Source organism: Nocardioides scoriae, assembly GCF_900104965.1.
GTDB classification, from domain to species: domain Bacteria; phylum Actinomycetota; class Actinomycetes; order Propionibacteriales; family Nocardioidaceae; genus Marmoricola; species Marmoricola scoriae.
The window spans coordinates 1,702,536-1,760,206 of sequence record NZ_LT629757.1 but is presented as its reverse complement, the minus strand read 5'-3'; the positions used below and the strand labels follow the sequence as shown (position 1 = coordinate 1,760,206).

The following is a 57,671-nucleotide window of genomic DNA, read 5'->3' as shown; positions in this document are numbered from 1 at the left end:
GTCTCCCACTAGGCTCTCCGGGTCGTCGCCCGGCCGGTCGGCGACTGCTGCGCGCCGCACCGCCTGGGGGAGCCGATGACCGACCTCGCACCTGCCGTCGTCCCTCCGCTGGCCCGGCGACGGGCGGGGGTGCTGCTCCACGTCACCTCGCTGCCCGGTGGTGACCTGGGTCCCTCGGCGCACGCCTTCGTGGACTTCCTGGCCGCGGCGGGTGTCTCGGTCTGGCAGCTGCTGCCGCTGGTGCCGGTCCACGAGGACGAGGCGTCGCCGTACAACTCGCTCTCGGCCATGGCGGGCAACCCGCAGCTCATCGACGCCGAGCTGCGCGCCGAGCACGGCCTCCTCACGGTGGGCGGGCTCAGCCCCGAGCAGCGCGCCCAGCACGACGTGTGGTGCGAGCAGCAGGCGGTGTGGCTCGACCCGTACGCCGAGTTCACCGCCCTGCGCGAGCTCGCCGGCCTCGTCCCGTGGGTCGACTGGGAGCCGGGGCTGCGCGACCGCGACCCCGAGCGGGTGGCCGAGGCGCTGGCCCCGCTCGCCGACCGGCTCGAGGAGATCCGGCTCGAGCAGTGGGTCTTCGACGAGCAGTGGCGGGCACTGGCGAGCCACGCCCACGCCCAGGGCGTGCTGCTCTTCGGCGACCTGCCGATCTTCGTGGCCCCCGACAGCGCCGACGTGTGGGCCGCGCGCGAGATGTTCCAGCTCGACGCGACCGGACGACCGACGACGGTGACCGGCGTGCCGCCGGACTACTTCGCGGTCGACGGGCAGCGCTGGAACAACCCGCACTACGACTGGGACGCCATGGCGGCCGACGACTTCGGCTGGTGGCGCCGGCGCATCGCCCGGCAGCGCGAGCTGTTCGACCTGGTGCGCATCGACCACTTCCGCGGTTTCGAGGCGGCCTGGCACGTGCCCGTCGAGGCGCCGACCGCACGCGACGGTGCGTGGGTGCCCGGGCCCGGCCGCGAGGTGCTCGCCGCCCTCGTCGAGACCGCGGGCGAGGGCACGCTGGTCGCCGAGGACCTCGGCGTCATCACCCCCGAGGTGGACGCGCTGCGCCTGGGCTTCGACCTGCCCGGCATGAAGGTCCTGCAGTTCGCCTTCGACGGCAGCGAGGACAACCCCTACCTGCCCGCGCGCCACGGCGAGAACACGGTCGTCTACACCGGCACCCACGACAACGACACCACGCTGGGCTGGTGGCGGGGCTGCGACCGGGCGACCCGGCGGCGGGTCCGCCAGCACGTCGGGCTGCGCCGGATGCCCTGGGCGCTGGTGCGGCTCGCCCTCGACTCGACGGCCCGGCTGGCCGTCGTGCCCGCCCAGGACCTGCTGGCCCTGGGCTCCGAGGCCCGGATGAACACCCCGGGCACCCGCGACGGCAACTGGGGCTGGCAGGCACCCGAGGGAGCCTTCGACGGTGCCCTGGCCCGCCGGCTGCGCGGCCTGGTCGACGGGGCCGGCCGCGCCGTGGACGACGAGGTCTGACCCCACCTGTCCGAGATGACGGGTTGGCGCCAGTTGTCGCGTTTGGTGGGTGGCCGGGCCCGCGCACGGGTCCACTGTCCCCCGTGGACGCGGGGGAGTCGGCGCGCGAGGTGGCGCGCAGGAGCAGGGAGCGCCGGGGGGACACCGCCTGGTCGCGGCGGTGGGACCAGGGAGCCGACGGCGAGGTCGAGACCGGGGCCGCGCTGACCGAGCTCCCGGCGGCCGAGTGGACCGTGCTCCACGACGTGGTGTGGCCGGGACGTCGCCGCGCCAACCTCGACCACGTCGTCGTCGGGCCCGGCGGCGTCTTCGTCATCGACTCCAAGCTCTGGTCCGGCACGGTGACCTGCCGCGGCGGGATGCTGCGGCAGGGCAGCCGGCGTCGCGACCGGGCCGTGTCGGGCGCCGTGGCGCAGGCCGACAGCGTGCGCGGCCTGCTGCGCGACCTGGACCCCCGGGCCGTCGTCCCGGTGCTGTGCCTGGCCCGCCAGGGCGGCATCGAGGGGCGCGCCGGCGAGGTGCTGGTGACGGCGCCGGCGAACGTCGTCCGGGTGCTGCGCGGCCACCCGCCGCTGCTCTCCGACGGGGAGTCGCGACGCGTGGCCGGTCGGCTCGCCCTCTCCCTGCCCCGGGTGGTCGCCCCCAGCGGGGCGGCGCGGCTCCGGTCCCGCGTGCCTCGCCGGCCCGACCCGGGTCCCGGGACGCGTCCGCCGCGCCTGGCCGACGGAGGGCCACGACGGTGGTCCTGGCGGTGGTCGTGGCGCCCCTGGGTGGCCGCCCTCCTGCTGCTCCTGCTGCTCGCGGGCGGCGCGTTGCACCCCGCGCTCGCGGAGCTGGCCCGGGTCGCGGCCGACCGGGCCGCCGCCTGGGTGGTGGCGACCGCAGCGCCGCAGCGAGCCGCCGCGCCAGCGACGGCGTTCGGGGGGTCGCACCGGGTCGGCGCCTCGGCCTCGGCGCCCGCCCTGGAGATCACCGTCGGGCAGGTCAGCGCCGCGCGACCCCGGTCGGGCTCCGCCCCGCCCGGGAGCCGGTGGTGGGCGGCGTACGTCGTGGTCCGCAACGCCGGCGACCGCCCGCTCGACCGTCCGCGGGCGCTCGTCCCGCGCCTGGTCGGCAGCGACGGGACCGAGCGGCCCGCCCGCGCGGGCGACCGCGTGCGTCGCGGGGCGCCGCTGTCGCTGGGCCGGCCGCTGCGGCCCGGTGCCGTGCGGGAGGGGTACGCCGCGTGGCTGCTGCCGCGCGGCGTGCGTCCGGCCGAGGTGGTCCTGGGGGAGGGCGACGCGACGCGCACCTGGTCGCGTCCCGACCGTCCCTGACCGGCCCCGACCCTGACGCCGCCGCCCCCCGCCGCCCCGACCTGGCGCGCAGCCCTGCCTCAGCCGCAGGCCCGGTCCAGGAACGCCAGCAGCCGGTCCTGCTGCTCCTGGGTGGGGATGACGACCCGGGCGAGCGGCTCCGAGCCGCCGAGCCGCAGCCAGACCCGCCACACGAAGGTCTGGGTGCTCTGGCTGCGGCCGTGCTCGTCGCAGCGTCCGGGGTGCACCTCGAGGGGGACCCGTGCCCGGCGGGCGCCGGGGGCGAGCGTCCGCTCGTCGGCGCCGGTCGGCACGGCGAGCTCGAAGAGCACCGAGCCCTGGACCTGGTCGACCACGACGGGTGTGGTGCCCCGGCGGCGGTCGAGCAGCAGGCTGCCGCGCAGCGTGGCGCCGAGCCCGGTGGGCTCCGCCGCGTCGAGGCGCCACCGGTCGTCGAAGGACACCGTCGCGGCGGCGGCGATGCGGCGGGCGGCGCAGTCGGTGCGCCACAGCCGGGTGAGGAAGCGGGTGCCCTCCTCGTCCATCGGGCGCCGCACGGTCCGCACCCGCCCGTCCTGCCGCACCCGGGCCACCGCGCTGATCGGGGCCGCGCCGGCCGCGGACGTGCAGGTGGCCGCGGGCAGCAGGTAGCGCAGGTCGACCACCGAGCGCGCCCCCACGTCGTACGCCGTCCGGTGCAGGCGCAGCGGGTAGCCCGCCCACTCGACCCCCACCGCCACCACGTGCAGGTCGCGACCGGTGCCGTTGGAGACCCGCACGCCCGCCCGCCGGGTGCCCTCGTCGAAGCGCTGCTGCACGAACGACAGCCCGAGGCCGGGCGGGACCGGGGCAGCGTGCGCCGTGACGGTGCGGTGCGCCGAGGGCCGCGGTGAGGTCGCCCCGCTGCTGCCGTCGGCTGGCCCGTCGGCACACCCCGCGAGCAGCAGGAGCAGGGCGACGAGGAGGGGGCCCGCCCGACCGGACGTGCGTCCCGTGCCGGCCATCGTCACCCCCTGCGTCGGCGAGACCCCACTGTCCCACCCCGGGCCCCCACCCCGGGGTGGTGACAGACGTCATGGGCGGGACGTGCGGGACCGCACCGGACAGGTGACACCTCGCACTGGTCCCCGGGACCGTCGGGCGACCACGCTGGAGCCATGACCCAGCACCCCTCGAGCACCGCCCCCGTCGAGCGCGCCGCCCCGCCCGTCGCGCCACGGCGCGACCCGGGCCCCCGGTCCGACAGCGCGATCCGCGTCCGGGGGCTGCGGCGTCGCTACGGCTCGGGCGCCGACGCCTTCGAGGCGGTCCGCGGCGTGGACCTCGACGTCGCCGCGGGCTCGATCCACGCCCTGCTCGGCGTCAACGGCGCCGGCAAGACCTCCACCCTCGAGGTGGTCGAGGGCCTGGCCGCACCGTCCGGTGGCGAGGTGAGCGTGCTCGGGCTCGACCCGGTCCGCGACCGAGCCGCCGTACGCCGCCGCACCGGCGTGCTGCTCCAGCGCAGCGGCTTCGTCGGCGACCTGACCGTGCACGAGACCCTGCAGATGTGGGCGGCCACGGTGACCGACCCGCGCCCGGTCGAGGAGTCGCTGGAGCTGCTCGACCTGGTCGACCGCGCCCAGGTCCGGATGCGGGCGCTGTCGGGAGGCGAGCAGCGGCGGGTCGACCTGGCGTGCACGCTCACCGGTCGGCCCGAGGTGGTGATGCTCGACGAGCCCACCACCGGCCTGGACCCCGAGAGCCGGCGACAGGTCTGGCGGCTGGTCCGCGAGCTCAGGGAGCAGGGGTCCACGGTGCTGCTGACGACCCACTACCTCGACGAGGCGGAGGCGCTGGCCGACCAGGTCTCGATCATGCGGGCCGGCGAGGTGGTGCGCGAGGGGACCGTCGCCGAGATCGTGGCGGCCCACCCCTCCCAGATCAGCTTCCGCACGCCGTCGGACCCGCTGCCGCTGCCCGCCGGCGAGGTGGACCACGACGGCGAGCTGACCGTGCTGCGGGTCGAGGACCTGCAGCCCGCCCTGACCGAGCTGCTGCTCACCGCCCGCGACGCCGGCGTCGTCCTCGACCGGCTCGCGGCCCGCACCGCCAGCCTGGAGTCGGTCTTCCTCGACCTCGCCGCCGCCACCGACGCCGCCACCCCCGAAGGAGCCACCCGATGACCGCCTCGACGTCCCCCGCCCCGAGCACCGCCCCCGGCGCGACCACGGGACGGCGCTGGCGCGGCCTGCGCCGCACGCTGCTGCTGGGCCGGGCCAACTGGACCCTCATGGTGCGCAACCGCACCACCATGCTCTACGCCTTCGCGCTCCCGCTCTTCCCGCTGGTGCTGCTGTTCACCGCCGAGCGCACCGGGGGCGACACCAACGCCGGCGTGGCCAGCATCGGCACGGCGCTGGTGATGGCGCTGGTCTTCCCGGGCTACTACAACCTGCTCTCGATGTTCGTCACCCGGCGCGACGAGCTGGTGCTCAAGCGGCTGCGCACCGGTGAGGTGCGCGACGTCGAGCTCGTGGTCTCGATGGCGCTGCCCGGCGCGCTGGTGACCGCGGCCGTGTTCGTGCTGACCGTGCCGGTCGCGGCGGCCGCCGGGCTCGACCTCCCGCTCAACCCGCTGCTGCTCCTGGTGGGCCTGCTCCTGTCGATCGTCACCTTCGCGGCGTTCGCGGTCTGGACGGCCGCGTGGACGAGGACGGCCGAGTCGGCGCAGCTGACCAGCGGCCCGGTCATCCTCCTGGCGCTCGCGGGCTTCGCCGCCCCGGCACTGCCGCAGGCCGCGCAGCGCTGGGCCGAGCTGCTGCCGGGCGCGGCGGTCAACGAGCTGGTGCGGGTCGGCTGGTTCGCCCAGGACGACTCCGGCGCGCTGTCCTTCCTCGGGACCTGGGCGGCCTCGCTGCAGCCCCTCGCGGTGCTGCTGGCGTGGACCGCGCTGGCGCTCGTCCTGGCCCGCCGTTCGCTGCGCTGGGAGCCCCGGGCGTGAGGACTCGGGGGAGCGGGGCCCGGACCGGCTCCGGTGGGAGGATCGGCCCATGAGCGGCGCCCTGTCCCACGTGCCCGGCTGGGCCCGGCGCTCCGACGTGGAGCGCGTGGACGTCTACACCCGCGGCTCGCTCTACGTCGTCTACTGGTTCCTGCTGGCCAGCGGCCTGCTCGGGGCCGCCGCGCGGCTCGGCGACACCCCGCGGGCCGCCGTGGTGTCGCTCGGGGTGCTGGCGCTCGGGGTCGCGGGCACGCTGGTGATGCGGCACGGGCTGGACCGGGGGGCGGCGCTGCCCGGCACCTCGCCGGTGGAGGGGGCGCCGACCCCCGTGGCGCCGCTGCTGGCGGTCGCCGTGGTGGCGGCCGCCCTCGCGGCGTGGGCGGTGAGCCTGCCGCGCCAGCCCGGGACGGCCGTCGCGGTGATCGCGGTCGGGGCGCTCGGCTGGAGCTGCGGCGCCGTCGCCGACCGCCGGCTGCACTGGCTGGCCCTGGTGGCCTCCGCCGTCACCCTGGCCGTGGTCGCCGGCACGCCCTTCATGGCGCTCTACGGCCTCGGGCTGGCCGGCTTCTTCCTGTTCACCGTGCAGAGCTCGATCTGGCTGCTCGGGGTCGTCACCGAGCTCGACCGGGGCCGGCGCACGACGGCGGCGCTCGCGGTGGCCGAGGAGCGGCTGCGCTTCTCGCGCGACGTCCACGACGTCCTGGGACGGCGGCTGTCGACGATCGCGGTGCAGGCCGAGCTGGCCGCGACCCTGGCCGAGCGCGGCGACCCGCGCTCGGCCGAGCGGATCCTGGAGGTCCGGGGCACCGCCCACGACGCGCTGCGCGAGGCGCGCGAGCTCGCCCGCGGCTACCGGCCGCTCGACCTGTCCCACGAGCTGGAGGGGGCGGTCTCCCTGCTCCGCTCCGCCGGCATCGCGGCCGAGGCCGACCTGGCCGGGCTGCCCGAGGCCTGGCACGAGCCGGTCGCCCGGGTGGTGCGCGAGGCCGTCACCAACGTGCTGCGCCACTCCTCGGCGACGCGGGTCCGGATCGCGTACGCCGGCGGCGAGGTCGTCGTGGAGGACGACGGACGCGCCGGCACGACGGTCCCGGGGGACGGGACGGGGCTGACCACGCTGCGGGACGACCTGGCCCCGATGGGCGCCGTTGTGTCCGCGTCTGGTGGCGATGTCGGGTTCGTCGTGCGCGTCCGTCTGGACGCGACCACCCCCGCTGAGGTCAGATGAAGGTCGGCCCTGGGGAGGTCCGATGACGAACCACCAGCACGTCCAGCCCGCACCCGGCCCGGGGAGCGGACCTGGCACCGCGGCAGGGACGAGCGCGCCCGCGATCCGGGTGCTGCTCGCCGACGACGAGCACCTCATCCGCGTCGCGCTCGCCCAGATGCTCTCGCTCGAGGACGACCTCGAGGTCGTCGCCGAGGCCGGCACCGGCGCCCAGGCGCTCGCCGCCGCTCGCCAGCACCGCCCCGACGTGGCGGTGCTCGACCTGCAGATGCCCGACCGCGACGGCCTGGAGGTGGCCGAGCTGCTCCACCGCGAGCTGCCCGGATGCGCCTGCATGATCGTCACCAGCCACGGCCGGCCCGGCCACCTCAAGCGGGCGCTGGCGGTCGGGGTGCGGGGCTTCCTGCCCAAGACCACGTCGGCGGCGACCCTGGCCGAGGTGGTCCGCACGGTGCACCGCGGCGGACGCCACGTCGACCCCGAGCTGGCGGCCGAGGCCATCGCCGCGGGCGACTCCCCGCTGACGCCGCGCGAGGCCGACGTCCTCGAGGCGGCGGGCGACGGCTCGCCCGTCGACGAGGTCGCCCGGAGGGTCCACCTCTCGCCCGGGACGGTGCGCAACTACCTGTCCAGCGCGGCCTCCAAGCTGGGCTCGACCAACCGCCACGAGGCCGTCGTGGTGGCACGCCGGATGGGCTGGATCTAGCCCGCCCAGCGCCCCCGGCCACCGCCTCCCCGGGCGCGTGTGAGACCCCTCACCAGCCGCGCCGGAGGGCCTCGGCAGGGGCGTCCCGGAGACCGCACAATGGCACCCGTGAGTGATGCCCGCGAGACCTACAGGGTCCTCGACCTAGCCCTGCGGATCGGGGAGATCCTGCTGTCCTCCGGCGCCGGCGCGGCCGACGTGACCGCGACGATGCTGGGCATCACCGAGCACTGCGGGCTGCGCAACGCCGACGTCGACGTGACCTTCACGCTGCTGCGGATGAGCTACCAGTCCGACCCCGAAGAGCCGCCCGTGCTCCTCACCCGCAACGTCGCCCAGCGCGACATCGACTACGACGACCTGACCCGCGTGCAGGGCCTGGTCAACGACGTCATGCGCGACCGCGTCGACGTCGCCGAGGCCCGTCGGCGGGTGGCGTGGATCAACTCCACCGACCACTACCTGCCGCCCTCGGCCGCGGTCGTCGGGTCGGGCGTCGTCGGCGGCGGCATCGCGCTGATCCTGGGCGGCGGCGCGCTCGTCACCGCGACGGCGTTCCTGGCCGGGGTGGTCATCACGGTGCTGATGCGGCGGCTCAACCGCGAGCAGTGGCCGATGTTCTACCAGCAGATCGCCGGCGGCCTCGTGGCGACGCTGCTCGCCCTCGCCACCACCGCGGTCGCGGACCGGCTGGGCTTCCAGGTCAGCACCTCGCTGGTGATCACGGCCAACATCGTGATGCTGCTGTCCGGCATCGGGTTCATGGGCGCCATCCAGGACGCCCTGAGCGGCTTCTACCTCACCTCCGGCGCCCGCATCATCGAGGCGCTGCTCGCCACCGCGGGCCTGATCGCCGGCGTCTCGGCCGGCCTCGCCATCGCCCCCGCCCTCGGGGTCAGCCTGGTGGGGGTGCGACCCGGCCTGATGGAGCTCGCCCCGCCGCCGCTCGTGCTGCTCGGCGCGGCCATCTCGGCCTGCGCCTTCGCCTTCACCTGCTACGCCCCGCTGCGGGCGCTGCCGGCCATCGCGGTCAGCACCCTGGCCGGCCACCTCGGCTACCTCTCGGTGCTCCAGCCCAGCGCCGCGATGCCCTGGGCCGCGGCCGTCGCGGCGGTCATCATCGGGATGCTCAGCTACTCCGTCGCCGGTCGGGTGCGGGTGCCCCCGCTGGTGGTCGTGGTCCCCGCCCTGGTGCCGATGCTCCCGGGCCTGACGATCTTCCGCGGCCTGAGCTACATGTCCGAGGGCGACACCCTCGGGGTGCTGCAGCTGTCGGCCGCCGCAGCCACCACGATCGCCCTCGCCGCCGGCGTCATCCTCGGCGAGTACGTCGCCCAGCCCCTCAAGCGCAACGCCCGCCGCCTCGAGCACGGCCTCGCCGGCCCCCGGCTCGTCGGCGTCATGCACGGTCGCCACCTGACCCGGCGTACGCGAGGGACGAGCGCGGGGGCGTAGGGGGGCGTCGCCGGGAGGGCAGTTTCCCCGGTCGACCGGGGAAACTGCCCTCGGAGACGGGCATACCGGACCCTGACGGGCAGTTTTGCCCGTCGAGCACGCCCGGTTCGTCCCTTCAGGCGTACGGCGGGCCGCCGGCCCCAGCCAGCCATCCACCCGGGCCGCCGCCCGGCCGACCTCCCCGCCGGACCCCTACCCGCACCGTCCCCGGCCGAGCGCGGCGAGCCCGCGCCGGTCGCCGGGGCCGAGGTCGCGCTGGTCGGTGGTGGTGGCGTACATCAGCTCGCGGGGGTCGTCGACGTGGTCGAGGCCGACGAGGTGGCCGAGCTCGTGCAGCGCGATGGCGTCCGCGATCTCGTCGCCGCCCGGCTGGTCGCGCAGCTCGGCGAAGCTGTCGCGGTCGAGGGTGACCTGGCCGGTGACGTAGCGGCGGAAGCCGTCCTGCTCGACCAGGACGCTGCCCGCGAGGCCGGCGACGCGGCCCTGCAGCTGCGGCACCTCGTCGGAGTCGGCGAAGCTGACCAGGACGGGGTCGGGGTCGCGCAGCACGCCGGGGTCCAGGCGCACCCGGCCCTCGGTCCAGCGGGGCCGGTCGGTGCTCTCGCCGACGACCTCCAGCCGCAGGCCGGTGGCCCCGGCGATCCGCGCCACCGCCCGCTCGACGCTGGCCCGGTCGGCGACGGGGTCGGGGGCGCCGTCGAGGTTGAGCTCGATGCGCACCGGGTCGCACGGGCTGTAGGTCACCGGCACGCGGGGGCGGCCGGGCTGGGTCGCGGAGAAGGCGAACGTGCCACCGCTCCTCGGCGCCTCGGGCGCCGGGTCGAGCCGGCCGCCCAGGGCGGGGGTCAGCGCCGGCCGCAGGGCGGAGGGGACCAGGCCCGGGAACACCACGACGAGCCCGCCCAGGAGCAGCAGGCTCAGCACCGTGACGGCCAGGTTGCGCACGCGACGATCGTCCCAGCCAGCCCCTGAGAGCCGGTCGCACGACGCCGTCCCCACGCCTGTGGGCCGACCCGGACGATGTCGGTCGGCGGACGTAGTGTGGGTCCGACATGAGCGCGCAGTTCCCCCTCCCCGGCCTCCCGCCCGTCGCCCCTCCGGACGGTGGTGGCGAGCGTGACCGGGGCGAGCCGGGTCGCGGTCGTCGCCGGGGCCCCACCCGCGAGCAGCTGCTCGACGGGCTCAACGGCCCGCAGGCCCAGGCGGTCCAGCACGAGGGGGCGCCGCTGCTCGTCGTGGCCGGTGCCGGCTCGGGCAAGACCCGGGTGCTGACCCGCCGGATCGCCTGGCTGATCTCCGAGCGCGGCGCCCACCCGGGCTCGATCCTGGCCATCACCTTCACCAACAAGGCCGCGGCCGAGATGCGCGAGCGGGTCGAGGACCTGGTCGGCGGCCGCGCCCGGATCATGTGGGTCTCGACCTTCCACTCGGCCTGCGTGCGGATCCTGCGCAAGGAGATCGACAAGTTCGGGTTCAAGTCGAGCTTCACGATCTACGACGCGGCCGACTCCAAGCGGCTGATGACGCTGGTCTGCAAGGACCTCGACCTCGACGTCAAGAAGTTCCCGCCGCGCTCGATCCTCAACTGGGTCAGCAACGCCAAGAACGAGCTCCAGGACCACGAGGACGCCGCCAAGGACGCGCAGAACGGCCAGGAGGAGATGTACGCCGCGGCCTACGGCGAGTACCAGCGCCGCCTGCGCCAGGCCAACGCCCTCGACTTCGACGACCTGCTGATGATGACGGTCCACCTCTTCCGGGCCTTCCCGGCGGTCCGGGAGAACTGGCGCCGCCGCTTCCGCCACGTGCTCGTCGACGAGTACCAGGACACCAACCACGCGCAGTACGCCCTCATCCACGAGCTGTGCGCCCGCCAGCTGGAGGAGCCCACCACGGGCGTGCCCCAGGACGAGGTCGAGCCGGCCGAGCTGATGGTGGTGGGTGACGCCGACCAGTCGATCTACGCCTTCCGGGGCGCCAACATCCGCAACATCATGGACTTCGAGCAGGACTTCGCCGACGCGCGCACCATCCTGCTCGAGCAGAACTACCGCTCCACCCAGACCATCCTCACCGCCGCCAACGCCGTGATCAGCCGCAACGAGAGCCGCAAGCCCAAGCAGCTGTGGACCGACGCGGGGCAGGGGCCCGGCATCGTCGGCTACGTCGGCGACGACGAGCACGACGAGGCCCGCTTCGTGGCCGAGGAGATCGACAGGCTCACCGACGAGGGTGGCGTGCGCGCCGGCGACGTCGCGGTCTTCTACCGGACCAACGCGCAGTCGCGGGTCTTCGAGGAGGTCTTCATCCGGGTCGGCCTGTCCTACAAGGTCGTCGGCGGCGTGCGCTTCTACGAGCGCCGCGAGGTCCGCGACGCGGTCGCCTACCTGCGCGTGCTGGCCAACCCGGCCGACTCGGTCTCGCTGCGCCGGGTGCTCAACACCCCCAAGCGCGGCATCGGCGACCGGGCCGAGGCCTGCGTGGAGTCGCTGGCCCGCCGCGACCGGATCACCTTCTGGGAGGCCCTGCAGCGCGCCGAGGACGCCCCCGGCATCGCGACCCGCTCGCTCAACAGCATCAAGGGCTTCGTCGACACCATCGAGCAGCTCCAGCAGATGGTCGAGGCGGGGGAGCGGGTCGACGTCGTGCTCGAGCAGGTGCTGACCCGCAGCGGCTACCTCAAGGAGCTCGAGGACTCCGAGGACCCGCAGGACGAGACCCGCGTGGAGAACCTCGCCGAGCTGGTCGCGGTGGCCCGCGAGTTCTCCGACGACCCCGTGGTGGGCCCCTCGGCCGACCCCGCGGAGGTGGAGGCCGGCGAGGCCGAGCCGCCCGGGCTCACCGACTTCCTCGAGCGGGTCTCGCTGGTGGCCGACTCCGACCAGATCCCCGACGCGCCCGCGGACGGCGAGGAGGGCGACCAGCCGCCGTCACCGGGACAGGTCACCCTGATGACGCTGCACACGGCGAAGGGCCTGGAGTTCCCGACCGTCTTCCTCACCGGGCTCGAGGACGGTGTCTTCCCGCACCTGCGCTCGCTGGGCGACAAGGTCGAGCTGGAGGAGGAGCGCCGGCTGGCCTACGTCGGCCTCACCCGCGCCCGCGAGCGCCTCTACGTCTCGCGCGCCGTCGTCCGCTCGGCCTGGGGCGCGCCGCAGCACAACCCCGCCTCGCGCTTCATCGACGAGCTGCCCGTCGACCTGGTTGACTGGCGCCGCACCGAGGCGGCGATGTCCTCGTGGAACCGCCCCCAGCTCGGGTTCGGGTCGTCCTCGCGCGGCGGCGGAGCGGTCCAGCGCCGCTTCGGCACGGCCACCGCGCGCAAGGACGCCGCCACCAAGGCCAAGGCGGCCCGGGCGGTGCCCTCGCTCGACCCCGGCGACCGCGTGCAGCACGACAGCTTCGGCCTGGGCACGGTCGTGGCCCTCGAGGGGGCGGGCGACAACGCGGTGGCCTCCATCGACTTCGGCGCCGACGGGGTCAAGCGGCTGCTGCTGCGCTACGCCCCGGTCGAGAAGCTGTAGGCGCCACGCCACGGTTCCAGCCGTGGTCCGCGGCCAGCGGAGCGGACCGGTCGGGTCAGGGCGTGAGGCCGTGGAAGGCCAGCGCCTGCTCCGGGTCGACGGGGTCGCCGCCGCCCGGGCGGATCTCGAGGTGCAGGTGGGGACCGGTGCTGTTGCCGGTGGTGCCCACGGTGCCGATCTGCTGGCCCGCGGCGACCTTGTCGCCGGGCTCCACGCCGATCGTGGTCTGGTGGCAGAACCACACCTCGGTGCCGTCGTCGAGGGTCATGATCGTCTGGTTGCCGTAGGCACCGGCGTAGCCCGTCTCGGTGATGGTGCCGTTGGCGATCGCCACGATGGGGGTGCCGCTGGGCGCCGCGAAGTCGAGACCGGTGTGGTCGGAGGACCACAGGCCGCCGGCCATCCCGAAGCGGGCGGTCAGGTGGTAGCCGGTGGTCGGCAGCACCCACTGGTTCTTGGCGATCTCGCCGGCGCGGGCCTCCGCGGCCCGGCCCAGCGACTTGAGCTCGGCGTTGCGCTCGGCGGCCTGCTCCTCGGCGGCGCGCTCGAGGCGGGCCTGGGCGGCGTCCTGCAGCGCCTGGCGCTCGGAGTCACGGCTGAGGGCGGCCTCGCGGTCGCTGCCACCGGCGGTGCTCTGGCCGACCCGGCCCTGGGCGCTGGTGCCGGCCGAGATGGCGCGCGCGGCGGCCGACGCGGTGATGGCGTCGCCGGGGGCCTGCTCGCCGACGGTGACGGCCCCGGTGCCGGCGGCGACGAGCGCGACGACGCCCAGGGCGCCGGGCACCACGGACAGGCGGTGGCGCCAGCGCGCGGCGGCACCGCCGGGGCGGCGGCCGGTGGCCAGCGTGGAGAGGCGGGGCAGGAGGCTGGTGGTGCGGGGCGCGGCCGTGGCGCGGCGCCGACCGGCGGCCCGGGGGGTGGCGACCGACGACGGTGACCGGCGGTCGGCACGGTCGCGGCGCGAGCCGCGGTGCTCTGCTCGGTGCTGGCCCATGTGTCGGAAGTCCCTCGGTGAGATGGATGGAGATCGGTGCGTGTGCGACCACGAACTGGGTACGGACCCCGGCTCCGTGAAGGTCGAACGACCCGCCACGCTAACCAAGGCCGCGTCCGAGACCAAATCGTGATAACGCCGATGGTGGACCCAACGGTCGTCCGGCCGCCGGGAAACGGCCCCACGGGTGTGGTCCTCCTCACGCCCCGCTCAGGGCTGGCGCAGCTCCAGGCGGGTGGTCAGCGGCAGCCCGAGGGTGCTCGGATCGCCCGGAGAGGTGAGCACGCGCACCGCCTGCGGCGCCGCGTTGCCGGCGTACGCCGCGTCGCTCGCGGCCACCGCCAGCTGCACCCGGTGCCCGGCAGCGAAGCGGTGCACGATCCCCGGCAGCCGCAGGGTGACCGGCCGGGTGACGTCGGCGACCCGCAGCGGGGCGACCAGCCGGTTCTTCAGCACCTTCGAGCCGTCGGGCGCCACGTCGTACAGCTTGGCGAACAGCACGAGCTGCCCCGAGGGTCCACCGGCCTGGGTGAGCCGGGCGGCGGGCGCGTCGAGGCGCAGCCGGACCGAGGGCGACCCGACCAGGTCGGCCGCGCGGTCCAGGGGGGCGGTGGTGAAGAAGGTGGCCGTGCCCGGTGCGTCGGTGGGCGGCAGGTCGACCTGGTTGCCCTCCAGGCCGGAGGTCTCGGAGTAGGAGGTGGGTGCGGGCCCCGCGTTGGCGTAGGCCTGGCCGCCCGCGACGACGCCGACCCTCGAGGGCTGCGCGGTGCCGTCGGCGGAGAGGTAGAGCGTCGAGGTGGGGTCCCAGCGGAGCCGGGACGAGGTCGCGTAGGCCCGGGCGACCGCCCGACCGGCGGCGCCGGGGCTGGTGTCGTAGCGGACCCAGTCGCGGAACCACGAGAACTCCGGACCGGTGGGCGCCGTGGTGCCGCGGACGTGGTGGTCCATCCAGTTCAGGAAGCGCCGGCCGAGGTAGGAGTCGCGCAGCGAGCCGGCGCCGAAGTCGAGCTCGCCGGGGGCCGGGGTGGAGCCCGAGTGGCCCCACGACTGGAAGACCAGCTTGGTCGGGGTGCCCTGGCGCTGGAGGGCGCGGTAGGTGGCCACGGCCTCGTTGAGGTTGAACAGCGTGTCCTTCTGGCCCTGGACCACCAGGGTCGGCACCTTCACCTTGGCGACGTAGCTCGCGACCGAGGCGTGGCGGGCCAGCGCGACGGTGCCGGGGTCGGCGTACCCGAGCGCGTTGAGGCTGGTGACCCCGACGCAGGCCTGGTCGGTGAAGTTGGGGCAGCCGTCGGCGATGGTGGCCGGGTCGGCGGTGGCGTTCTGGGCGCCGCTGGAGATGCCGGCCCCGAAGAAGAGGTCCACCCACTGGCGCTTGGCGACCCGACCCGGGGCCAGGGAGTAGTTGAGGTCGTTCCAGGTGATGATCGGGATGAGGGCGTCGACCCGGGGGTCCTGCTGCGCGACGGCGTACTGGATCTGGCCGCCGTAGGAGCCGCCGACCATCCCGACCCGCGGGTCGCCACGACGTTCCTGCGCGATCATCCGCAGGTAGCGCCTCGTCGTGCTGCCGGGCGAGGTCCAGGCCCGGGTGCCGGCCAGCACGTCGACCAGCTGCTTGCCGGCCTTCCCGTCCCACTGCGGGTCGTCGAGGGTGATCTGGCAGGTCGTCCTGCCGAACCCGAGGCCGGAGTAGCTGAGCACGGCGTACCCCGCCCGCGCGAAGCCGCGTCCGACCGCGCTCTGGTTGTCGTCGGCCTTGTCGCCGCCGAAGCCGTTGGTGGTGAGGATGGCCGGGACCTTGCGGCGCGCGCTGGCGCCGTCGGGCAGGTAGAGGTCGGCGTCGACCGTGCACGGCTGGTCACCGCGCGGCCCCACCTCCACGCGCACCGTGAGGGGCCGGACGCTGTAGCCGGGCGTGCTGTCGGCCCGCACGACCGGACCGGCCGCGGGAACGGCCGCGGCGGGTGCGGCACCGGCCGGGACCGGGGCGGCCAGCGACAGGAGCAGGGCCGAGGCCAGGGCGAGGGCGGGGACGGCCGCGGTGGTGCGGACCGCGCGGTGAGGGCGCATCCGCCGACCGTAGGACCGCGGGCGCCGGTGTGGCGGAACTCCGACGGATCGTCTCAGCCGGCGGTGTGGCGGCGCGCGAAGTCGGTCACCAGGGCGGCCAGCCGCTCGGGCTCGCTGCGGGGCACCCAGTGGCCGGTCGCGACCTCGACGCGGGTCAGGTCGCGGCAGCGCGCCTCGAGCCCGACCAGGCTCTCGGGGCGCACGAAGAAGTCGTCGCGCGCCACCACCAGCTGCACCGGCACCGAGGTGCGCCACCGGGCCGGGGTGCGGCGCAGGTTGGCGCGGTAGAGACCGAGCCCGGGCAGCGCGTTGGCCAGCAGCCCGGGTCCGCGGTCGAGCAGCGCCAGGGTGGGGTCGCGACGCTCGAGCAGGCGCCGCACCACGCCCTGGAGCCGGGCCCAGAGCAGCTCGGGCAGGCGCGGCACGCAGAACAGGTAGACGTACCAGCTGTGCAGCAGCTGGGGGAGCAGGGCCCGGCGGCCCGCCCAGGTCTGCAGCCGGGTGTGGACGTGGTCCAGCGAGGGGCCGCTGACGGAGGTGAACGACGCCAGCCGGCCCGCGAGCCGGGGGTTCCAGGTGGCCGCGGCGACCACCTCCCAGCCGATGACCGAGCCCCAGTCGTGGCCCACGAGGTGCACGGGGCGGCCGTCCGGCACGGTGGCCTCGAGGACGGCGACGACGTCCTCGACCAGCTCCTCCAGGACGTACGCCGCGCTGCCGGCGGGCCGCGCCGACCCGCCCGCGCCCCGGTTGTCCGGGGTGACGACGTGCCAGTCCTCGGGCAGCCGGGCGAGCACCGGGTCCCACATCCGGCGGTCGTCGGGATACCCGTGCAGCAGCAGCGCGTGGACCTCCGCGGAGCGCTCGCCGCGCTCGCTGACCTGCAGGGTGACGGACGGTGAGGCGACGCCCGCCCCGGTCGATGTGACCTCGGTCTCGGTCGGCTCCACGAGCGCACCCTACGGTGCCGCCCGCGGCCGAATCGGTCTAAGGTCGCTCGAGGCGGTGGGCTGCGCCCGCCCGGGACGGCCTGCACCGCCACACCCGACGAACATCGAAGGAGCGGTCGACCCGTGGACCTGATGGAGTACCAAGCGAAGGAGCTCTTCGCCAAGCATGGGGTGTCGACGACGCTCGGCACCGTCGTGCAGACCCCCGAGGAGGCCAGGGCCGCCGCCGAGGCGATCGGCGGCGTCACCGTGATCAAGGCGCAGGTCAAGGCCGGCGGTCGCGGCAAGGCCGGCGGCGTCAAGCTCGCGAAGACCCCCGACGAGGCCTTCGGGCACGCGACGGACATCCTCGCCCTCACCATCAAGGACCTGCCGGTCAACCGCGTCCTGGTCACGCCGGCCACGCCGCCGGTGGAGGAGTACTACTTCTCCTTCCTGCTGGACCGGTCCAACCGCTCCTACCTGTGCATCGCCTCGGTCGAGGGCGGTGTCGAGATCGAGGAGGTCGCGAGGACCAACCCCGACGCGGTCAAGCAGATCCCCGTCGACGCCGGCACCGGTGTCGACGAGGCCAAGGCGACCGCGATCGTCGACGAGGTCGGCTTCCCCGCCGAGCTGCGCGACCAGGCGATCGCCATGGTCCAGGGCCTGTGGACGGTCTTCACCGAGGAGGACGCGACCCTGGTCGAGGTCAACCCGCTGGCCCGCCTCGAGGGCGACCGGCTCGAGGCCCTCGACGGCAAGGTCTCGCTCGACGAGAACGCCGAGTTCCGCCAGGCCGACCACGCCGCGTTCGAGGACAAGGCCGCGGCCGACCCGCTCGAGGCCAAGGCCAAGGAGAAGGGCCTCAACTACGTCAAGCTCGACGGCGAGGTCGGCATCATCGGCAACGGCGCCGGGCTGGTCATGTCCACGCTCGACGTGGTCGCCTACGCCGGCGAGGCGCACGGCGGGGTCAAGCCCGCCAACTTCCTCGACATCGGTGGCGGCGCGTCCGCCCAGGTGATGGCCGACGGTCTCGACGTCATCCTCGGCGACGCGCAGGTCAACAGCGTCTTCGTCAACGTCTTCGGCGGCATCACCTCGTGCGACGCGGTGGCCAACGGCATCGTCGGCGCGCTGGAGATCCTCGGCGACGACGCGACCAAGCCGCTCGTCGTGCGTCTCGACGGCAACAACGTGGAGGAGGGCCGCCGCATCCTGCAGGAGGCGAACCACCCGCTGGTCACCCTCGAGGCGACCATGGACGGCGCGGCCGACAAGGCCGCCGAGCTCGCGAACGCAGCGAAGGGCTGACGAGACTGTGTCTATTTTTCTGAACAAGGATTCCAAGGTCATCGTCCAGGGCATCACCGGCGGTGAGGGCACCAAGCACACCCGCCTGATGCTCAAGGCCGGCACCAACATCGTGGGCGGCGTCAACGCCCGCAAGGCCGGCACGACCGTCACCCACCAGGACCCCGACGGCAACGACGTCGAGCTGCCGGTGTTCGGCTCGGTCGCCGAGGCGATCAAGGAGACCGGCGCCGACGTGTCGGTCGCCTTCGTGCCCCCGGCCTTCACCAAGGACGCCGTCATCGAGGCCATCGACGCCGAGATCGGCCTGCTGGTCATCATCACCGAGGGCGTGCCGGTTCAGGACTCCGCGGAGTTCTGGGCCTACGCGCAGGGCAAGGCGACCCGGATCATCGGTCCCAACTGCCCCGGCATCATCACGCCGGGCGAGGCCCTCGCCGGCATCACGCCGGCGACGATCTCGGGCTCCGGCCCGGTCGGCCTGGTCTCCAAGTCCGGCACGCTGACCTACCAGATGATGTTCGAGCTCAAGGACTTCGGCTTCTCGACCGCCATCGGCATCGGCGGCGACCCGATCATCGGGACCACGCACATCGACGCCCTCGAGGCGTTCGAGAACGACCCCGACACCAAGGCGATCGTGATGATCGGCGAGATCGGTGGCGACGCGGAGGAGAAGGCCGCGGCGTACATCAAGGAGCACGTGACCAAGCCGGTCGTGGGCTACGTCGCCGGCTTCACCGCCCCCGAGGGCAAGACCATGGGTCACGCCGGCGCCATCGTCTCCGACGGTGCGGGCACCGCCCAGGGCAAGAAGGAGGCCCTCGAGGCCGCCGGCGTCAAGGTCGGCAAGACGCCGTCCGAGACCGCCGCCCTGATGCGGGAGATCCTGCAGGGTCTCTGACCCCACGCTCGACGGAGTCCCCGGGTCACCGGTGATCCACGGTCCCTCCCCGGACGGCGAAGCCCGGGGAGAACCGCGGAGCGCCGGGGACCCGGGGACTGCTGCGTCCCGGCCCGGGCGGCGCGGGACTCAGCCCTGGAGCTCGAAGAGCCGGTCGCGGGCGCGGGCGACCAGGCCCTCGAAGACGTCGGCGTCGACGTCGGCCCCGGCGACCGGGGTGAGCAGCACCTGGGTGACGTAGCGGCCCACGCGGGCCACGCCCATCCAGTAGCCGACCTCCACGCCCTTGCGGATCTCGCTGTCCAGCCGCCACAGGGCGTACGACGAGCCGCGGAAGCCGTCGGGCCGGCCCACGGCCTGGCTGACCTGGGCCGAGAGGTCGTCGTCCTCGCAGCCGGCCATCTGGCGGGTGATCCGGGCGACGAACGCCCGGGCCGCCTTCTCGCTGGGGAAGCGCCCCCAGGTCTGGGTCACCCCGAACCGTCGCGGGAGGTCGGCCTGCGGGATCAGGTAGGTCCGGCTCCGGGCCGATCCGGCGCCGGCCGCCACGAAGTTGCTCTCGTCGCAGGTGGTGGCGGCGTTGTTGGGCCGCGCGGGCACGGGGCGGGTGCCGACCCACGGCTTGTCGACGCGCCCGACGGCGGGCAGGTCGGCGGCGGCCAGGGTGCCGGGCGTCTCGCCGGAGGGCGGCGGCAGCACCGGGGCGGTGCGCACCTCGGTGGGACAGGGGCCCGAGGCGTCGGCGCGGCACAGGTTGCGCACCGCCGTGGTGAGCGTCGCGACGGCCTCGGGGACGCCCACGGGCGGGCCGTCGGTGGTCTCCGCCACGGTCGAGACCGTCAGCGACCCGCTGCGCGCCAGCCCCACGACGTAGGTGCGCCGGGTGTCGTCGGGCGTCGGCACCCGCAGCCGCAGCAGCTGCGCCCGCTGGCCCAGCCCGCTGACCCGGTAGGAGCCCAGGAGCTGGAGCCGCGCCTCCTGGCACCCGGCGAACCACTCCAGCGTCGTGTCGTACGCCGCGGCCGCCGCGCGGGCGTCCTGCGAGATCTCCACCGTCTGCAGCAGGGTCTGGCGGGTCGGCTCGCCGGGGGCGCGGTCGGCCGCGAAGGCCCGCACCAGGGTGCCCTCGCCGTCGGGGTCGGCGAACCGGCTGGTCTGGCACACCGTGTTGATGCCGTCGCCGCCGGTGTTGTCGGTCGTGGAGGTCTCCCTCCAGCGCACCCGGGGGGCCAGGCGGGTGACGTCGCTGACGCCCAGCAGCATCGCCTGCGTGACCGGCCGCGCGGGCTCGCCGGGGTCGGCGGCGTCGGTCTCCTCGCCGGTGCCGCCCAGGCCGCCGAGACCACCGGGACGCAGCACCAGCAGGCCGGCGACCAGCGCCACGGCCAGCACCACCACGCCGGCCACGGTCCACCGCAGGACGCCCCGGCGCCGGCGGGCGGGGGCGGGGTCGTCGACGGGGGCGGGGGGCACGAGGCCCGAGGTTACCCGCGTGGCGGCCCCGGGTGCCCGGCCTCCTGGGTTCAGGATGGTGGCGATGACCGACCTGCTGAGCCGCCCGCCCCACGTGGACCCCGCCGACCGCGGGGGCCGGTCCCGCCACGGGCGGCTGCGCACGCTGGCGACCGCGGCGTGGACGGGCCTGCGCGGCACCGGCGAGGAGCGCACCCTCAGCGGTGCGGCCGCGCTGGCCGCGCTCGGTGCCGTCGGCGCCGGGCTGGGTGCGTGCATGGTGGTCGCGCTGGTGGGCTGGTTCGCCGCGGACGCCGGCGCCCACGGCTCCACCACCGACGCCCTGCGGGTCGGCGCCGACGTCTGGCTGCTGGGCCACGGCGCCCGCCTGTCCATCGGCGGTGCCCCCTTCGGGATCGTGCCGCTCGCGCTCCCCGTCGCGCTGGCGTGGCTGCTGCACCGGCTGGCGCGCCGCGCCGCCACCACGGCCCGCCCCACCCGCGACGACCGCACGGTGCTGCAGGCGGCGACCGTGCTGACCGGGCTCTACCTGGTCGCCACCGTGGTGGTCTGCGTGCTGGCCGGCAACGAGGCCGTCACCCCTGGCCTGGGGCGCGCCATCCTCGGCTCGCTCGTGCTCTCCGGGCTCGCCGGCACCCTCGGCCTGGCCCGGGGCAGCGGCCGGCTGCAGGCGTGGCTGGACCGCGTCCCCGGCTGGGTGCGCGCGGTCGCCCACGGCGCGGCGGCGAGCTGCGCGGGCGTCCTGGCCGCCGCGGCCGCACTCACGCTGGTGATGGTCGTGCTGGGCCTCAACGAGGCGGTCGCGGTGCTCTCGGGGCTGCGGCTGGGCACCGGCGACTACCTGGCGTACGGCGTGGCCACGCTGCTGCTGCTCCCCAACGCGGTGCTGCTGGCCGCCGCCTACCTGGTCGGTCCCGGCTTCGCGGTCGGCACCGGCACCATCGTCTCCCCGGGCGTGGTGACCCTCGGTCCGGTGCCGGCGTTCCCGCTGCTCGCCGGGCTGCCCGCCGCCGGCCCGACGCCCGCCTGGACGATGGCCCTCCTGGCCGTGCCCGTGCTGGCCGCCGCGTGGGGCGCGGGCCGCGCGCAGCGGGCGTACGCCGTCAGCGCCTGGGACTCCGCCGCCCTGCGCGGCTTCGGCAGCGGCCTGCTCGGCGCGCTGCTGCTCACCGCGCTCGTGGGCCTGGCGGGCGGCCCCCTCGGCACCGGCCGGATGGCCGACGTCGGTGCCTCGGTGATGGCCGTGGGTGCCGCCGCCGTGGCCTCGATGGCGCTCGCCGGTCTCGTGGCCGGGCTCGGCGTCGCCTGGTGGCAGCGCCGCCGTTAACCTGTCCCGGTGCCTGCTGCCCGTCGTCTCGTCGTGCTCGTCTCCGGCGGCGGCACCAACCTCCAGGCCCTGCTCGACGCGACCGCCGACCCGGCGTACGGCGCCACCGTGGTCGCCGTCGGCGCCGACCGCGACGGCACCGAGGGCCTGGCCCGCGCCGAGCGCGCCGGCGTCGCGACCTTCGTGCACCGCCTCGCCGACCGGCCCTCGCGCGCCGACTGGGACGCCTCGCTGGCCGACCTCGTGGCCGAGCACCAGCCGGACCTCGTGGTGCTCGCCGGCTTCATGAAGCTCGTCGGCCCGGCCTTCCTCGAGCGCTTCGCCGGCCGGGTGGTCAACACCCACCCGGCGCTGTGCCCGTCGTTCCCCGGCACGACCGGCCCCGCCGACGCGCTGGCCTACGGCGTCAAGGTCACCGGCGCGACGTTGTTCGTCGTCGACGCCGGGGTCGACACCGGGCCCATCGTCGCCCAGACGGTGGTGCCCGTGGAGGACGACGACGACGTCGCCTCGCTCCACGAGCGGATCAAGGTCGCCGAGCGCCGGATGCTCGTCGACAGCGTGGGCCGCCTGGCCCGCCAGGGCTTCACCATCACCGACAGGAAGGTGCGGATCGGCGCATGACCGAGAGCACGCAGCAGGACCGGATCGCCCTCCGACGGGCGCTCGTCTCCGTCTACGACAAGTCCGGGCTGGAGGAGCTGGTCCGCGGCCTGCACGACGCCGGCGTCGAGCTGGTCTCCACGGGCGGGTCGGCGCGGCTGATCGGCGAGCTGGGCCTCCCGGTGACCCGGGTGGAGGACCTGACGGGCTTCCCCGAGTGCCTCGACGGCCGCGTCAAGACGCTGCACCCCAAGGTGCACGCCGGCATCCTGGCCGACCGCCGGCTGCCGAGCCACGTCGCGCAGCTCGAGGACCTCGGCGTCGAGCCGTTCGACCTCGTGGTCTCCAACCTCTACCCCTTCACCGACACGGTCGCCTCCGGGGCCTCGCAGGACGAGTGCGTGGAGCAGATCGACATCGGCGGCCCCTCGATGGTGCGCGCCGCCGCGAAGAACCACCCCTCGGTGGCGATCGTGACCTCGCCCGAGCGCTACGCCGACGTGCTGGCCGCGCTGGGCGAGGGCGGGTTCACCTACGAACAGCGCAAGCGGCTGGCCGCCGAGGCGTTCGTGCACACCGCGTCGTACGACGTGGCCGTCGCGAGCTGGATGGGCAGCGTGCTGACCGACACCTCCGACGGCGCCGGCTTCCCGGCCTGGGTCGGAGGCACCTGGGAGCGCGACGCGGTGCTGCGCTACGGCGAGAACCCCCACCAGTCGGCCGCGCTCTACCGCAACGACCTGACGCCGGGGCTGGCACAGGCCGAGCAGCTGCACGGCAAGGAGATGTCCTACAACAACTACGTCGACGCCGACGCGGCCCGCCGCGCGGCCCACGACTTCGACGAGCCGGCCGTGGCGATCATCAAGCACGCCAACCCGTGCGGCATCGCCGTGGGAGCCGACGTCGCCGAGGCCCACCGCCGGGCCCACGAGTGCGACCCGGTCTCGGCCTTCGGCGGCGTCATCGCCACCAACCGGCCGGTCTCGGTCGAGATGGCCCGCCAGGTGGCCGAGGTCTTCACCGAGGTCGTCGTGGCCCCGGCGTACGACGAGGGCGCGGTCGAGGTCCTCCAGGGCAAGAAGAACGTCCGCCTGCTCGTCGCCGAGCCGCTGGAGCGCGGCGGCGTCGAGATGCGCCCGATCTCCGGGGGCCTGCTGGTGCAGGAGCGCGACGGCGTCGACGCGGACGGCGACGACCCGGACTCGTGGACCCTCGCGACCGGCGAGGCCGCCTCGCCCGAGGTGCTCGCCGACCTCGCCTTCGCGTGGAAGGCCTGCCGCGCGGCCAAGTCCAACGCCATCCTGCTGGCCAAGGACGGCGCCTCGGTCGGCATCGGCATGGGCCAGGTCAACCGCGTCGACTCGTGCCGGCTGGCCGTCGACCGGGCGGGGGAGCGGGCCCGGGGCTCGGTCGCCGCCTCCGACGCGTTCTTCCCCTTCGAGGACGGCCCGCAGATCCTGCTCGACGCCGGGGTGGCCGCGATCGTGCAGCCCGGCGGCTCGGTCCGCGACGAGCTGACGATCAAGGCGGCCGAGGCTGCCGGCGTGACGATGTACTTCACCGGCACCCGCCACTTCGCCCACTGAGAGGATGCCGCACGTGAGCGCAACCAAGCTGGACGGGTCGGCGACGGCCAAGGCGATCAAGGCCGAGCTGGCCGAGCGGGTCACGGCCCTGCGCGAGCGCGGGGTCACCCCCGGGCTCGGCACCGTGCTGGTCGGCGACGACCCGGGGTCGACGTGGTACGTCAACGGCAAGCACAAGGACTGCGCCGAGGTCGGCATCGCCTCCATCCGCGAGGACCTCCCGGCCACGGCGACCCAGGACGAGGTGCTGGCCGCCGTCCGCCGGCTCAACGACGACCCGGCCTGCACGGCGTACATCGTCCAGCTGCCGCTGCCCCGTGGCATCGACGAGAACCTCGTGCTCGGCGAGATCGACCCGGCCAAGGACGCCGACGGCCTGCACCCGACCAACCTCGGCTGGCTGGTGCTGGGCAAGGAGGCGCCGCTGCCGTGCACGCCGTTCGGCATCGTGGAGCTGCTGCGCCGCCACGGCGTCGAGCTCGCTGGTGCCGAGGTCGTCGTGGTCGGTCGCGGCGTCACCGTGGGCCGCCCGCTCGGCCTGCTGCTGACGCGCCGCTCCGAGAACGCCACCGTGACGCTGTGCCACACCGGCACCCGCGACCTCGCGGCCCACACCCGCACGGCCGACGTGGTCGTCGCCGCGGCGGGCGTGCCCGGCATCATCACCGCCGACATGGTCAAGCCCGGCGCGGCCGTCCTCGACGTGGGGGTCTCGCGGGTGGACGGCAAGATCGCGGGCGACGTGGCCGACGACGTCTGGGAGGTCGCGGGCTTCGTCTCGCCCAACCCCGGCGGCGTGGGTCCGATGACCCGGGCGATGCTGCTGTCCAACGTGGTCGCCAACGCGGAGGGCCGGCTCTCCTCGTGACGGCGACCGTGGGCGGGGCGTGAGCGTGGAGCGCGAGCCCCGTCGGGTGCCCTCCACCCTGGGCGGGCTGGTCTACCTCGTCGTCGTCGGCGTCTCCGCCGTCGGCATGCTGCTGGTGGCCTTCGGGCCCTGGCGCCGGGGCGTCAGCCTGATCGGCTTCGCGCTGCTCGCCGCCGCCGCCATGCGGGCGGTGCTGAGCGAGCACGAGGCGGGGATGCTGCGGGTGCGCCGCTACCGCTGGATCGACGTCGGGATGCTCGCCGGCGTGGGCGTCGCGCTGGTCGTGCTCTCCAGCGTCATCCCCGACCAGCCGGGCTGAAGCGTCTCCAACCACAGCCGGGTGTAGCGCGCACCGTCGACGGCCAGCGCCACCCCGACCCGCGCCGGCGCCTCGCCGTGCGGGTCGTGGGCCAGGTTGCCCGCCCAGTCGCGCCGGTCGACGATGGTGCGCCCGCGCGACCAGGTTCCGGCCAGCTCCACGCGCATCGGCAGCGGCCGCACAGCCAGCGCCCCGGGGTCGATGACCGCGCACACGGCGCCGGCGTCGCCGATGGTGGCCGAGCCGGTGCCGAAGCGGTCGCACTGGAAGGTGATCAGCTCGCCGGCCAGCCGCGCGGGGCCGTCCTGGGCGAGCAGCTCGGCGGCCTGCTCGCGGGTGACCTGCGGCCCGTAGAACACGTCGAGGCCGTACATCACCAGCTCGATGCCGAGCTCGGTCGCGGCGTCCAGGACGACGGCCGCGGCCTCCGGGTCGTGGAAGACGTTGAACTCCGCCGACGCGGTGGCGTTGCCGACCTCGGCCGCGCCGCCCATGAACACGATCCGCTCCAGGCCGCGCGCCACCTGCGGGTGCGTGCGCAGCAGCAGCGCGATGTTGGTCAGCGGGGCCAGCGGCACCAGCGTGACGGGCTCGCCCGCCTCCGCCGCCTCGAGCAGCACGTCGCGCAGCAGCTCGACGGCGTGCCGGGGGTCGGGGGAGCGGGTGGAGGTGGGCCGGTCGAGGTCGCCCATGCCGTCGTCGCCGTGCACGTGGCGGGCGTCGACCGGCGTCTCGAGCAGCGGCCGCGCCGCCCCCGCGGCCACCGGCACGTCCTCGCGCCCGCACACGTCGAGCACGGTCAGGGTGTTGCGCACCACGTCGGCGAGCGGGGCGTTGCCGCCCACGCACGTGACGGCCCGCAGCTCGAGGTCCGGGTGGAGCGAGGCCAGCAGCAGCGCGCACGCGTCGTCCACGCCCGTGTCGACGTCGAGGACGACCGGCGTGCGGCGGCGTACGGGGTCGGTCATCGGGGCCTCCTGCGGCGTCGGCGGTTTCCCAAGGGCCCCTGGGAAACCGTTACTCCCCGGGCGGAATTGCGCCCGGGGAGTGACAGGTTCCCAGGGGCCCCTGGGAAACCGGTGGTGTCGGTGAGCCTCAGATGAGGCCGAGCTTCGCGACGGCGTCGCGCTCCTCGGCGAGCTCCGCGACCGAGGCGTCGATGCGGGCGCGGGAGAAGTCGTCGATCTCCAGGCCCTGGACGATCTCCCAGTCGCCGTCACGGGTGGTGACGGGGAAGGAGGAGATGAGGCCCTCGGGGACGCCGTAGGAGCCGTCGGAGACGACCGCCATCGAGACCCAGTCGTCGTCGGCCGAGCCGTGCAGCCAGTCGCGGGCGGCGTCGATGGTGGCGGAGGCGGCCGAGGCGGCCGAGGAGGAACCGCGGGCGTCGATGATCGCGGCGCCGCGCTTGGCGACGGTCGGGATGAAGGTGTTCTCCAGCCAGTCCTGGTCGCCGACGGTCTCGGCGGCGTTGCGGCCGGCGACCTGGGCGTGGAACAGGTCGGGGTACTGGGTGGCCGAGTGGTTGCCCCAGATCGTCATGTGGGTGATGTCGGTGACGGGCGCGCCGGTCTTGGCCGCCAGCTGGGAGATGGCGCGGTTGTGGTCGAGGCGGGTCAGCGCCGAGAACCGGGACTGCGGGACGTCGGGGGCGTTGGTCATGGCGATCAGCGCGTTGGTGTTGGCCGGGTTGCCGGTCACGCCGATGCGGACGTCGTCGGCGGCGACGGCGTTGAGGGCCTTGCCCTGGGCGGTGAAGATCGCGCCGTTGGCCTCGAGCAGGTCGCCGCGCTCCATGCCGGGGCCGCGGGGGCGGGCGCCGACGAGCAGGGCGAGGTTGACGCCGTCGAAGACCTTCTCGGCCTCGTGGCCGATCTCGATGCCGGCCAGGTTGGGGAACGCGCAGTCGTCGAGCTCCATGACGACGCCCTCGAGGGTCTTCAGGGCGGGCTCGATCTCGAGCAGCCGCAGCTCGATCGGGCGGTCGCCGAGCGCGCCGCTCGCGAGTCGGAAGAGCAGGCTGTAGCCGATCTGGCCGGCGGCACCGGTGACGGCGACCTTGAGCGGGGTGGTGCTCACGAGGGACTCCTTGCGTACGACGACATGGCAGACCCGACCGACGCTAGCAGCGCGGACCCGCCCCGGGGCAGTCGGGTGAGACGCCCCGGGACGGGCTCGGCTACTCCTTGACCGCCCCGGTGGTGGTGTTGACGATCCGCTTCTGGAACACGAAGAACACGACCGCGACGGGCACCGTCATGAGCGCGGCGGCCGCGAGCTTGACGGGGTACTGCGTGCCCTGGCTGAGCGCTCCGGACGCGAGCTGCGCGACGCCCTTGGTGAGGGTGTAGAGCGAGGGGTCCTGGCTGGCCACGATGAAGTGGTTGAGCTCGTTCCACGACGCCTGGAACGACAGGATCACGATCGTCATCAGCGCGGGCCGTGCCATCGGGAGCACGACCGACCAGAAGATCCGGAAGGTGCCGGCCCCGTCGACGCGGGCCGCCTCCTCGACGCTGGCGGGGATCGACTCGAAGAAGCCCTTCATGATGAACACGGCGGACGCGTCGGCCAGCAGCGGGATGATGAGGCCGGCGTACGAGTCGTAGATCGCGAGCTGGTTGATGACGAGGAACTTCGGGATCAGCAGCACCACGTTGGGCACGGCCATCACGGCCACCAGCACCGCGAACGACAGCGCCCGCCCCCGGAAGGGCACCCGCGCCAGCGCGTAGCCCGCCATCGAGCAGAACAGCACCCGCCCGAGCGTGACGCACAGCGTGACGACGACCGAGTTGGCGAACCACAGCGGCAGGTCGGAGTTGAGGAACAGCGTCCGGTAGGCCTCGGTGGTCACCGTCGCGGGCACCAGCGAGAGCGGGTTGGCCGCCGCGTCGTCCTCGGTCTTGAACGACGTCGCGACCTGGATGAGGAACGGCATCACGTAGACGACCGCGAGCACCACCAGCACGGCGTACGTCGCGACCGTCGCCGCCGAGACGCGGGACCGCCGGGAGGTGGGGGTGGCGGTGCTCATGCGGAGCCTCCTGAGGTGCTGTCCTGGCGGGCGGTGACCGAGGCCCGGATCTCGTCCGCCCGGGCGCGCGCGGCCTTCGAGCCGCGCTCCTCCGAGAGCGCCCACCGCTGCACGAGCGTGAGCACCACGATGATGGCGAACAGGATGAAGGCGATCGCCGCGCCCTGGCCCCACTGCTGGTTGACGAACGCCGACTGGAAGGAGAGGTACGCCGGGGTGAGGGTCGTCTTCGCCGGCCCGCCCTGGGTGCCGGTGTAGATCTGGTCGAACACCTGCCAGGTGCCGATCAGCCCGAGCGTGAGCACGGTGAACAGCGTGGGACGCAGCATCGGCAGCGTGATGTGGCGGAAGCGCTGCCAGCCGTTGGCGCCGTCGATGAGACCGGCCTCCTCGATCTCCTCGCCGATGTTGTTCAGCGCCGCGATGAACAGCAGCATGAACGTGCCCGAGGTGGTGAACACCGCCATCAGCACGAAGGCGCTCATCGCCACCGAGGGGCCGGCCAGCCAGTCCCACCAGGTGATCCCCAGCAGGCCGTGGTCGGCCAGGGCACCGGGCGCGGTGTCGACGCCGACGGTCCCGAGCAGCAGGTGCAGCACGCCGCGGGGGTCCTGGAACCACGCCGGACCGTTGAGGCCGAACCAGCCGAGCACCTGGTTGACCACGCCGCTGGTGCTGAACAGGAACAGCCACAGCACCGTGATGGCCACCGAGCTGGTCACCGAGGGGAAGTAGAACGCGGTGCGGAAGAAGCCGCGGCCGCGGAGCACCCGGCGGCTGACGAAGACCGCCAGCAGCAGGGCCAGCGCGGTCTGCAGCGGCACCACGAGCACGACGTAGAACAGGTTGTTGCGCAGGGACGTGCCGAAGTCGCGCTCGGCCAGGCCGCCGCCCGCGAGGATCTCGCGGTAGTTGGCCAGGCCCACGAAGCCGACGTCGGAGCCGAAGGGACTGCCGTTGCCGCGCCAGTCCGACACGGAGACCCAGGCCGCCATCAGGACCGGGGCGACGAGGAAGAGCCCCAGGACCACCACGACGGGGGTCATCAGCACCCAGCCGTCGCGCGACTGGTGGCCCCGCAGCGCAGAGCTGCGGGGCGCTCGGTCACCAGGCATGCGCCTACTGGCCGATCGTGGCCTGGAGCGACTGCTGGACCGAGGCGAGGATCTGCTTCGGGTCCGTGCTGTCGAGCGTCTCCAGCTGGGAGTTGAAGTCGGTGATCACGTCGGCCGCCCCCACGGTGGACGGCGGGTTCTGGGCGTAGTCGGCGCCGTCGATGAAGGGCGCCACCTCCGGGGAGTCGCTCTTGTACTGCTGCGCGGCCGACTCGACCGAGGGGATCACGCCGAAGGCCTTCGCGAAGCCGGCCTGGTCCTCGGCGGAGGTGAGCTTCTCCACCAGGGAGACGGCATCGGACTTCTCGCTGCTCGAGTCGGCGATGCCCCAGCAGTTGGTGAAGGCCAGGGTGCCCTTGCCGGCGGGGCCGGCCGGCAGCTCGGCGACCGTGTAGTCGACGTCGGGGTAGTCGTTCTGCATCGCGCCGATGAGCCAGTTGCCCTCGATGGTCATGGCCGAGAGGCCCTTGCCGAAGGCCTCGCCGCCCCAGCCCGCGCCGAGCTTGGAGGAGTACTGCGCGGAGCCGTCGTCCAGCAGCTGCTGGACGTAGGTGAGGGCCTCGTCGTTCTGCGAGGTGTCGACGGTGGCCTCGGTCTGGTCCTCGTTGGTCATCGCGCCGCCGGCCTGCGGGAAGAAGGCGCCCACCCGCTGGTACTCCGGGCTGAAGCTCAGGCCGGGCTGCTTGCCGCGGGTCAGCTTCTTCGACACGGCCGCGAGCTCGTCCCAGGTGGTGGGGACGTCGGCGTCGGTGAGCCCGGCCTGCTTCCACTTCGCGTCGTTGATCCACAGCGCCAGCGTCGAGAAGTCCTTGGGGGCGCAGTAGAACTGGTCGTCGACCGTGAAGGCCTGGCGCAGGTTGGGGTAGAACTCGTCGGCGTTCGGGAGGTCGTCGCCGTAGGCGTAGAGCGACCCGTTGTCGACGTAGCCGCCGAGCTGGTCGGTGCTCATGTAGAACACGTCGGGCGGGTTGTTCGACGCGAAGCCCTGGCTCAGCTGCTGGTTGAGGTCGGAGGCCACGGTGACCTCGGCGTCGGTGCCGCTCTGCTCCGACCAGTCGGCCACGGCCTTCTTGACCGCGGCGGTCTCGGCGTCGCCCGACGAGCCGATGAGGATGCTCAGCTTGCCGTCGCCGCCCCCGGAGCCGCTGCCGGAGCCGCTGTCCTCGAAGCCGGAGCCGCCGCCGCAGGCGGTGAGGGTGAGCAGCCCGGCGCAGGCGACGAGGCCGAGGCGCAGGCGGGAGGTCGAGACGGACATGGGGATCTCCTTGGGTGGGGGTGAGGGGGTCACCGGGACAGGCTGGAGTCGCGGACGACCAGGCGGGGCGGGAGCAGGGTCTGCGCGGGGGAGGCGGCCGTCGCGGCCACGCCGCTGAGCTCGGCGTCGAGGATCCGCACCAGCTCGGCCGCCACGTCGGCGAGCGGCTGGTCGATGCTGGTGAGGCCGGGGGTGGTGAGGGCGGCCGAGGGCGAGTTGTCGAAGCCGGTGACCGCGACGTCCGGGCCGGCCCGCAGCCCGCGCTCGGACAGGGTGCGGAGCACGCCCAGGGCCAGCGTGTCCGAGACGCAGACCAGCGCGGTCGGGACCGGTCCGCCGCGGGGGGCGTCGAGCAGCCGGTGGGCGACGTCGCGCCCGGCGTCGAACTCGTCGACGACGTGGGCCCGCACGCGGGCGGGCAGCCCGAGGGCCGTGCAGGCCTCCTGCCACCCCCGGAGCCGGTCGCGGCCGAGCTCGGAGTCCTCGGGCCAGCCGACGAACCCGATCTCGGTGTGGCCCTGGGTGGCGAGGTGCTCGACCGCGGCGCGGATGCCGGCGGCGCCGTCGACGTCGACCCACGAGAAGGCCCCGGGGCCGTCGGGGTCGGCGTCCCACGAGCGGCCGAAGGAGGCGAAGGTGACGCCCTGCTCGCGCAGCCACGCCATCCGGGCGTCGTCGCGGTGCGCGCCGGTCAGCACGAACGCGTCGACGGCCGTGGTCTGCCGCAGCTCCTGGTAGGCGGCCAGCTCGGCGCTGTCGCCGGCGGCGTGGCACAGGATCAGGTGGTAGCCCAGGCTGGAGGCCGACTCGGCCAGCGCGTGCAGGAACTGGTCGAGCAGCAGCGCCGCGCGGTCCTGCCGGGAGCGCTCGACGCGGACGCCCACCAGCCGCGAGGTCTGGCTGCGCAGCGTGCGCGCCGAGCGGTTGGGCCGGTAGCCGAGCTCCTCGATGGCGTCCCGCACCCGCGCCAGCGTCTCGGGGGAGAGCCGCGCCGGGTGGTTGAGCGCGTTGGAGACCGTCATCGCCGACACCTCGGCACGCCGGGCGACGTCGTCGAGCGTCGCGGCGCCGTGACGGCTGGGGCCTCGCACTGCGGGTCTCCTCGGCATCGGTCGGGACGGGTCGAACCAGGACGTGGGGGTTGCGGCCGGGGGTGTTTTTAGCGCTAAAATCCGGCGGTGTGACCGAAGTTACGCAGCCAGTCCTCGATGCGTCAACCCCCGGATCCGCTCCGCGGGAGCTGCAGCCGCTGCTCCACGACCTCGCCACGGCCGTCGCCGCGCCGGGCCTCGTGCTGAGCGACGCCGACGGCCAGGTGCGGCCGCGCGGGGGCGGGGTGGCGGGCTGGTACGTCGACGACGTCCGCCTGGTCCGCCGCCTCGAGGTCGGGGTCGAGCACTCCCCGCTGGAGCTGGTGCGCGCCGACGCGTCGGGCACCTCGCGCCACGAGTTCGCCTACGTCGCCCGCGGCCTGGGGGACCACCAGCCCGACCCGACGGTGCTCCTGGAGCGGGTCCGCACCCTGGCCCCGGACGGCGTCGAGGAGCGGCTGCGGGTGAGCAGCTCCGCCCGCGAGGCCGTCGACGTGGTGCTCCACCTCGACGTCGAGTCCGACCTGGCGCCGATGCACGCCGTCAAGCAGGGCGAGGCGCTGCCGGCACGGGCGCCCGTGCGCGACGACGCCGCCGGCGAGCTGGTCTGGGAGGGCCGCGGCCGCGAGCTGCGGCTCGCCCTGGCCGACGTCGACGACGTGGCCCTCGACGACGCCACCGCCCGCCTGAGCTGGCGCCGTCGGCTCGGCCCGGGCGCGTCGGTGGAGGTCGGGGTGCGGCTGCGCAGCGTCGGCACGCCTCGCTTCGGGCCCGGCGGGCCGGTCGGGTGGGCCGAGCGGGTGGCGGTCCAGGCGCCCGACCCCCGGCTGGGGCGGCTGCTGACCCGCAGCCTGCTCGACCTCGAGGGCCTGCTGCTGCGCGACGGCGCCGACGGCTCGCCCGGCGACCGGTTCCTGGCGGCGGGCAGCCCGTGGTTCCTCACGCTCTTCGGGCGCGACTCGCTGTGGGCGGCGCGGCTGCTGCTGCCGGTCGACACCGACCTGGCCCTCTCGACGCTGCGGGTGCTGGCCGCGCGTCAGGGCGAGCGCGACGACCCGGCCACCGAGGAGCAGCCCGGCAAGATCCTCCACGAGGTGCGCGACCCGGACCTGGACCACCAGCTGCCACCCCTCTACTACGGCACGGTCGACGCGACGCCGCTGTTCGTCTGCCTGCTCGCCGACGCGGCCCGCTGGGGCGCCGACCCCGAGCAGGTCCGGGCGCTGCTGCCGGCGGCCCGGCGCTGCCTGGAGTGGGTGCTCGAGCAGTCCCGCGAGACCGGGTGGCTGCGCTACGTCGACACCTCGGGCACCGGCCTGTCCAACCAGGGGTGGAAGGACAGCTTCGACTCGGTCCAGCACGCCGACGGCCGCCTGGCCGAGGCGCCGATCGCGCTGTGCGAGGTCCAGGCCTACGCCCACGAGGCGGCCGTCGCCGGGTCGGCCCTCCTCGCGGCGCACGGCGAGCCGCCCGTGCCGGGCCTGCTGGAGTGGGCCTCCGACCTGCGGGCCCGCTTCGCGCGCGACTTCTGGGTCGAGACCCCCGAGGGCGGCCACGTCGCGATCGCGCTGGACCGCGACGGCGCCCGGGTCGACTCGGTCACCTCCAACCTGGGCCACCTGCTGGGCACCGGGATCCTCGACGGGGCGCGCTCGCGCCGCGTGGCCGAGGTCCTGGTCGGCGAGCTGCGCTCGGGCTTCGGCGTGCACACCCTGACCCCGCGCTCGCCGCGGTTCTCGCGCCTGAGCTACCACGGCGGGTCCGTGTGGCCCCACGACACGGCCATCGCCGTGCGGGGCCTGGCGGCCGAGGGCCACCACGACGCGGCCGCGCTGCTGGCGGCCGACCTGGTGCGGGCCGCCGAGGGCTTCGGCCAGCGCTTCCCCGAGCTGTACGCCGGCGACGCGGCCGACGCGGTGACCTCGCCCGCGGCCTACCCCGCCGCGTGCCGGCCGCAGGCCTGGTCCGCCGCCGGGGCCGTCGCGGCGCTGGTGGCGGCGACCGGGGTCGACGTCGACCCCGACGGGACCCGGTCGGTCCCCGAGCGGGTCGGGACCGCGCTGGGACCGTTCGCGCTGCGAGGGTTGCGGGCCGGCGGGCGGCCGCTCGACGTCACCGTCGACGCCGCCGGCGGCACCACCGTGGGGGACGCCTCGTGACCTAGGGTTGGTGCATGGAGCCCGTCGACCCGCGCGCGATGCGGATCTCGGACGCCGACCGCCACCGGGTGGCCGACCTGCTGCGCGACGCGGCGGGGGAGGGCCGGCTCGACCTCGAGGAGCTCGAGCACCGGCTGGAGGCGACGTACGCCGCGAAGACCTACGGCGACCTGGTCCCGATCACCGTCGACCTGCCGGGCCACCGCGACGACACCCCGCCCTCGCGCCAGCCCGCCCCGCGGCGTGCCGGCTCGGTGCCGGCCCGCGGTCCGGTGCCGGCGCACCCGAGCTCGTTCGCGCTGATGAGCGAGACCCGCCGCAGCGGGCCGTGGGCGCTCGGCGACCAGCACACGGCGGTGGCCGTGATGGGCAGCGTGGTGCTCGACCTGCGCGAGGCCGACCTCGCCGCCGAGGTCACGATCTACGCCACCGCCGTCATGGGCAGCGTCGAGATCGTCGTGGACGCCCGCACCGCCGTGGTGCTCGAGGGCGTCCCGATCATGGGCGGCTTCGACGAGCGCCGCTCCCGGGTGGTGCCCGAGATCGGCCCCGACTCCCCGGTGGTGCGGATCAAGGGGTTCGCGCTGATGGGCAGCGTCGACGTCAAGCGCAAGGGCCCGCCCGGCGAGCTGAAGCGGCGGCTGCTGGGGCCCTCCGAGGGCTGAGCGGTCCCTGACGGCCCGGACCGGCCTCGCGATAAGTTGGCCCGGTGACCGACTCCAAGATCATCTACACCCAGACCGACGAGGCGCCCGCCCTGGCGACGTACTCCTTCCTCCCGATCATCGAGGCGTACGCCGCGAAGGCCGGTGTGGACGTCGAGACGCGTGACATCTCGCTGGCGGGCCGGATCATCGCCGTCTTCGCCGACCGCCTGCCCGAGGACCAGCGCGTCGACGACGCCCTCGCCGAGCTGGGCGCCCTGGCCAAGACGCCCGAGGCCAACATCATCAAGCTGCCCAACATCAGCGCCTCGGTCCCGCAGCTCAAGGCCGCGGTCGCCGAGCTGCAGGAGCAGGGCGTGGCACTGCCGGACTACCCGGACAACCCGCAGACCGACGACGAGCGCGACGCCCGCGCCCGCTACGACAAGGTCAAGGGCAGCGCGGTCAACCCGGTGCTGCGCGAGGGCAACTCCGACCGCCGCGCGCCCGAGTCGGTCAAGAGCTACGCCCGCAAGAACCCCCACTCGATGGGGGCGTGGACCCCCTCCTCGAAGACCGACGTCGCCACGATGGACGCCGACGACTTCCGCCACAACGAGCAGTCGGTCGTCATCGCCGACGCGGGCACGCTGCGGGTCGAGCTGGTCACCGACGCCGGCACCCAGGTCCTCAAGGAGTCGATCCCGGTCGAGGCCGGCGAGGTCGTGGACGCGACCTTCATGAGCACCAGCGCGCTGCAGGACTTCCTGCGGGCCCAGATCGCCCGCGCCAAGGCCGACGACGTGCTGTTCTCGATCCACCTCAAGGCCACGATGATGAAGGTCTCCGACCCCATCCTGTTCGGCCACGCGGTCCAGGCCTTCTTCCCGAGCCTGTTCGCCGACAACGCCGAGGCCCTGCTCGAGCACGGCCTCGACCCCAAGAACGGCCTCGGCGGCATCGTCTCGGGCGCCGAGAAGGTCGGCGGCGACGTCGCCGCCCGGGTCAAGGCCTCGGTCGAGAAGGACCTCGCCGACGGGCCCGCGATCGCGATGGTCGACTCCGACAAGGGGATCACCAACCTGCACGTGCCGAGCGACGTCATCGTCGACGCCAGCATGCCGGCCATGATCCGCACCTCGGGCCACATGTGGGGCCCCGACGGCGCGGAGGCCGACACGCTCGCGGTGATCCCCGACTCGTCGTACGCCGGGATCTACCAGGTCGTCATCGACGACTGCCGGGCCCACGGCGCCTACGACCCCTCCACCATGGGCTCGGTGCCCAACGTCGGGCTGATGGCCCGCGCGGCCGAGGAGTACGGCTCCCACGACAAGACCTTCGAGATCGCCGAGGCCGGCACCGTCCGCCTCGTCGACCAGGACGACCAGGTCCTCACCGAGCACCACGTCCAGGCCGGCGACGTGTGGCGTGCCTGCCAGACCAAGGACGTGCCGATCCAGGACTGGGTCAAGCTCGCCGTCACCCGCGCCCGCGCCACCGGCGACCCGGCGATCTTCTGGCTCGACGAGACCCGCGCCCACGACCGCAACCTGATCGCGAAGGTGGAGCAGTACCTCCCCGAGCACGACACCGACGGCCTCGACCTCACGATCCAGTCGCCCGTCGAGGCGATCCAGGTCTCCGTCGACCGGATCCGCAGGGGCGAGAACACCATCTCGGTCACCGGCAACGTGCTCCGCGACTACCTGACCGACCTGTTCCCGATCCTCGAGCTCGGCACCTCGGCCAAGATGCTCTCGGTGGTCCCGCTCATCAACGGCGGCGGCCTGTTCGAGACCGGCGCCGGCGGCTCGGCCCCCAAGCACGTGCAGCAGCTGGTGAAGGAGAACTACCTGCGCTGGGACAGCCTGGGCGAGTTCCTGGCGCTCTCGGAGAGCTTCAGCCACCTGGCCACCACCGGCGACAACCTGCGCGCCCGGCTGCTGGGGGAGACCCTCGACCGGGCGACCGGGCGGCTGCTCGAGGAGAACCGCTCCCCGCAGCGCCGGCTCGGCACCATCGACAACCGCGGCAGCCACTTCTACGTCGCGCTGTTCTGGGCCGAGGAGCTCAGCGTCCAGACCGAGGACGAGGCGCTGGCCGCCGACTTCGCGGAGCTGGCCAAGCGGCTGCGCTCGGAGGAGGAGACCATCACCGGCGAGCTGCTCGCGGTGCAGGGCTCTCCCGCCGACATCGGCGGCTACTTCCGCCCCGACCCGGAGAAGGCGGCCCGCGTGATGCGCCCCTCCGAGACGTTCAACGCCTCGCTCGCGTCGCTCTGAGACACCTCCGCCGGCCCCTCCGGGGGCCGGCGGGCCGCCGGGCCGGGACCTCCGTCGTCCGCCCGCTCCCGGGCCCGGGTGACGAAGACCACCACCCGGTCCGCCCGGATCGGGAACACGAGGCCGGCCTCGTCGTTGTGCACGGGGTGACCACCACGATCGACGACCCCCGCCTGGCCACCGACGCGACGGACGCCGTCGACGGAGGTGTCGCCGCGCGACGGCGCACGGCCGGGCTGGCGCTGCTCGCGCTGGCGACGGGCGCGTTCGCGATCGGCACCACGGAGTTCGTCTCGATGGGCCTGCTGCCGCAGCTGGCGGCCGGTGTCGGCGTCGACATCCCGACGGCCGGGCACGTGATCTCGGCGTACGCCGTGGGCGTGGTCGTGGGCGCCCCGGTGCTGGCCGTGCTCGGTGCCCGCCTGCCCCGCCGCGGCCTGCTGCTGTCGCTGATGGGCGTGATCCTGGTCGGCAACCTGCTGACCGCGCTGGCGCCCGGCTACGGCACCCTCATGGGCGCCCGCTTCGTCGCCGGCCTGCCCCACGGCGCCTTCTTCGGCGTCGCCGCGCTGGTGGCCGCCGACCTGGTCTCGCCCAAGCGGCGCGCCCAGGCCGTGAGCCTGGTGATGACCGGCCTGACCGTGGCCACGCTCCTCGGCGTGCCCGCCGCCACCTGGCTGGGCCAGGGGCTCGGCTGGCGCGCGGCGTACGGCCTGGTGGTGGGGCTGGTGCTGCTCACCCTGGTGATGCTGGCGCTGTTCGTGCCGCGGCTGCCCGCCGACCGCGGCGCCAGCGGCCGCACCGAGCTGCGTGCCCTCAAGGAGCCCCAGGTGCTGCTGACGGCCCTGGCCGGCGCCATCGGCTTCGGCGGCATGTTCTCGATCTACACCTACATCGCCCCCACCGTGACCGAGGTGGCCGGCCAGGGCGAGGGCTTCGTGCCCTTCTACCTGCTGGCCTTCGGGCTGGGCTCGGTGTCGGGCACCCTCGTGGGCGGCCGGCTCGCCGACTGGTCGATCCTGCGCTCCACCGTCCTGGGGGCGGCCGCCATGGGCGTGCTGCTGGCGACGTACGCCGTCACCTCGCAGTGGCTCGTGGCCGGCATGCTGACCGTCTTCCTCATCTCGGTCTCCGGCGGCGTGTTCACCATCGGGCTGCAGATGCGCCTGATCCAGGTCGCCGGTCGCGCCCGCACCCTCGGTGCGGCGCTCAACCACTCGGCGCTCAACGCCGCCAACGCGCTCGGCGCGTGGCTCGGTGGCGTGGTCGTGGCGGCGGGCCTGGGCTACCCGGCGACGGCGTGGCTCGGCGTCGGCCTCTCGGTCCTCGGCCTGGTCGTGCTCGGCATCTCGGTCGCGCTGCAGCGTCGCACCTCGCTGGCCGCCGCCGCGGCCTGAGGGTCGGGGACGCGCCTAGCGGGGTGCGTCGTCGGCCCGCGGGTCGACCCAGTCGTCGCCCAGGACGTCGTGCAGGGTGCCGTCGCTCCAGGTGCCGTCGCCCAGCAGCACCTCCTGGCGGGTCCGGCCGGTCTCGGTGAGGCCGGCGCCCGCCAGGACGCCGCGCGAGGCCGTGTTGGCCGCGGCGGCGAAGGCGTGCACCCGGCGCAGGCCCAGACCGCCGTCGTCCCACGGGACCAGGGCGTGGCGCACGACGAGCCGGACCGCCTCGGTGGTCAGGCCGCGGCCACGGGAGTCGGGGTGGGCCCAGAAGCCCAGCTCGGCCTGGCGGCGGTGGTGCACGCGGTGGAGCTGCACCAGCCCGAGGTGGGTGTCGTGCTGCGGGTCGGCGACGGTCCACGCCAGCGCCTCGCCCCGCGCCGCCCACTCGCGGCGCTCGTCGACCAGGTCGGGCCAGCGCTCGACGGTGTGGGGTGCCCGCTCGCGCGGTCCCTCGCTGAAGTGGCGCATCTGCTCGTCCTGGAGGCACTCGAGCATCCGGGGCAGGTCGGCCTCGGCCAGCGGGCGCAGCACCACGCGCTCGCCGTGCAGCACCGGCACGTCGTACCAGGGGTGGCGCGGCGCGAGCGGCTCGCCGCGGCGCAGGGTGCCGGCCCAGGCGGGCAGCAGCCGGCCGCGCTGGTGCACCACGGCGGCGTCGCGGCCCACGTCGAAGCCCAGGCGCCAGGCGAGGCGGCGCGAGGCCCAGTTGCCGCGGCCGGCGACCCACTGCACGACCTCCACGCCCTGCTCGGCGAAACCCCACTCGAGCAGCAGCCGCGCCGCCCGCTCGGTCAGGCCGCGCCGGCGGGCCCACGGGCTGGTGCCGTAGCCGATCTCGACCAAGCCGTCGCCCCGGTCGACGAGGTCGAGGCTGCCGGCGAAGCGCTCGGCGCCGGTCTCGTCGGCCGCGGTCATCGCGAACCCCCAGGCGCGCCCGGACTCCCAGCCGCTGGGGACCAGGTGGTGGACGAAGGTCTCGGCGTCCTCCTCGGTGTAGGGCACCGGCACGGTCGTCCACCGCTGGGTCTCGGGGTCCTGGCACTGCTCCAGGACGCCCGGCACGTCGTCCCCCCGGTGACCCCGCAGGGTCACGACGCCGTCGCTCAGCGTGGGGACGAGGTTCACGGGTAGGTCATGCCCATCGCCGAGCGCACCTCGGCCAGCGTGGCCTCGGCGATCTCGTTGGCCCGCTCGTTGCCGGTGCGGAGCACCCCGTCGACGAAGCCGGGGTCGGCCGCCAGCTCGGCCCGGCGCTCGCGCAGCGGGGCGAAGTAGGTGTTGACCGCCTCGGTCACCCGCTTCTTCAGGCCGCCGCCGCCGCCGTCGCCGATCTCCTCGGCGATCAGGACCGGGTCGGTGCCCTCGCACAGCGAGGCCAGGGTGAGCAGGTTGGCGACCTCGGGGCGCTGCTCGGGGTCGAAGGTGATGTGGCGGTCGCTGTCGGTCTTGGCGCCCTTGATCCGCTTGGCGGTCTCGTCGGCGCTCATCCGCAGCTCGACGGTGTTGCCCTTGGACTTGCTCATCTTGGTGCCATCGGTGCCCAGCACGTGGGTGGCCTCGGAGAGCAGCGCCCCCGGCTCGGGGAACGTCGCGCCGTAGCGCTCGTTGAAGCGGCGCGCGACGACCCGGGTCTGCTCGATGTGGGGCAGCTGGTCCTTGCCCACGGGCACCACGGTCGCCTTGCAGAACAGGATGTCGGCCGCCTGGTGGACCGGGTAGGTGAGCATCAGCCCGCTGATCGAGGTGATGCCGGCCGTGGCGGCCTCGTCCTTGACGGTGGGGTTGCGCTGCAGCTCGGCCACGCTGACCAGGCTGAGGAACGGCAGCAGCAGCTGGTTGAGGGCCGGCACCGCGGAGTGGGTGAAGATCGTGCTGCGCTCGGGGTCGAGGCCGGAGGCGAGGTTGTCGAGCAGCAGGTGGTGCACGTTGCCGCGGATGTCGCCGGCGACCTCGCGGTCGGTGATCACCTGGTAGTCGGCGATCAGCTGCAGGATCTCGACGCCGGCCTCCTGGAGGCGCAGCCGGTTGCGGATCGAGCCGAAGTAGTGGCCGATGTGCAGCGCCCCGGTGGGACGGTCGCCGGTGAGCATCCGCAGCTCGTGCGGGTGGGTGGCGATGCGTGCCTCGATCGCGGCGCTGCGCTCGAGCGCGGCGCTGAAGGAGTCGTTCATGGGGGTCCTCCCGGAGGGTCGCCCAATCCTACGAACGCCACGGGTCGGAGGGGTCCGCGGCCCCGGCCCCGGGGTCGTTACCCTTCTGGGCGTGCCGACCATCGGAGTCTCCGTCGCCGTCCCCGAGCCCTGGGGCGGGGAGCTGCAGCGCTACCGCATCGCGCTCGGCGACGAGGCGGCGCGCGGGATCCCGACCCACATCACCCTGCTCCCGCCGTACGACGTGGACGAGGCCGGCGTGACGGCGCTGGTCGACCACCTCGGCGCGGTCGCCGCGCGGTCGGAGTGCTTCTCGGTCCACCTGCGCGGCACCGGCAGCTTCCGCCCGGTCTCCCCGGTGGTCTTCGTCGGGGTCGTCGAGGGGATCAGCCAGTGCGAGCAGCTGGCGGGCGACGTCCTCGACGGACCGCTCGCGCTCGACCGCGACTTCCCCTACCACCCGCACGTCACCGTGGCCCACCACCTCGCGGACGAGGAGCTCGACCGGGCCTTCGCCGACCTCGCCCACTACGAGGCGGCCTTCGAGGTCAGCGAGATGTGGATGTACCGGCAGGACCCGCAGCTGGGGTGGCAGCCCTCGCAGGCCTTCCCGCTGGGGCTCAGGGCGCCGGCTGCGTCGCCGGGGCAGGCGCCTGGGGCGTGAACATCGTGGTGGTCCACGAGGTGCTGTAGCGCTTGGAGGTCCCCGCGCGTCGGATCCCGGTCACGCTGACCTTGAAGGTGCCGCTCGTGGCCAGGCTGGCCGGCACCTGGAACACCAGGGTGGGTCGGGCGTAGCCGTTGACGACGCGCTGCTTGACCGCCTTGATGGCGGTGCCGTCGCGGGTCACCCGGACGCTGGCGTAGCGCAGGTCCATCGAGGCGCCGGCCGAGAGCGACCACCGGCCGTCGGGCTCCATGGTGCTGGGGAACCAGCCCTTGGTGGGCCAGGGCACCCAGCTCGGGTTGGGGCGGCTGGTGCTCTTGGCGCCGATGACGGTCAGGGCGTGGGCGGTGTCGGTGGCGCCGGAGCCCATCGTGACCGCGAAGGGGTTCATCACCCAGCGGCGGTGCCCGACCACGTAGTTGGCGGCTCCGGGCTCGCTCATGTAGAGGTCGACCGCCTGGCCCGCGGTCAGGCCCGAGGGGTCGAGGGCGAGGTTGGACTTCCCGGCCGAGCTGCGGCCCACCGAGGAGTAGCAGCGCCAGGAGCTGGGCGGTGCGTGGCTCAGGGCCTTGTTGGCCGACATGATCAGCGCCGCGCTCTGGGCCGTCGCGTCCAGCTTGGGGTCGAAGGAGACCGGGGCGAGCCCGCCGAGCGAGCGGACGAAGTTGATGGCGCCGAGCGTGGCGGTGCGGGACTCGGCCGAGGGGGCGCCGGCACGGCAGCCCGACAGGTCACCGCCCCAGCCGGTGCGCAGCGTCTGCGCCGGAGCCCACGACTTCCAGTAGGCGTCGTTGACGGCTGCCTGGTCGGAGGTGCGGATCGCGCCCGACCAGGCGGCCCGGGGGACCGCCCCGGTCGCGGTGGGGGCACTCGTGGCCAGCACCTGGGCCTGGGACCCGCTCGGGGCGGGCGCGGCCTGGGCCAGGGTCGAGGCCGGCACCGCACCGCCCGCGAGCAGCAGCGTCGTGCCGAGGGCGACGGCACGTGCGAAGGTCTTGAGCTCCATGGCTCAACACCATAAGCACCAAATGTCCGTTTTGGTGACGATCGGACGAACTGGTGCGGATCGGCTAGTGGCCGTGCCGGATCGCGGTCCGCAGGTCCTTGTTGAGCTGCGAGATCACGTCGAGCGGGATGCCCTTGGGGCAGGCCGACGCGCACTCGCCGATGTTGGTGCAGCCGCCGAAGCCCTCGTGGTCGTGCTGGGCGACCATGCTGGCCACGCGGGTGTCCCGCTCGGCCTGGCCCTGCGGCAGCTCGCCGAGGTGGGTGATCTTGGCGCCGAGGAACAGCGAGGCCGAGCCGTTGGGGCACGCAGCGACGCAGGCGCCGCAGCCGATGCAGGTGGCGACGTCGAAGGCGCGGTCGGCGTTGGCCTTGGGCACCGGCGTCGCGTGGGCGTCGGGGGCAGCGCCGGTGTTGACCGAGACGAAGCCGCCGCTGGAGATGATGCGGTCGAAGGCCGACCGGTCGACCATCAGGTCCTTGATGATCGGGAACGCCTCGGCGCGCCACGGCTCGACGGTGATGGTCTCGCCGTCGTGGAAGGAGCGCATGTGCAGCTGGCAGGTCGTGGTGACCTCGGGGCCGTGGGCCTCGCCGTTGATCATCAGGTCGCAGCTGCCGCAGATGCCCTCGCGACAGTCGTGGTCGAAGACGATGGGCTCCTCGTCGTCGTTGATCAGCTGCTCGTTGAGCACGTCGAGCATCTCGAGGAACGACATGTCCTCGGAGATCTCGTCGACGTCGTAGGTGCGGATGCCGCCCTCGGCCTGCGGGCCGGCCTGGCGCCAGATCTTCAGGGTGAGCTTCATGAGGTGGGGATCTCCAGGTGGGGGGTTGCTCGACGGGGGGAGGGGCGGCGCGTCACTTGTAGCTGCGCTGCTTCATCTCGACGGACTCGTAGACGAGGTCCTCCTTGTGCAGGACCGGCTTCTCGCCCTCGCCGCCCCACTCCCAGGCGGCGACGTAGGCGTACTGGTCGTCGTGGCGCAGCGCCTCGCCGTCCTCGGTCTGCGACTCGCCGCGGAAGTGGCCGCCGCAGGACTCGCGACGGTTGAGGGCGTCGATGCACATCAGCTCGCCGAGCTCGAGGAAGTCGGCGACGCGGCCGGCCTTCTCCAGCGACTGGTTGACGGTGTCGCCCGAGCCCAGGACCTTGACGTTGCGCCAGAAGTCGTCCTTGAGGGTGCGGATGAGGTCGATCGCCTTCTTCAGGCCGTCCTCGGTGCGCTCCATGCCGCAGTACTCCCACATGATGTTGCCGAGCTCGCGGTGGTAGGAGTCGACGCTGCGGGTGCCCTTGTTGGACAGGAAGTGGTTGATCCGGGCCTCAGCCGCGGTGCGCGCCTCGACGACGGCCGGGTGGTCCTCGTCGATCTTCTCGAACGGGCTGTCGGCGAGGTAGTCGCGGATCGTGTTCGGCAGCACGAAGTAGCCGTCGGCCAGGCCCTGCATCAGCGCCGAGGCGCCGAGGCGGTTGGCCCCGTGGTCGGAGAAGTTGGCCTCGCCGGCCACGAACAGGCCGGGGATCGTCGACTGCAGGTCGTAGTCGACCCACAGGCCGCCCATGACGTAGTGGACCGCGGGGTAGATCCGCATCGGGACCTCGTAGGGGTCCTCGCCGGTGATGCGGGCGTACATGTCGAACAGGTTGCCGTACTTGCTCTCGATGGCCGGGCGGCCGAGGCGGCCGATGGCCTCGGAGAAGTCGAGGTAGACGCCGCGGCGCACGCCCTCGACCTCGGGGCCGACGCCGCGGCCCTCGTCGCACATGTTCTTGGCCTGGCGCGAGGCGATGTCGCGGGGCACCAGATTGCCGAAGGCGGGGTAGATCCGCTCCAGGTAGTAGTCGCGGTCCTCCTCCGGGATCTCCCGGGGGTCCTTGTCGGCGTCCTTGGCGTCCTTGGGCACCCAGATGCGGCCGTCGTTGCGCAGCGACTCGCTCATCAGGGTCAGCTTCGACTGGTGGGCGCCGGAGACCGGGATGCACGTGGGGTGGATCTGGGTGTAGCAGGGGTTGGCCATGTAGGCGCCCTTGCGGTGGGCGCGCCAGGTGGCGGTGACGTTGCAGCCCATGGCGTTGGTGGAGAGGAAGAAGACGTTGCCGTAGCCGCCGCTGGCGAGCACGACGACGTCGGCGAGGTGGGTCTCCAGCTCGCCGGTGACCATGTCGCGCACGATGACGCCGCGGGCGCGGCCGTCGACGACGACGAGCTCCACCATCTCGTGGCGGGAGTACTGCTGGACCGTGCCGGCGCCGATCTGGCGCTCGAGGGCCTGGTAGGCGCCGAGCAGCAGCTGCTGGCCGGTCTGGCCGCGGGCGTAGAAGGTGCGCGAGACCTGGACGCCGCCGAAGGAGCGGTTGTCGAGCAGGCCGCCGTACTCGCGGGCGAAGGGGACGCCCTGCGCGACGCACTGGTCGATGATGTTGGTGCTCACCTGGGCCAGGCGGAAGACGTTGGTCTCGCGGGAGCGGTAGTCGCCGCCCTTGATGGTGTCGTAGAAGAGCCGGTGGACCGAGTCGCCGTCGCCCTTGTAGTTCTTGGCGGCGTTGATGCCGCCCTGCGCCGCGATGGAGTGCGCGCGACGGGGGGAGTCCTGGTAGCAGAAGGTCTTGACCTGGTAGCCCGCCTCGCCCAGCGTCGCCGCGGCAGAGCCGCCGGCCAGGCCGGTGCCGACCATGATGACCGAGACCTTGCGACGGTTGGCGGGGTTGACGATGCGGGCGTCGAACTGCCGCGTGTCCCACTTCTCCTCGATGGGACCGGCCGGCGCCTTGGTGTCGCGCACGGGCTCGCCCGCGACGTAGTAGCCGGCGGCGTCGTCGTGCTGCTGCGGGTCCTCGGGGGAGGAGGGGTCGGAGGTCTTGAGGGCGGGGTTGCTCATCGGGTTCTCCTCGTTACTTGTCGATGACGCCGAGCAGGACGGACACCGGGACCGCGGCGAAGCCGCCGGCCACCACGACCGCGACGACGAGGCCGGCGCGCTTCCAGGCGGCGCGCGACGACGCGGTGTTGGTCAGTCCGAGGGTCTGTCCTGCGCTCCAGACGCCGTGGTGCAGGTGCGTGGCGAGCATGAACATCGCGACGAGGTAGATGAGCGTGAGCCACCAGACCGAGAAGGAGTCCACGAGCAGGTTGTAGGGGTCGTTGGTGGCGCCGCCGGAGACGTTGACCTTGCCGACGGTGAAGTTGAGCAGGTGCCACACGATGAACAGCAGCAGCGTCAGGCCGCCCCAGCGCATCAGGTGCGAGGAGAACGACGAGTGCTTGTTCTTCTTCACGACGTACTTCGAGCCGCGGGCGGTGCTGGCGCGACGCCAGAGCGTCACCGCGGCGTAGACGTGGCCGACCAGCGAGAGCAGGAGCACCACGCGGACGATCCAGAGCAGACCCTCGCGCGGCAGGATCGGCTCGCCGATGACCCGCAGGTGCTCGGCGTAGGCGTTGAAGGAGTCGTGTCCCGCGAACGCCTTGAGGTTGCCGTACATGTGCAGGAGCACATAGGCGATGAAGACGAGGCCGGTGACGGCCATGAGGATCTTCAGGGCGATGGTCGAGCGCGTCGACCTGCTGTTCTTCACCAGTGTCGTGGTTGCCACATCGGTCACGGTATCGCGGCGGGCATGATGACCGAGCCCGCGGGCGTGTGAGATATCCCCCTCGTGTCGCTCAGGGAACTCTTCACGAAGTCGTCGGGCGGCTCTCAGGCACGCCCTGCTCCAGCGTGGCCGGCTCGGTGGCGCGGTGCAGGATCAGCACCGCGCGGTCGTCCTCGCCCCGGCGCACGTCGGACAGCAGCCGCCCCGCCGCGCCGTCGAAGCCGTCGGCGACGGCGCTAGCCCCGCGCTCGCGCAGCCACTGCAGGCCGACGTCGAGGTCGCGCGAGCGGTACTCGATGACGCCGTCGGTGTAGAACATCAGCGCCTGGCCGGGGCCGAGCGTGCCGGTGCTGGTGTGCATCTCGGGCTGGGGCAGGATCCCGAGCGCCGTGCCCCGCGCGGCCGCGACCCGCCACTCGGCCTCCTGCGGCCACCAGACCAGGGCCGGCGGGTGGCCGGCGCTGGTGAGCAGGTAGTCGCCCGTCTCGAGGTCGACGGTGACGTGCACGGCGGTGGAGAAGCTCTCGTCGTTGCCCTGGCGGAGCAGGAAGTCGTTGGCCGCCTCGAACAGGCCCTGCGGGGGCAGCGAGCCGATCAGCCCGCCGAGCGCCCCGCCGAACTGCAGCGCCTGGGCGGCGGCGCCGACTCCCTTGCCGCAGACGTCGACCAGGATCATCTCGAGCCGGCGTCCGTCCTGGGTCAGGTCGGCCACGAGGAAGTCGCCGCCGTAGCCGATGCCGTTGGAGGCGAGCATGGCCGACTGCGACGTCCAGCCGTGGGGCAGCGGGGGCACGGTGCCGCTGGCCTGGAGCCGCCGGCGCAGGTCGGTCAGCATGGCCTCGCTGAGCGGACCGGGCAGCCCGCTGTGCTGGCGGCTGGAGGCGAACAGCACCAGGCCGACCGACACCACCAGGTTGAGGATGGCGGTCACCCGGGTGGCGTTGAGGTCGTTGGCGACCACCATCGCGGTGACGGCCATCGTGGTCGCGACCAGCGAGAGCACCACCAGCGGGCGGAACCGCAGCAGCAGCATGCCCAGCAGCAGCCACACGTAGTAGGACGTCAGGGGCATCAGCGGGTAGCGGGTCAGCGAGACGGCGAAGCACGCCGTCACCCCGACGAGCAGCGCCACCAGCGTCAGGGTCTGGCTCTCGCGGCTGCCGGTGCGCCAGGTGGCGACGGGGTCGGTGAGGTAGCGGTGCACGCGCGTCGACAGGGTCGTGACCGTGGCCATGCGACACCTTCCCCGAAGTCGACGTCTCGGCTCCAGCCTAGGTGCTGCGGGCGGCCCGCGTGGGGGGACGGCGGATCAGGGCAGGCGCTGCGCGGCGAGCTGCCCGCTGGTGGTCGCGGGCAGCGCGGCGGCGTAGTGCACGTCGACGAGCTCGCGCACCGCCTGGTCCCAGGTGCGGTCGGCGACCGACTCGCGGGCGCCGGTGGACAGCACGTGGCGCAGGTCGGGGCTGGCGGCCAGCCTGGCGACGTGGCGGGCGAACGCGCGGCCGCCCCGCTCGGTGGGGACGAGCAGGCCGGTGCGCTCGTGGCGCACCACGTCGGCGGCCGTGCCCGCGGCGTACGCCACGACGGGGACGCCGCTGGCCAGCGCCTCCAGCACCACGGGGGAGCAGGTCTCGCGCTTGCGCGGCTGCAGCAGCACGTCGACGGTCGCCAGGCAGCGGGCGCGCTCGACGCCGGAGGCGTGGGGCACCACCTTGGCGCCGGCGCTGCGCAGCTGCTCGGCGCCGGGGCCCTCGCCGACCGCCAGCAGCCGCACGCCGGGCAGCCTGGCCACCGTGGCGAGCCGGCCCAGGACGTTGCGCTTGGTCAGCGGCCCGAAGTAGCCCGCGACCAGCTGGCCGCCGTCGGGGGCGTGCGCCCGGGCCCAGCGCGCGTGCAGCGCCTCGTCGCGCAGCCCCGGGTGGTGGTCGGCCGGGTCGACGCCGGGGGCCCAGCCCCGCGGGCCGAGGACGACGGTGGGGATGCCCAGGCGCTCGGCCGCCTCGGCGGCCTTCATGCCCAGCCGGTGCGGGTCGACGAGGTGGCACACGTCGGGCCGCGAGAGCGCCATCGCCTCGCGGACGGCCGAGACGGGCGTCATCCGGCTCGCCCAGAACATCCGGGCGCCGTGGAAGGTCGCCTGGCCCCGGCCGCAGGCGAAGACCACGACGTCGTGGCCGTCGGCGACCAGCCGGGTCGTGACCTCGCGGGTCACCCGGGCCGCGGGCTCGTCGGCGGGGGAGAACTGCTCGGTGACCAGGGCGATGCGCATGGCTCCACGCTCGTCGCCGCACGTGACGGGCGCGTGTCCGACACGCGAGGACCAGGTGAACGCGCCGGTCGGAGAGCTGGCCGCGCGGGCGGCTAGGCCAGGTCGGAGGGCAGCAGGCCGTGGGAGCAGACGTCGTGGCGGCGCACGCCGTCGGGGTGGTCGGGGTCGCACATCGGGAGGAAGCCGCGGCGCACCCCCTCGCGGGCGTAGCCGGCGGCGAGGGCGACCCGGCAGGAGGCGGCGTTCTCGACGCTGTGCTCGAGCTGGGCGCGGGCCTGGCCGGGGCCGTCGGCGTCGAGGAGCAGCCAGCGGCTCAGCAGCCGCACCGCCCGGGTCGCGACGCCGCGGCCGCGGGCGTCGGCGTGCACGGCGTACCCGACGTCGGCGATGCGGAGCAGCGGCGGGGTGTCCTGGCGCCACGACACGGAGCCCAGGAAGAGGGCGGGGTCGGCGGCCTCGGCGACCACCAGGTCGCCCGGGGTGCGGTCGGCGAGCGCCTGGGCGCTGCGGGCGACGCGGTCGTCGAGGTCGGCGATCACCGACGGGACGGGCACGCCCGCCGGCTGCCCGTGGCGCAGCTGGACGGGGTCGTGGGCCTGCTCCAGCATCCGGGACCGGTCGCCGGGCACCGGCGCGCGCAGCACCAGCCCCTCGCCCTGCGCCACGACCCGTCCGCCCACCGGTGCCTCCACGTGCCGTCCCTCCCGTCGTCGACCCGTCATCGGCCGTCCACCAGACGGGGCCGCCGGTCCTCCCGGCACGGGGCCGACGCTAGCCGGGTGCCGCCGGACGCGGTGCCGATCGGGTGCTCCCGGCTGGGACGTGTTTCACACTCCCTGGTCGGTCATGGCCCGGGTCCCTAGTGTTCGGGCCATGACCAGTGACGTCCGTCTCAGCCCGCCGGTGTCCCTGGAAGCGGGAGCGGGCGGGTCCGCCGGCGGTGACGCGGGCCGCGAGGCCTGGGAGCACGCCGCCGCCGCGGTGCTCCGCAAGGCGGGCCGTCTCGGCGAGGACGACCAGGACTCCGCCGTGTGGGACCGGCTCGCCCGGACCACCCTCGACGGCCTGCGGGTCGCACCGCTCGGCACGCCCGCGCTCGTCGCCGACCTGCCCGAGCCCGTCCGGCCCCCGGCGCGCGACGCCGGCTGGGACGTCCGGCCGCTGCTGGCCGACCCGAACGCCGCCCGCGGCAACGCCTCGGCGCTGACCGACCTGGAGAACGGCGCCACCTCCCTGCTGGTGAGGGTGGGCCCCGGCGGCACCGCCGCCGACGACCTCGGCCAGCTGCTCCAGGGCGTGCTGCTCGACGTCGCCCCGGTGGTGCTCGACGCACCGTCGGACCCCCTGGGGGCTGCCCGCGCGCTGGCGGACCTGCTCGGCGGCACCACCGCGGCGCCCGGGACCAACCTGGGCGTGGACCCGGTGGCCGCCCGGCTGCGCGGGGTCGCGCCCGAGGGCGACGACCCGGCGGAGACCGTGGCCGAGGCTGCCCGCCTGGCCGGCGACCTGGGCTGCCGCGCCCTGGTGGTCGACGGCACCGCGGTGCACGACCTCGGGGGCTCCGACGTGCAGGAGGTCGGCTACGCGCTGGCGGTGGCGGCCCACCACCTGCGGGCGCTCGAGGCCGCCGGCGTCGACGTGGACGACGCCGCGCGGCTGGTGGAGTTCCGCCTGGCCGCGACCGACGAGCAGTTCCCCACGATCGCGAAGCTGCGCGCCGTGCGCCGGCTCTGGGCGCGGATGCTCGAGCTGAGCGGCGCGGGCGAGGACCACCGCCAGATGGTGCTCCACGTGGTCACCTCGCGACCGATGATGACCCGCTACGACCCCTGGGTGAACATGCTGCGCACCTGCGTGGCGACGTTCGCGGCCGGCGTGGGCGGCGCCGACGCCGTCACCGTGCTTCCCTTCGACAGCCGCCTCGGCATCCCCGACGACTTCGCCCGCCGGATCGCGCGCAACACCTCGACGCTGCTCGTCGAGGAGTCCCACGTCGCCAAGGTCGCCGACCCGGCCGGGGGCGCCTTCGCCGTCGAGCGGCTCACCGACGACCTCGCCGTGGCCGGCTGGGAGGAGCTGGGCCGCATCGAGGAGGCGGGTGGCGTGCTCGCCGTCCTCGACGACGGCTCGCTGCGCGCCCGCGTCGAGGAGGTGGTCACCGAGCGCGACCGCCAGGTCGCGACGCGGCGCCGCGCGATCACCGGCACCTCGGAGTTCCCGAACCTCCACGAGCAGCTGCCCGAGCGGCCGCCGCTGCCCGAGGGCACCCCTGCGGTGCGGCCGTGGGCCGAGCCCTTCGAGCGGCTCCGCGACGAGCCGGCGGGCACGCCCGTCTTCCTGGCCACGATGGGCAGCGTCGCCGCCCACACCGCCCGCGCGACGTACGCCGCCAACCTGTTCGCCGCGGGCGGCGTCGACGTGGTCGGCTCCGGCCCCCACGACGACGTGGCGGCGGTGCTCGAGGACTACCGCGGGCCCGACGGCGGCCAGCCGGTGGTGTGCCTGGTCGGCCACGACCGGGCGTACGACGCGTGGGGGGCCGAGCTGGTGGCCGCCCTGCGCGAGGCGGGCGCCCGGCGGGTGGTGGTCGCGGGCAAGCCCGGCGAGCTGGGCGTCGACGACAGCGCCGCCGTGGGCGTGGACGCCCTGGCCTTCCTGCAGCGCACGAGAGGACACCTGTCATGACGGTCCCGAAGAGCTTCGCCGGCCAGCCGCTGGCGGGTGCCGTGCGCGCCCACGAGCCGTCGCGGCGCGACCCGTGGGAATCGCCCGAGGGCATCGACGTGCTGCCCATCTACGGCCCCGAGCACCTCGAGGGCCTCGACGCGCTCGACACCTACCCCGGCCTGGCGCCGTTCCTGCGCGGTCCCTACCCGACGATGTACACCACCCAGCCGTGGACGGTGCGGCAGTACGCCGGGTTCTCGACCGCCGAGGAGTCCAACGCCTTCTACCGCCGCAACCTCGCGGCCGGTCAGAAGGGCCTCTCGGTCGCCTTCGACCTGGCCACCCACCGCGGCTACGACTCCGACCACCCGCGGGTCAAGGGCGACGTCGGGATGGCGGGCGTCGCGATCGACTCCATCTACGACGCCCGGCAGCTCTTCGACGGCATCCCGCTCGACGAGATGTCGGTCTCGATGACGATGAACGGCGCGGTGCTGCCGGTGATGGCGCTCTACATCGCCGCGGCCGAGGAGCAGGGGGTGAAGCCGGAGCAGCTCACCGGGACCATCCAGAACGACATCCTCAAGGAGTTCATGGTCCGCAACACCTACATCTACCCGCCGCAGCCGAGCATGCGGATCATCTCCGACATCTTCGCCTTCACCAGCGCGCGGATGCCGCGCTTCAACTCGATCTCGATCTCCGGCTACCACATCCAGGAGGCCGGGGCGACGGCCGACCTGGAGCTGGCCTACACCCTGGCCGACGGCGTGGAGTACATCCGCGCCGGCCTCGACGCGGGCCTGACGATCGACCAGTTCGCCCCGCGGCTGTCCTTCTTCTGGGCCGTCGGGATGAACTTCTTCATGGAGGTCGCCAAGATGCGCGCGGCCCGGGCGCTGTGGGCGCGGCTGGTCGCGCAGTTCGACCCGCAGAACCCCAAGTCGCTCTCGCTGCGCACCCACAGCCAGACCAGCGGCTGGTCGCTGACCGCCCAGGACGTGTTCAACAACGTGCAGCGCACCTGCATCGAGGCGATGGCCGCGACCCAGGGCCACACCCAGTCGCTGCACACCAACGCCCTCGACGAGGCGATCGCGCTGCCCACCGACTTCTCGGCCCGGATCGCGCGCAACACCCAGCTGCTGCTGCAGCAGGAGTCGGGCACCACCGGGACCATCGACCCCTGGGGCGGCAGCTGGTACGTCGAGCGGCTGACCCACGACCTGGCCACGAAGGCCTGGGCGCACATCCAGGAGGCCGAGCAGGCCGGGGGCATGGCCCGCGCGATCGAGGAGGGGCTGCCCAAGATGCGCATCGAGGAGGCAGCCGCGCGCACCCAGGCGCGGCTGGACTCCGGCGCCCAGAAGCTGGTGGGCGTCAACACCTTCCGGCTCGCCGACGAGGACCGGCTCGACGTCCTGCGGGTCGACAACGCCAGCGTCTACCGCCAGCAGCTGGCCAAGCTCGAGCGGCTGCGCGAGGAGCGCGACGGCGAGGAGGTCGAGCGCACGCTGCACGCCCTGACCCGCGCCGCCGAGTCCGGCGTCTCGACGGGCGCCACGAGCGGGGCCGACGCCTCCGACGGCAACCTGCTCGCGCTCGCGGTCGACGCGGCGCGGGCCAAGGCCACGGTGGGGGAGATCTCCGAGGCGCTGGAGCAGGTCTACGGCCGCCACCGCGCGGTGATCCGTACGATCTCGGGCGTGTACAAGCGCGAGTCCGGCACCAACGAGGCGATGGCGCAGGTGCTCGCGGCCACGGAGAGGTTCGCCGAGGACGAGGGCCGCCGCCCCCGCATCCTGGTGGCCAAGATGGGCCAGGACGGCCACGACCGCGGCCAGAAGGTGATCGTCACGGCCTTCGCCGACATGGGCTTCGACGTCGACGTGGGGCCGCTGTTCTCGACACCCGAGGAGGTCGCGCAGCAGGCGGTCGACGCCGACGTCCACGTCGTCGGGGTCAACTCGCTCGCCGCCGGCCACCTCACGCTGGTGCCGGAGCTCAAGCAGGCGCTGGCCGACCAGGGGGCCGAGGACGTCATGGTCGTCGTGGGCGGGGTGATCCCGCCCGACGACGTGGCCACGCTGCTCGAGATCGGGGCGGCCGCTGTGTTCCCGCCCGGCACCGTCATCGCCGAGGCCGCGCTCGACCTGCTCGCGAAGCTGTCCGCGCAGCTCGGCCACGACGGTGGCTGAGCGTGCCGGCTCCTGACGTCGACGCGCTCGTCGAGGGGGTCCGTGCGGGCCGGCGCGCGTCGGTGTCGCGGGCCATCACCCTGGTGGAGTCGGCCCGCGCCGACCACCGGGTGGCGGCGCGCGAGCTGCTGACCCGGCTCACCGACGGCGCTGCGCCGGCGTCGGTGCGGGTCGGGATCTCCGGGGTGCCCGGCGTCGGCAAGTCGACCTTCATCGAGGCGCTGGGCAGCCACCTCACGGGGCTCGGCCACCGCGTCGGCGTGCTCGCCGTCGACCCGTCCTCGGTGCGCACCGGCGGCTCGGTGCTCGGCGACAAGACCCGGATGGCGACCCTCGCGGCCGACCCCGCGGCGTACATCCGACCCTCGCCGACGGCCGGCACCCTGGGCGGCGTCGCCCGCGCCACCACCCAGGCGATGGTGGTGCTCGAGCAGGGCGGGTACGACGTGGTGCTGGTCGAGACCGTGGGCGTGGGCCAGTCGGAGGTGACCGTGGCCGGCATGGTCGACACCTTCTGCTTCCTCACCCTGGCCCGCACCGGCGACCAGCTGCAGGGCATCAAGAAGGGCATCCTGGAGATCGCCGACGTGATCGCGGTCAACAAGGCCGACCCGCCGAGCGCCTCGGGCGGCGGCGGCGACCGCGCGGCCGAGGCCCGGTCGGCGGCCAAGGAGCTCGCCGGCGCCCTGCGCCTCGTGCACGGCGGGGGCGACGGCTGGGTGCCGCCGGTGCTCACCTGCTCGGCGCTGCACGACCAGGGCATCGACGAGGTCTGGGCGCGGGTGCTCGCGCACCGGGAGTCGATGGGGGAGCAGGGCCTGGCCGACAAGCGCGCCGGCCAGCAGCTCGACTTCACCTGGGCGCTGGTGCGCGACGAGCTCGACCAGCGGCTGCGGCGCTCGCCCGGGGTGGGCGCCGTGCGGGACGACGTACGACGCGAGCTGCTGGCCGGCCTGACCACCGCACCCCTGGCGGCCGACCGGCTGCTCGCGGCGTACGACAGCGACCCGAGGCAGCGCTGATCGCCGTGCCGCTGCGTCGCCTCGTCCTCGTCGTCGGTGCCGTCGTGCTGGTGCCCGTCCTGGTCGTGCTGGTCTGGTGGTGGGTGCGCGGCGACGACCTGCCCGCCTCGCAGGGCCGCTTCCTCGACGCCGTCTCCTCGATCCAGGAGCGCGCCCGGAGCGCCACCGACGTCCAGCTCGTCCAGGCCCGAGAGGACCGCGCCACCCGGCTCTGCGCCGGCCAGCGCTCCGCTGGCATCGCGCGGCCCGAGCTGTCGGTGCAGGGCTGGGTCGGCACCGCGCAGGACATCGGCACCGAGCGCGACGACGTCGGCACCCTGCGCCTCGAGCTCGACCACGACGTCACCCTCGTCGTCGACGGCTCCGGCGGCGGCGGGGTCACCCCCGGGTCCCAGCTGTTCCGCGCGCTCTCCAAGGTCGACGACGGCGACGAGGTCACCTTCGGCGGCCGCTTCGTCCGCGACCCCGACACCTGTGTCTCCGAGCGCAGCCTGCGCCTGGTCAACAGCCTCCGCACCCCCGACTTCGACTTCGTGCTCACCTCGATCAGCCCGCGGGGGTGAGCCGGGCGACCCACCCACCGGACCGCGCCACGCGTGGCGCGCCACGACGGATACCCTCGTGCGAGTGAGTTCCCTGCCCCCTGCCGACGTGGCCGCCCTCGTGGCGGCGGTGTGCGCGGGGGTCCGCGGGCGCGAGGAGATGCTCGTCGAGGTCCGTCGCGACCTGCACGCGCACCCCGAGCTGTCGTGGTCGGAGGAGCGCACGGCGGCGACCGTGTCCAAGCACCTCGAGCACGCCGGCCTCGACCCGCGGCCGATGGCGCGCGGCGGGCTGCTCGTCGACATCGGCCCCACCGGGGCCACCACGGGTCCGCTGGTCGCGCTGCGCGCCGACCTCGACGCCCTGCCCGTGGACGACCGCACCGGCGACCCCTGGGCCAGCACGGTGCCCGGCGTCGCCCACGCGTGCGGCCACGACGTCCACACCACGGCGCTGCTCGGCGCCGGCCTCGCGCTCGCGGCGGTGGCCGACCGGCTGCCCGGCCGGGTGCGGCTGGTCTTCCAGCCGGCCGAGGAGATCATGCCGGGCGGCGCGCTCATGGCCATCGACGGCGGCGCGCTCGACGGCGTGGACCGGATCTTCGGCCTCCACGTCGACCCGACCCTCGACGTCGGCACCGTCGGGGTGCGCGAGGGGCCGCTCACCGGCGCCGCCGACCACCTCGACGTCGTGCTCACCGGCAAGGGCGGCCACACCAGCCGCCCGCACCTGACCGAGGACCTCACCTTCGCCCTCGGCAAGCTGGTCACCGAGCTGCCCGCGGTCCTCTCGCGGCGCATGGACCCCCGCGCCGGCGTCAGCGTCGTGTGGGGACTGGTCCAGGCCGGTTCGGCCGTCAACGTCATCCCCTCGACCGGTCGCGCCGGCGGCACCGTGCGGATGCTCGACGCCGTCGCCTGGCACGACGCCGAGCAGCTGGTGAGCGACACCATCGCCCAGATCGTCGAGCCGTACGGCGTGGAGCCGACCATCCGCTACGTGCGCGGCGTGCCCCCGGTCGTCAACGAGCACCGGGCCACCCACGTGCTGGCCGCCGCGGTCTCCGACGTGCTGGGCCAGCCCGGTGTGGTCGCCACGACCCAGAGCCTGGGCGGCGAGGACTTCGCGTGGTACGTCGACTCCGTGGCCGGCGCCATGGGCCGCCTCGGCACGCGCACGCCGGGCGGTCCGACGTACGACCTCCACCAGGGCGACCTGCGGGTCGACGAGGGGGCGATCTCGGTCGGCGCGCAGGTGCTGGCGGCCGCCGCGATCGAGTCGTTGGTCACCGACCGATAACACTTCTCCGCGCGGTGCCCGCGCCGATAGGTGGCGCCAGACCGCTCGCTTAGGGTGCTCGTGACACGTGCCGGGCAGTGGCACCCTGAGTTCGAGGAGACGTCTTGCGACGGTTCAGCAAGATCGCGGCAGTAGCGCTGGTGGGCTCCATCGCCCTTGCCGGCTGTGGCAGCAACGGAAGCGGCAGCGGCGGGAGCGGCAGCAGCGCGTCGGCCGAGAACGACGTCTGCAAGAGCGCCAAGGGTGACGGTCCCAAGATCGGCATGGCCTACGACGTCGGCGGCCGGGGCGACCAGTCCTTCAACGACTCCGCCTACAAGGGTCTCGAGCGCTCCGTCGACGAGCTGTCGGCGACCTGCATCGAGGCCAAGGCCGCCCCCGACGACAACGACAACACGCGTGCCGAGCGGCTGCGCACCCTGGCCGAGGGCGGCTACAACCCGGTCGTGGCCGTGGGCTACCTCTACTCGCCGGCCGCCGCCAAGGTCGCCGCCGAGTACCCCGACACCGACTTCGCGGTCGTGGACGGCTACAGCAACGCGCTCACCGGCGACAAGCAGCTGCCCAACCTGTCCGACCTGACCTTCGCCGAGCAGGAGGGCTCCTACCTGGTCGGGGTCGCCGCCGCCCTGCAGACCAAGTCCGACCACATCGGCTTCGTCGGCGGCGTCAACGGCGCGCTGATCCAGAAGTTCGAGGCGGGCTACCTGGCCGGCGCCAAGTCGGTGACCCCCGACATCAAGGTCGACGTCCAGTACCTCACCGAGGACCAGAACGACTCCAAGACCGGCTACGAGAACCCCGCCGGCGGCAAGGACGCGGCCTCCGCGATGTACGAGGACGGCGCCGACGTGGTCTACCACGCCGCGGGCAAGTCGGGCCTGGGCGTGTTCCAGGCCGCCACCGAGGCCGGCGACGGCAAGTGGGCCATCGGCGTCGACTCCGACCAGTACCTCACCGCGGACAAGGCGCAGCAGCCGCACATCCTCACCTCGATGCTCAAGCGCATCGACACCGCGGTGTTCGAGGAGGCCAAGGCGTTCGCCGACGACCAGGTCAAGGCCGGGTTCGTGACCTACGACCTCAAGGTCGACGGTGTCGGCTACTCCACCTCGGGTGGCTTCGTGGACGCCTACAAGGACCAGATCGACGCCGCCGCGGAGAAGATCAAGAGCGGTGACATCACCGTCCCGACCGACCCGAAGAAGGTGAAGTGAGGTCCCCCTCGGGACCTGACCTCCCCCAGCAGATGTGAGTGACCCGGGTGCCCGGGCGACGCGCTAGGTTGTCGCCCGGGCACCCGTCCGTCCAGAGCCGTCCAGAGCTAGGAGACACCGTGTCGAGCAGCACCGCGCAGACCGGGGCGGGACCGGCGACCGGCCCGGGGGGCGCCCCGGCCATCGAGCTCCGGGGGATCGGCAAGCGCTTCCCCGGCGTGATCGCCAACCACGACGTCGACATCGCCATCGCCGCGGGCACCATCCACGCCCTGGTGGGGGAGAACGGCGCCGGCAAGTCGACCCTGATGAAGATCCTGTACGGCGTGCAGAAGCCCGACGACGGCACCATCAGCGTCAACGGCTCGGCCGTGTCGTTCGCGACCCCGGCCGACGCCATCGCGCAGGGCATCGGCATGGTCTTCCAGCACTTCATGCTGGCCGACAACCTCACGGTGCTGGAGAACGTCACCCTCGGCGCGGAGAAGCTGCACGGCATCGGTGACGCCGCCCGCCGGGAGATCGAGGCCATCTCCGAGCGCTACGGCTTCGGCCTGGACCCCGACGAGCTCGTCGAGTCGCTGGGCGTCGGCGAGCGCCAGCGCGTGGAGATCCTCAAGGTGCTCTACCGCGGCGCGCGCATCATCATCCTCGACGAGCCGACCGCGGTGCTGGTGCCGCAGGAGGTCGACGCGCTGTTCGCCAACCTGCGCGAGCTCAAGGAGCAGGGGCACACCCTGATCTTCATCAGCCACAAGCTCGACGAGGTGCTCTCGGTCGCCGACGACATCACCGTCGTGCGCCGCGGCACCACCGTGGCCTCGGTCAAGCCCGCCGACGTCACCTCCCACCAGCTCGCGGAGCTGATGGTCGGCACCGAGCTGCCCTCGCCCAGCACCGAGGAGTCCACGGTCACCGACCGGGTGCTGCTCT

General features: G+C 74.1%; 48 protein-coding genes and 1 pseudogene (2 of these 49 cut by a window edge). 28 read left to right on the top strand and 21 right to left on the bottom strand.

What is annotated here, in order from left to right:
- The 3 genes from BLU55_RS08400 to BLU55_RS19735 all read left to right on the top strand — a co-directional run.
- Positions 1-12: the 3' portion of an OsmC family protein gene (locus tag BLU55_RS08400; RefSeq protein ID WP_091728377.1), read on the top strand. 288 nt of this gene lie to the left of the window's left edge; the window shows 12 of its 300 coding nt (coding positions 289-300); its start codon lies beyond the left edge, outside the window; the stop codon is at positions 10-12.
- A 63-nt stretch (positions 13-75) separates the two neighbouring features.
- Entirely contained in the window at positions 76-1,491 is a 1,416-nt protein-coding gene (malQ, locus tag BLU55_RS08395) for a 4-alpha-glucanotransferase (RefSeq protein ID WP_091728374.1), read from the top strand.
- A gap of 83 nt (positions 1,492-1,574) precedes the next feature.
- The gene (locus tag BLU55_RS19735) at positions 1,575-2,807 is read left to right on the top strand and encodes an NERD domain-containing protein (RefSeq protein WP_197681132.1); all 1,233 of its coding nucleotides are present in this window, start codon (positions 1,575-1,577) and stop codon (positions 2,805-2,807) included.
- Between the two features lie 59 nt (positions 2,808-2,866).
- Here the strand turns inward: BLU55_RS19735 and BLU55_RS08385 are convergent, their stop codons facing one another.
- A complete protein-coding gene (locus BLU55_RS08385) occupies positions 2,867-3,790 on the bottom strand; it encodes a hypothetical protein (protein ID WP_157682793.1) in 924 nt (307 codons plus the stop codon).
- Between the two features lie 153 nt (positions 3,791-3,943).
- Here BLU55_RS08385 and BLU55_RS08380 point away from each other — a divergent pair, with 153 nt between their 5' ends.
- From BLU55_RS08380 to BLU55_RS08360, 5 genes are all read left to right on the top strand, one after another.
- Complete coding sequence (locus BLU55_RS08380; protein WP_091728365.1) at positions 3,944-4,951, top strand: ABC transporter ATP-binding protein; 1,008 nt, start codon at positions 3,944-3,946, stop codon at positions 4,949-4,951.
- Entirely contained in the window at positions 4,948-5,769 is an 822-nt protein-coding gene (locus BLU55_RS08375; protein ID WP_091728362.1) for an ABC transporter permease, read from the top strand. Before BLU55_RS08380 ends, BLU55_RS08375 begins: the two co-directional genes overlap by 4 nt.
- A gap of 49 nt (positions 5,770-5,818) precedes the next feature.
- Positions 5,819-6,997: a sensor histidine kinase gene (locus tag BLU55_RS08370; RefSeq protein WP_091728359.1), complete on the top strand. Its 1,179-nt coding sequence runs from the start codon at positions 5,819-5,821 to the stop codon at positions 6,995-6,997.
- A gap of 22 nt (positions 6,998-7,019) precedes the next feature.
- Entirely contained in the window at positions 7,020-7,703 is a 684-nt protein-coding gene (locus BLU55_RS08365; RefSeq protein WP_091728356.1) for a response regulator transcription factor, read from the top strand.
- Between the two features lie 99 nt (positions 7,704-7,802).
- A complete protein-coding gene (locus BLU55_RS08360) occupies positions 7,803-9,158 on the top strand; it encodes a threonine/serine exporter family protein (protein ID WP_091728353.1) in 1,356 nt (451 codons plus the stop codon).
- A 192-nt stretch (positions 9,159-9,350) separates the two neighbouring features.
- On the opposite strand, the gene BLU55_RS08355 is transcribed toward BLU55_RS08360, so the two are convergent.
- Positions 9,351-10,103: a matrixin family metalloprotease gene (locus BLU55_RS08355; RefSeq protein ID WP_157682792.1), complete on the bottom strand. Its 753-nt coding sequence runs from the start codon at positions 10,101-10,103 to the stop codon at positions 9,351-9,353.
- A 107-nt stretch (positions 10,104-10,210) separates the two neighbouring features.
- Here BLU55_RS08355 and pcrA point away from each other — a divergent pair, with 107 nt between their 5' ends.
- Entirely contained in the window at positions 10,211-12,682 is a 2,472-nt protein-coding gene (pcrA, locus tag BLU55_RS08350; RefSeq protein WP_091728348.1) for a DNA helicase PcrA, read from the top strand.
- Positions 12,683-12,737: 55 nt separating this feature from the next.
- Here pcrA and BLU55_RS08345 read toward each other — a convergent pair whose 3' ends face one another.
- The 3 genes from BLU55_RS08345 to BLU55_RS08335 form a co-directional block, all read right to left on the bottom strand.
- Positions 12,738-13,676, bottom strand: coding sequence for a M23 family metallopeptidase (locus BLU55_RS08345; RefSeq protein WP_197681131.1), 939 nt, complete (start codon positions 13,674-13,676; stop codon positions 12,738-12,740).
- 210 nt (positions 13,677-13,886) lie between these two features.
- On the bottom strand, positions 13,887-15,749 hold the full coding sequence (locus BLU55_RS08340) for a CocE/NonD family hydrolase (RefSeq protein ID WP_091728344.1): 1,863 nt from the start codon (positions 15,747-15,749) through the stop codon (positions 13,887-13,889).
- Positions 15,750-15,802: 53 nt separating this feature from the next.
- Positions 15,803-16,699, bottom strand: coding sequence for an alpha/beta fold hydrolase (locus BLU55_RS08335; RefSeq protein WP_091728342.1), 897 nt, complete (start codon positions 16,697-16,699; stop codon positions 15,803-15,805).
- A gap of 123 nt (positions 16,700-16,822) precedes the next feature.
- Here BLU55_RS08335 and sucC point away from each other — a divergent pair, with 123 nt between their 5' ends.
- Positions 16,823-17,995 (top strand): ADP-forming succinate--CoA ligase subunit beta, encoded by a 1,173-nt coding sequence (gene sucC, locus BLU55_RS08330; protein WP_091728339.1) that lies wholly within the window; start codon positions 16,823-16,825, stop codon positions 17,993-17,995.
- A 7-nt stretch (positions 17,996-18,002) separates the two neighbouring features.
- A complete protein-coding gene (gene sucD / locus BLU55_RS08325) occupies positions 18,003-18,899 on the top strand; it encodes a succinate--CoA ligase subunit alpha (protein WP_091728336.1) in 897 nt (298 codons plus the stop codon).
- A 129-nt stretch (positions 18,900-19,028) separates the two neighbouring features.
- On the opposite strand, the gene BLU55_RS08320 is transcribed toward sucD, so the two are convergent.
- The gene (locus BLU55_RS08320; RefSeq protein WP_091728333.1) at positions 19,029-20,372 is read right to left on the bottom strand and encodes a hypothetical protein; all 1,344 of its coding nucleotides are present in this window, start codon (positions 20,370-20,372) and stop codon (positions 19,029-19,031) included.
- Between the two features lie 64 nt (positions 20,373-20,436).
- Here BLU55_RS08320 and BLU55_RS08315 point away from each other — a divergent pair, with 64 nt between their 5' ends.
- From BLU55_RS08315 to BLU55_RS08295, 5 genes are read left to right on the top strand one after another with little or no spacing between them, the layout of a single operon-like run.
- The gene (locus BLU55_RS08315) at positions 20,437-21,699 is read left to right on the top strand and encodes a cell division protein PerM (protein WP_091728330.1); all 1,263 of its coding nucleotides are present in this window, start codon (positions 20,437-20,439) and stop codon (positions 21,697-21,699) included.
- A 9-nt stretch (positions 21,700-21,708) separates the two neighbouring features.
- A complete protein-coding gene (gene purN / locus BLU55_RS08310; protein ID WP_091728329.1) occupies positions 21,709-22,323 on the top strand; it encodes a phosphoribosylglycinamide formyltransferase in 615 nt (204 codons plus the stop codon).
- Complete coding sequence (gene purH / locus BLU55_RS08305) at positions 22,320-23,891, top strand: bifunctional phosphoribosylaminoimidazolecarboxamide formyltransferase/IMP cyclohydrolase (protein WP_091728327.1); 1,572 nt, start codon at positions 22,320-22,322, stop codon at positions 23,889-23,891. Before purN ends, purH begins: the two co-directional genes overlap by 4 nt.
- Positions 23,892-23,904: 13 nt before the next feature.
- Positions 23,905-24,759 (top strand): bifunctional methylenetetrahydrofolate dehydrogenase/methenyltetrahydrofolate cyclohydrolase, encoded by an 855-nt coding sequence (locus BLU55_RS08300; RefSeq protein WP_091728325.1) that lies wholly within the window; start codon positions 23,905-23,907, stop codon positions 24,757-24,759.
- Positions 24,760-24,778: 19 nt separating this feature from the next.
- On the top strand, positions 24,779-25,078 hold the full coding sequence (locus tag BLU55_RS08295; protein ID WP_157682791.1) for a DUF3017 domain-containing protein: 300 nt from the start codon (positions 24,779-24,781) through the stop codon (positions 25,076-25,078).
- Here the strand turns inward: BLU55_RS08295 and BLU55_RS08290 are convergent.
- The 6 genes from BLU55_RS08290 to BLU55_RS08265 form a co-directional block, all read right to left on the bottom strand.
- Entirely contained in the window at positions 24,991-26,046 is a 1,056-nt protein-coding gene (locus BLU55_RS08290; protein WP_091728322.1) for a nucleoside hydrolase, read from the bottom strand. The genes BLU55_RS08295 and BLU55_RS08290 overlap by 88 nt on opposite strands.
- Positions 26,047-26,173: 127 nt before the next feature.
- Positions 26,174-27,157 carry a malate dehydrogenase gene (locus tag BLU55_RS08285; protein ID WP_091728320.1) on the bottom strand — a complete coding sequence of 328 codons (984 nt, stop codon included), beginning with the start codon at positions 27,155-27,157 and terminating at the stop codon, positions 26,174-26,176.
- A 100-nt stretch (positions 27,158-27,257) separates the two neighbouring features.
- Complete coding sequence (locus BLU55_RS08280) at positions 27,258-28,115, bottom strand: carbohydrate ABC transporter permease (RefSeq protein ID WP_091728319.1); 858 nt, start codon at positions 28,113-28,115, stop codon at positions 27,258-27,260.
- Positions 28,112-29,230, bottom strand: coding sequence for a carbohydrate ABC transporter permease (locus tag BLU55_RS08275; protein WP_091728317.1), 1,119 nt, complete (start codon positions 29,228-29,230; stop codon positions 28,112-28,114). Before BLU55_RS08275 ends, BLU55_RS08280 begins: the two co-directional genes overlap by 4 nt.
- 4 nt (positions 29,231-29,234) lie before the next feature.
- On the bottom strand, positions 29,235-30,485 hold the full coding sequence (locus tag BLU55_RS08270; RefSeq protein ID WP_091728314.1) for a sugar ABC transporter substrate-binding protein: 1,251 nt from the start codon (positions 30,483-30,485) through the stop codon (positions 29,235-29,237).
- A 29-nt stretch (positions 30,486-30,514) separates the two neighbouring features.
- A complete protein-coding gene (locus BLU55_RS08265) occupies positions 30,515-31,576 on the bottom strand; it encodes a LacI family DNA-binding transcriptional regulator (RefSeq protein WP_197681130.1) in 1,062 nt (353 codons plus the stop codon).
- A gap of 89 nt (positions 31,577-31,665) precedes the next feature.
- On the opposite strand from BLU55_RS08265, the gene BLU55_RS08260 reads away from it, so the two are divergent.
- From BLU55_RS08260 to BLU55_RS08240, 4 genes are all read left to right on the top strand, one after another.
- Positions 31,666-33,735, top strand: coding sequence for a glycogen debranching N-terminal domain-containing protein (locus BLU55_RS08260; RefSeq protein ID WP_157682790.1), 2,070 nt, complete (start codon positions 31,666-31,668; stop codon positions 33,733-33,735).
- Between the two features lie 14 nt (positions 33,736-33,749).
- Positions 33,750-34,400: a DUF1707 SHOCT-like domain-containing protein gene (locus tag BLU55_RS08255; RefSeq protein ID WP_091728306.1), complete on the top strand. Its 651-nt coding sequence runs from the start codon at positions 33,750-33,752 to the stop codon at positions 34,398-34,400.
- Positions 34,401-34,444: 44 nt separating this feature from the next.
- The gene (locus tag BLU55_RS08250) at positions 34,445-36,664 is read left to right on the top strand and encodes an NADP-dependent isocitrate dehydrogenase (protein ID WP_091728302.1); all 2,220 of its coding nucleotides are present in this window, start codon (positions 34,445-34,447) and stop codon (positions 36,662-36,664) included.
- Positions 36,665-36,810: 146 nt separating this feature from the next.
- Complete coding sequence (locus BLU55_RS08240) at positions 36,811-38,061, top strand: MFS transporter (protein ID WP_091733625.1); 1,251 nt, start codon at positions 36,811-36,813, stop codon at positions 38,059-38,061.
- Positions 38,062-38,076: 15 nt separating this feature from the next.
- On the opposite strand, the gene BLU55_RS08235 is transcribed toward BLU55_RS08240, so the two are convergent.
- Both BLU55_RS08235 and trpS read right to left on the bottom strand, forming a co-directional pair.
- The gene (locus BLU55_RS08235; protein WP_091728297.1) at positions 38,077-39,228 is read right to left on the bottom strand and encodes a GNAT family N-acetyltransferase; all 1,152 of its coding nucleotides are present in this window, start codon (positions 39,226-39,228) and stop codon (positions 38,077-38,079) included.
- Complete coding sequence (gene trpS / locus BLU55_RS08230; RefSeq protein WP_407938414.1) at positions 39,225-40,376, bottom strand: tryptophan--tRNA ligase; 1,152 nt, start codon at positions 40,374-40,376, stop codon at positions 39,225-39,227. The genes BLU55_RS08235 and trpS overlap by 4 nt, the downstream gene beginning before the upstream one ends.
- Between trpS and BLU55_RS08225 the strand changes: the two genes are divergently transcribed.
- Complete coding sequence (locus BLU55_RS08225; RefSeq protein ID WP_091728292.1) at positions 40,366-40,917, top strand: 2'-5' RNA ligase family protein; 552 nt, start codon at positions 40,366-40,368, stop codon at positions 40,915-40,917. The two genes, trpS and BLU55_RS08225, sit on opposite strands and share 11 nt — an antisense overlap.
- Here BLU55_RS08225 and BLU55_RS08220 read toward each other — a convergent pair.
- The 7 genes from BLU55_RS08220 to BLU55_RS08190 all read right to left on the bottom strand — a co-directional run bounded on the left by BLU55_RS08220 (position 40,874) and on the right by BLU55_RS08190 (position 48,484).
- Positions 40,874-41,926 (bottom strand): CAP domain-containing protein, encoded by a 1,053-nt coding sequence (locus tag BLU55_RS08220; RefSeq protein ID WP_091728289.1) that lies wholly within the window; start codon positions 41,924-41,926, stop codon positions 40,874-40,876. The two genes, BLU55_RS08225 and BLU55_RS08220, sit on opposite strands and share 44 nt — an antisense overlap.
- 64 nt (positions 41,927-41,990) lie before the next feature.
- A complete protein-coding gene (locus BLU55_RS08215; RefSeq protein ID WP_091728286.1) occupies positions 41,991-42,734 on the bottom strand; it encodes a succinate dehydrogenase/fumarate reductase iron-sulfur subunit in 744 nt (247 codons plus the stop codon).
- Positions 42,735-42,786: 52 nt separating this feature from the next.
- On the bottom strand, positions 42,787-44,808 hold the full coding sequence (locus BLU55_RS08210) for a fumarate reductase/succinate dehydrogenase flavoprotein subunit (protein ID WP_091728283.1): 2,022 nt from the start codon (positions 44,806-44,808) through the stop codon (positions 42,787-42,789).
- Between the two features lie 13 nt (positions 44,809-44,821).
- Complete coding sequence (locus tag BLU55_RS08205; RefSeq protein WP_091728281.1) at positions 44,822-45,523, bottom strand: succinate dehydrogenase cytochrome b subunit; 702 nt, start codon at positions 45,521-45,523, stop codon at positions 44,822-44,824.
- 82 nt (positions 45,524-45,605) lie between these two features.
- Entirely contained in the window at positions 45,606-46,757 is a 1,152-nt protein-coding gene (locus BLU55_RS08200) for a PP2C family protein-serine/threonine phosphatase (protein ID WP_091728278.1), read from the bottom strand.
- 75 nt (positions 46,758-46,832) lie between these two features.
- Entirely contained in the window at positions 46,833-47,792 is a 960-nt protein-coding gene (locus tag BLU55_RS08195) for a glycosyltransferase (RefSeq protein ID WP_091728275.1), read from the bottom strand.
- Positions 47,793-47,884: 92 nt separating this feature from the next.
- A complete protein-coding gene (locus tag BLU55_RS08190; protein WP_157682789.1) occupies positions 47,885-48,484 on the bottom strand; it encodes a GNAT family N-acetyltransferase in 600 nt (199 codons plus the stop codon).
- A 181-nt stretch (positions 48,485-48,665) separates the two neighbouring features.
- Between BLU55_RS08190 and BLU55_RS08185 the strand changes: the two genes are divergently transcribed.
- The 7 genes and pseudogenes from BLU55_RS08185 to BLU55_RS08155 all read left to right on the top strand — a co-directional run.
- On the top strand, positions 48,666-50,477 hold the full coding sequence (locus tag BLU55_RS08185; RefSeq protein WP_091728270.1) for a methylmalonyl-CoA mutase family protein: 1,812 nt from the start codon (positions 48,666-48,668) through the stop codon (positions 50,475-50,477).
- A 65-nt stretch (positions 50,478-50,542) separates the two neighbouring features.
- A pseudogene (scpA, locus tag BLU55_RS08180) lies at positions 50,543-52,657 on the top strand (methylmalonyl-CoA mutase); the annotation flags it as partial.
- Between the two features lie 2 nt (positions 52,658-52,659).
- Positions 52,660-53,679, top strand: coding sequence for a methylmalonyl Co-A mutase-associated GTPase MeaB (gene meaB, locus BLU55_RS08175; protein WP_091728264.1), 1,020 nt, complete (start codon positions 52,660-52,662; stop codon positions 53,677-53,679).
- A 5-nt stretch (positions 53,680-53,684) separates the two neighbouring features.
- Positions 53,685-54,242, top strand: a complete 558-nt coding sequence (locus tag BLU55_RS08170; protein ID WP_091728261.1) for a hypothetical protein — start codon at positions 53,685-53,687, stop codon at positions 54,240-54,242.
- A 64-nt stretch (positions 54,243-54,306) separates the two neighbouring features.
- The gene (locus tag BLU55_RS08165) at positions 54,307-55,521 is read left to right on the top strand and encodes an amidohydrolase (protein ID WP_231917113.1); all 1,215 of its coding nucleotides are present in this window, start codon (positions 54,307-54,309) and stop codon (positions 55,519-55,521) included.
- Positions 55,522-55,625: 104 nt separating this feature from the next.
- Complete coding sequence (locus tag BLU55_RS08160; protein WP_091728258.1) at positions 55,626-56,738, top strand: BMP family lipoprotein; 1,113 nt, start codon at positions 55,626-55,628, stop codon at positions 56,736-56,738.
- A 119-nt stretch (positions 56,739-56,857) separates the two neighbouring features.
- Positions 56,858-57,671 carry the 5' portion of an ABC transporter ATP-binding protein gene (locus BLU55_RS08155; protein WP_091728255.1) on the top strand. The gene runs 743 nt beyond the window's last position, so only the first 814 of its 1,557 coding nucleotides appear in the window; the start codon lies at positions 56,858-56,860; its stop codon lies off the right edge, out of view.

Bases quoted from the DNA above. Each gene is read 5' to 3' on its own strand.
- malQ (WP_091728374.1), top strand. From the start codon at position 76: ATGACCGACCTCGCACCTGCCGTCGTCCCTCCGCTGGCCCGGCGACGG.
- BLU55_RS08385 (WP_157682793.1), bottom strand. From the start codon at position 3,790: ATGGCCGGCACGGGACGCACGTCCGGTCGGGCGGGCCCCCTCCTCGTC.
- BLU55_RS08380 (WP_091728365.1), top strand. From the start codon at position 3,944: ATGACCCAGCACCCCTCGAGCACCGCCCCCGTCGAGCGCGCCGCCCCG.
- BLU55_RS08375 (WP_091728362.1), top strand. From the start codon at position 4,948: ATGACCGCCTCGACGTCCCCCGCCCCGAGCACCGCCCCCGGCGCGACC.
- BLU55_RS08370 (WP_091728359.1), top strand. From the start codon at position 5,819: ATGAGCGGCGCCCTGTCCCACGTGCCCGGCTGGGCCCGGCGCTCCGAC.
- BLU55_RS08365 (WP_091728356.1), top strand. From the start codon at position 7,020: ATGACGAACCACCAGCACGTCCAGCCCGCACCCGGCCCGGGGAGCGGA.
- BLU55_RS08360 (WP_091728353.1), top strand. From the start codon at position 7,803: ATGGCACCCGTGAGTGATGCCCGCGAGACCTACAGGGTCCTCGACCTA.
- pcrA (WP_091728348.1), top strand. From the start codon at position 10,211: ATGAGCGCGCAGTTCCCCCTCCCCGGCCTCCCGCCCGTCGCCCCTCCG.
- BLU55_RS08345 (WP_197681131.1), bottom strand. From the start codon at position 13,676: ATGGGCCAGCACCGAGCAGAGCACCGCGGCTCGCGCCGCGACCGTGCC.
- BLU55_RS08340 (WP_091728344.1), bottom strand. From the start codon at position 15,749: ATGCGCCCTCACCGCGCGGTCCGCACCACCGCGGCCGTCCCCGCCCTC.
- BLU55_RS08315 (WP_091728330.1), top strand. From the start codon at position 20,437: ATGACCGACCTGCTGAGCCGCCCGCCCCACGTGGACCCCGCCGACCGC.
- purH (WP_091728327.1), top strand. From the start codon at position 22,320: ATGACCGAGAGCACGCAGCAGGACCGGATCGCCCTCCGACGGGCGCTC.
- BLU55_RS08290 (WP_091728322.1), bottom strand. From the start codon at position 26,046: ATGACCGACCCCGTACGCCGCCGCACGCCGGTCGTCCTCGACGTCGAC.
- BLU55_RS08280 (WP_091728319.1), bottom strand. From the start codon at position 28,115: ATGAGCACCGCCACCCCCACCTCCCGGCGGTCCCGCGTCTCGGCGGCG.
- BLU55_RS08275 (WP_091728317.1), bottom strand. From the start codon at position 29,230: ATGCCTGGTGACCGAGCGCCCCGCAGCTCTGCGCTGCGGGGCCACCAG.
- BLU55_RS08270 (WP_091728314.1), bottom strand. From the start codon at position 30,485: ATGTCCGTCTCGACCTCCCGCCTGCGCCTCGGCCTCGTCGCCTGCGCC.
- BLU55_RS08255 (WP_091728306.1), top strand. From the start codon at position 33,750: ATGGAGCCCGTCGACCCGCGCGCGATGCGGATCTCGGACGCCGACCGC.
- trpS (WP_407938414.1), bottom strand. From the start codon at position 40,376: ATGGTCGGCACGCCCAGAAGGGTAACGACCCCGGGGCCGGGGCCGCGG.
- BLU55_RS08220 (WP_091728289.1), bottom strand. From the start codon at position 41,926: ATGGAGCTCAAGACCTTCGCACGTGCCGTCGCCCTCGGCACGACGCTG.
- BLU55_RS08215 (WP_091728286.1), bottom strand. From the start codon at position 42,734: ATGAAGCTCACCCTGAAGATCTGGCGCCAGGCCGGCCCGCAGGCCGAG.
- BLU55_RS08210 (WP_091728283.1), bottom strand. From the start codon at position 44,808: ATGAGCAACCCCGCCCTCAAGACCTCCGACCCCTCCTCCCCCGAGGAC.
- BLU55_RS08200 (WP_091728278.1), bottom strand. From the start codon at position 46,757: ATGGCCACGGTCACGACCCTGTCGACGCGCGTGCACCGCTACCTCACC.
- BLU55_RS08195 (WP_091728275.1), bottom strand. From the start codon at position 47,792: ATGCGCATCGCCCTGGTCACCGAGCAGTTCTCCCCCGCCGACGAGCCC.
- BLU55_RS08185 (WP_091728270.1), top strand. From the start codon at position 48,666: ATGACCAGTGACGTCCGTCTCAGCCCGCCGGTGTCCCTGGAAGCGGGA.